This window comes from Kribbella sp. NPDC023855 (assembly GCF_040639475.1).
GTDB lineage: Bacteria > Actinomycetota > Actinomycetes > Propionibacteriales > Kribbellaceae > Kribbella.
The window spans coordinates 456,445-513,258 of the sequence record NZ_JBFAAA010000005.1 but is presented as its reverse complement, the minus strand read 5'-3'; the positions used below and the strand labels follow the sequence as shown (position 1 = coordinate 513,258).

50 protein-coding genes, 2 tRNA genes and 2 pseudogenes (1 of these 54 only partly in view) are annotated in these 56,814 nt (G+C 68.0%); 19 read left to right on the top strand and 35 right to left on the bottom strand.

Annotated features, from left to right (window positions below):
* Nucleotides 1-1,600 precede the first annotated feature (1,600 nt).
* Nucleotides 1,601-2,869, bottom strand: a complete 1,269-nt coding sequence (locus AB0F51_RS21410) for an FAD-dependent oxidoreductase (RefSeq protein WP_360282447.1) — start codon at nt 2,867-2,869, stop codon at nt 1,601-1,603.
* A 90-nt stretch (nt 2,870-2,959) separates the two neighbouring features.
* On the opposite strand from AB0F51_RS21410, the gene AB0F51_RS21405 reads away from it, so the two are divergent.
* Entirely contained in the window at nt 2,960-4,513 is a 1,554-nt protein-coding gene (locus AB0F51_RS21405) for a helix-turn-helix domain-containing protein (RefSeq protein ID WP_360282445.1), read from the top strand.
* A 282-nt stretch (nt 4,514-4,795) separates the two neighbouring features.
* On the opposite strand, the gene AB0F51_RS21400 is transcribed toward AB0F51_RS21405, so the two are convergent.
* The 3 genes from AB0F51_RS21400 to AB0F51_RS21390 are packed head-to-tail and all read right to left on the bottom strand — an operon-like array spanning nt 4,796 to nt 7,382.
* Complete coding sequence (locus AB0F51_RS21400; protein WP_360282443.1) at nt 4,796-5,812, bottom strand: FAD-dependent monooxygenase; 1,017 nt, start codon at nt 5,810-5,812, stop codon at nt 4,796-4,798.
* Nucleotides 5,809-6,336, bottom strand: a complete 528-nt coding sequence (locus AB0F51_RS21395; RefSeq protein WP_360282441.1) for an isoprenylcysteine carboxyl methyltransferase family protein — start codon at nt 6,334-6,336, stop codon at nt 5,809-5,811. Before AB0F51_RS21395 ends, AB0F51_RS21400 begins: the two co-directional genes overlap by 4 nt.
* Entirely contained in the window at nt 6,336-7,382 is a 1,047-nt protein-coding gene (locus tag AB0F51_RS21390) for a type III polyketide synthase (protein WP_360282439.1), read from the bottom strand. Before AB0F51_RS21390 ends, AB0F51_RS21395 begins: the two co-directional genes overlap by 1 nt.
* Nucleotides 7,383-7,400: 18 nt before the next feature.
* Between AB0F51_RS21390 and AB0F51_RS21385 the strand changes: the two genes are divergently transcribed.
* The gene (locus AB0F51_RS21385) at nt 7,401-8,216 is read left to right on the top strand and encodes a UbiA family prenyltransferase (RefSeq protein WP_360282437.1); all 816 of its coding nucleotides are present in this window, start codon (nt 7,401-7,403) and stop codon (nt 8,214-8,216) included.
* A gap of 186 nt (nt 8,217-8,402) precedes the next feature.
* On the opposite strand, the gene AB0F51_RS21380 is transcribed toward AB0F51_RS21385, so the two are convergent.
* On the bottom strand, nt 8,403-9,275 hold the full coding sequence (locus AB0F51_RS21380) for a LysR substrate-binding domain-containing protein (RefSeq protein WP_360282435.1): 873 nt from the start codon (nt 9,273-9,275) through the stop codon (nt 8,403-8,405).
* Between the two features lie 149 nt (nt 9,276-9,424).
* On the opposite strand from AB0F51_RS21380, the gene AB0F51_RS21375 reads away from it, so the two are divergent.
* Nucleotides 9,425-10,945, top strand: coding sequence for an MFS transporter (locus AB0F51_RS21375; protein WP_360282433.1), 1,521 nt, complete (start codon nt 9,425-9,427; stop codon nt 10,943-10,945).
* 5 nt (nt 10,946-10,950) lie between these two features.
* Here the strand turns inward: AB0F51_RS21375 and AB0F51_RS21370 are convergent, their stop codons facing one another.
* The gene (locus AB0F51_RS21370) at nt 10,951-11,649 is read right to left on the bottom strand and encodes an SRPBCC domain-containing protein (RefSeq protein ID WP_360282431.1); all 699 of its coding nucleotides are present in this window, start codon (nt 11,647-11,649) and stop codon (nt 10,951-10,953) included.
* 86 nt (nt 11,650-11,735) lie between these two features.
* Between AB0F51_RS21370 and AB0F51_RS21365 the strand changes: the two genes are divergently transcribed.
* A complete protein-coding gene (locus AB0F51_RS21365; RefSeq protein ID WP_360282429.1) occupies nt 11,736-12,353 on the top strand; it encodes a GNAT family protein in 618 nt (205 codons plus the stop codon).
* A 124-nt stretch (nt 12,354-12,477) separates the two neighbouring features.
* On the opposite strand, the gene AB0F51_RS21360 is transcribed toward AB0F51_RS21365, so the two are convergent.
* On the bottom strand, nt 12,478-13,998 hold the full coding sequence (locus AB0F51_RS21360) for a lysyl oxidase family protein (protein ID WP_360282427.1): 1,521 nt from the start codon (nt 13,996-13,998) through the stop codon (nt 12,478-12,480).
* Nucleotides 13,999-14,286: 288 nt separating this feature from the next.
* Between AB0F51_RS21360 and AB0F51_RS21355 the strand changes: the two genes are divergently transcribed.
* On the top strand, nt 14,287-14,589 hold the full coding sequence (locus AB0F51_RS21355) for a hypothetical protein (protein ID WP_360282425.1): 303 nt from the start codon (nt 14,287-14,289) through the stop codon (nt 14,587-14,589).
* Nucleotides 14,590-14,894: 305 nt separating this feature from the next.
* On the opposite strand, the gene AB0F51_RS21350 is transcribed toward AB0F51_RS21355, so the two are convergent.
* Nucleotides 14,895-15,668 carry an SDR family oxidoreductase gene (locus tag AB0F51_RS21350; RefSeq protein WP_360282423.1) on the bottom strand — a complete coding sequence of 258 codons (774 nt, stop codon included), beginning with the start codon at nt 15,666-15,668 and terminating at the stop codon, nt 14,895-14,897.
* A gap of 151 nt (nt 15,669-15,819) precedes the next feature.
* Here AB0F51_RS21350 and AB0F51_RS21345 point away from each other — a divergent pair, with 151 nt between their 5' ends.
* The gene (locus tag AB0F51_RS21345) at nt 15,820-18,039 is read left to right on the top strand and encodes a bifunctional SulP family inorganic anion transporter/carbonic anhydrase (RefSeq protein WP_360282422.1); all 2,220 of its coding nucleotides are present in this window, start codon (nt 15,820-15,822) and stop codon (nt 18,037-18,039) included.
* Here the strand turns inward: AB0F51_RS21345 and AB0F51_RS21340 are convergent.
* Together AB0F51_RS21340 and AB0F51_RS21335 are read right to left on the bottom strand one after the other, a co-directional pair.
* Entirely contained in the window at nt 17,979-18,812 is an 834-nt protein-coding gene (locus AB0F51_RS21340; RefSeq protein WP_360282420.1) for a phosphatase PAP2 family protein, read from the bottom strand. The two genes, AB0F51_RS21345 and AB0F51_RS21340, sit on opposite strands and share 61 nt — an antisense overlap.
* 209 nt (nt 18,813-19,021) lie before the next feature.
* Nucleotides 19,022-20,902 carry a S41 family peptidase gene (locus AB0F51_RS21335; RefSeq protein ID WP_360282418.1) on the bottom strand — a complete coding sequence of 627 codons (1,881 nt, stop codon included), beginning with the start codon at nt 20,900-20,902 and terminating at the stop codon, nt 19,022-19,024.
* A gap of 129 nt (nt 20,903-21,031) precedes the next feature.
* On the opposite strand from AB0F51_RS21335, the gene AB0F51_RS21330 reads away from it, so the two are divergent.
* Nucleotides 21,032-22,210, top strand: a complete 1,179-nt coding sequence (locus AB0F51_RS21330; protein WP_360282416.1) for a hypothetical protein — start codon at nt 21,032-21,034, stop codon at nt 22,208-22,210.
* Here AB0F51_RS21330 and AB0F51_RS21325 read toward each other — a convergent pair.
* On the bottom strand, nt 22,207-22,968 hold the full coding sequence (locus AB0F51_RS21325) for an SDR family oxidoreductase (RefSeq protein ID WP_360282414.1): 762 nt from the start codon (nt 22,966-22,968) through the stop codon (nt 22,207-22,209). The two genes, AB0F51_RS21330 and AB0F51_RS21325, sit on opposite strands and share 4 nt — an antisense overlap.
* A gap of 63 nt (nt 22,969-23,031) precedes the next feature.
* Here AB0F51_RS21325 and AB0F51_RS21320 point away from each other — a divergent pair, with 63 nt between their 5' ends.
* Nucleotides 23,032-23,631, top strand: a complete 600-nt coding sequence (locus AB0F51_RS21320) for a helix-turn-helix domain-containing protein (protein ID WP_360282412.1) — start codon at nt 23,032-23,034, stop codon at nt 23,629-23,631.
* A gap of 24 nt (nt 23,632-23,655) precedes the next feature.
* On the top strand, nt 23,656-24,360 hold the full coding sequence (locus AB0F51_RS21315) for a M50 family metallopeptidase (RefSeq protein WP_360282410.1): 705 nt from the start codon (nt 23,656-23,658) through the stop codon (nt 24,358-24,360).
* Between the two features lies 1 nt (nt 24,361).
* Here the strand turns inward: AB0F51_RS21315 and AB0F51_RS21310 are convergent, their stop codons facing one another.
* On the bottom strand, nt 24,362-25,393 hold the full coding sequence (locus AB0F51_RS21310; protein WP_360282408.1) for an aldo/keto reductase: 1,032 nt from the start codon (nt 25,391-25,393) through the stop codon (nt 24,362-24,364).
* 110 nt (nt 25,394-25,503) lie between these two features.
* Between AB0F51_RS21310 and AB0F51_RS21305 the strand changes: the two genes are divergently transcribed.
* Nucleotides 25,504-26,004, top strand: coding sequence for a DinB family protein (locus AB0F51_RS21305; protein ID WP_360282406.1), 501 nt, complete (start codon nt 25,504-25,506; stop codon nt 26,002-26,004).
* On the opposite strand, the gene AB0F51_RS21300 is transcribed toward AB0F51_RS21305, so the two are convergent.
* Both AB0F51_RS21300 and AB0F51_RS21295 read right to left on the bottom strand, forming a co-directional pair.
* Nucleotides 25,997-27,133: a hypothetical protein gene (locus tag AB0F51_RS21300; protein WP_360282404.1), complete on the bottom strand. Its 1,137-nt coding sequence runs from the start codon at nt 27,131-27,133 to the stop codon at nt 25,997-25,999. The two genes, AB0F51_RS21305 and AB0F51_RS21300, sit on opposite strands and share 8 nt — an antisense overlap.
* Entirely contained in the window at nt 27,133-27,999 is an 867-nt protein-coding gene (locus tag AB0F51_RS21295; protein WP_360282402.1) for an exodeoxyribonuclease III, read from the bottom strand. The genes AB0F51_RS21300 and AB0F51_RS21295 overlap by 1 nt, the downstream gene beginning before the upstream one ends.
* Before the next feature lie 80 nt (nt 28,000-28,079).
* On the opposite strand from AB0F51_RS21295, the pseudogene AB0F51_RS21290 reads away from it, so the two are divergent.
* Nucleotides 28,080-28,820: pseudogene (locus tag AB0F51_RS21290) on the top strand (winged helix DNA-binding domain-containing protein); the annotation flags it as partial.
* 34 nt (nt 28,821-28,854) lie between these two features.
* The gene (locus AB0F51_RS21285; RefSeq protein WP_360282400.1) at nt 28,855-29,232 is read left to right on the top strand and encodes a crosslink repair DNA glycosylase YcaQ family protein; all 378 of its coding nucleotides are present in this window, start codon (nt 28,855-28,857) and stop codon (nt 29,230-29,232) included.
* Here AB0F51_RS21285 and AB0F51_RS21280 read toward each other — a convergent pair.
* From AB0F51_RS21280 to AB0F51_RS21265, 4 genes are all read right to left on the bottom strand, one after another.
* On the bottom strand, nt 29,229-29,582 hold the full coding sequence (locus AB0F51_RS21280; protein WP_360282398.1) for a VOC family protein: 354 nt from the start codon (nt 29,580-29,582) through the stop codon (nt 29,229-29,231). The genes AB0F51_RS21285 and AB0F51_RS21280 overlap by 4 nt on opposite strands.
* Before the next feature lie 17 nt (nt 29,583-29,599).
* On the bottom strand, nt 29,600-30,832 hold the full coding sequence (locus tag AB0F51_RS21275; RefSeq protein ID WP_360282396.1) for an MFS transporter: 1,233 nt from the start codon (nt 30,830-30,832) through the stop codon (nt 29,600-29,602).
* On the bottom strand, nt 30,829-31,539 hold the full coding sequence (locus tag AB0F51_RS21270; protein WP_360282394.1) for a FadR/GntR family transcriptional regulator: 711 nt from the start codon (nt 31,537-31,539) through the stop codon (nt 30,829-30,831). The genes AB0F51_RS21275 and AB0F51_RS21270 overlap by 4 nt, the downstream gene beginning before the upstream one ends.
* 61 nt (nt 31,540-31,600) lie before the next feature.
* Nucleotides 31,601-31,936: an alpha/beta fold hydrolase gene (locus AB0F51_RS21265; protein ID WP_360282392.1), complete on the bottom strand. Its 336-nt coding sequence runs from the start codon at nt 31,934-31,936 to the stop codon at nt 31,601-31,603.
* Nucleotides 31,937-32,013: 77 nt separating this feature from the next.
* On the opposite strand from AB0F51_RS21265, the gene AB0F51_RS21260 reads away from it, so the two are divergent.
* Nucleotides 32,014-32,511 (top strand): pyridoxamine 5'-phosphate oxidase family protein, encoded by a 498-nt coding sequence (locus AB0F51_RS21260; RefSeq protein ID WP_360282390.1) that lies wholly within the window; start codon nt 32,014-32,016, stop codon nt 32,509-32,511.
* A gap of 56 nt (nt 32,512-32,567) precedes the next feature.
* On the opposite strand, the gene AB0F51_RS21255 is transcribed toward AB0F51_RS21260, so the two are convergent.
* The 8 genes and pseudogenes from AB0F51_RS21255 to AB0F51_RS21220 form a co-directional block, all read right to left on the bottom strand.
* Entirely contained in the window at nt 32,568-35,519 is a 2,952-nt protein-coding gene (locus AB0F51_RS21255) for a glycoside hydrolase family 3 C-terminal domain-containing protein (protein ID WP_360282388.1), read from the bottom strand.
* Nucleotides 35,520-35,709: 190 nt separating this feature from the next.
* Nucleotides 35,710-35,844, bottom strand: a complete 135-nt coding sequence (locus AB0F51_RS21250) for a hypothetical protein (RefSeq protein WP_360282386.1) — start codon at nt 35,842-35,844, stop codon at nt 35,710-35,712.
* Between the two features lie 312 nt (nt 35,845-36,156).
* Nucleotides 36,157-37,554, bottom strand: a complete 1,398-nt coding sequence (locus AB0F51_RS21245; protein ID WP_360282384.1) for an MFS transporter — start codon at nt 37,552-37,554, stop codon at nt 36,157-36,159.
* Nucleotides 37,467-37,661 (bottom strand): annotated as a pseudogene (locus AB0F51_RS21240) (MFS transporter); the annotation flags it as partial. The pseudogene AB0F51_RS21240 and the gene AB0F51_RS21245, both read right to left, overlap by 88 nt.
* A 453-nt stretch (nt 37,662-38,114) precedes the next feature.
* Nucleotides 38,115-38,498: a hypothetical protein gene (locus tag AB0F51_RS21235; protein ID WP_360282382.1), complete on the bottom strand. Its 384-nt coding sequence runs from the start codon at nt 38,496-38,498 to the stop codon at nt 38,115-38,117.
* A 750-nt stretch (nt 38,499-39,248) separates the two neighbouring features.
* Nucleotides 39,249-39,626 (bottom strand): PH domain-containing protein, encoded by a 378-nt coding sequence (locus tag AB0F51_RS21230; protein WP_360282380.1) that lies wholly within the window; start codon nt 39,624-39,626, stop codon nt 39,249-39,251.
* Between the two features lie 700 nt (nt 39,627-40,326).
* Nucleotides 40,327-40,512, bottom strand: coding sequence for a hypothetical protein (locus tag AB0F51_RS21225; protein WP_360282378.1), 186 nt, complete (start codon nt 40,510-40,512; stop codon nt 40,327-40,329).
* Nucleotides 40,513-40,720: 208 nt separating this feature from the next.
* Nucleotides 40,721-40,797 (bottom strand) — tRNA-Ile (locus AB0F51_RS21220).
* Nucleotides 40,798-41,030: 233 nt separating this feature from the next.
* Here AB0F51_RS21220 and AB0F51_RS21215 point away from each other — a divergent pair.
* Entirely contained in the window at nt 41,031-41,177 is a 147-nt protein-coding gene (locus AB0F51_RS21215) for a hypothetical protein (RefSeq protein WP_360282376.1), read from the top strand.
* A gap of 301 nt (nt 41,178-41,478) precedes the next feature.
* Here the strand turns inward: AB0F51_RS21215 and AB0F51_RS21210 are convergent.
* The 5 genes from AB0F51_RS21210 to AB0F51_RS21190 all read right to left on the bottom strand — a co-directional run bounded on the left by AB0F51_RS21210 (nt 41,479) and on the right by AB0F51_RS21190 (nt 46,483).
* Nucleotides 41,479-41,551, bottom strand: a tRNA-Asn gene (locus AB0F51_RS21210).
* Nucleotides 41,552-41,645: 94 nt separating this feature from the next.
* A complete protein-coding gene (locus AB0F51_RS21205; RefSeq protein ID WP_360282374.1) occupies nt 41,646-42,188 on the bottom strand; it encodes a hypothetical protein in 543 nt (180 codons plus the stop codon).
* Between the two features lie 29 nt (nt 42,189-42,217).
* Complete coding sequence (locus tag AB0F51_RS21200; protein ID WP_360282372.1) at nt 42,218-43,234, bottom strand: sigma-70 family RNA polymerase sigma factor; 1,017 nt, start codon at nt 43,232-43,234, stop codon at nt 42,218-42,220.
* A gap of 84 nt (nt 43,235-43,318) precedes the next feature.
* Nucleotides 43,319-45,223: a DNA primase gene (gene dnaG / locus AB0F51_RS21195; protein ID WP_360282370.1), complete on the bottom strand. Its 1,905-nt coding sequence runs from the start codon at nt 45,221-45,223 to the stop codon at nt 43,319-43,321.
* A gap of 15 nt (nt 45,224-45,238) precedes the next feature.
* Nucleotides 45,239-46,483 (bottom strand): FAD-dependent oxidoreductase, encoded by a 1,245-nt coding sequence (locus AB0F51_RS21190; RefSeq protein ID WP_360282368.1) that lies wholly within the window; start codon nt 46,481-46,483, stop codon nt 45,239-45,241.
* 111 nt (nt 46,484-46,594) lie between these two features.
* On the opposite strand from AB0F51_RS21190, the gene AB0F51_RS21185 reads away from it, so the two are divergent.
* A complete protein-coding gene (locus AB0F51_RS21185; protein ID WP_360282366.1) occupies nt 46,595-47,299 on the top strand; it encodes a FadR/GntR family transcriptional regulator in 705 nt (234 codons plus the stop codon).
* 51 nt (nt 47,300-47,350) lie between these two features.
* Here AB0F51_RS21185 and AB0F51_RS21180 read toward each other — a convergent pair whose 3' ends face one another.
* Entirely contained in the window at nt 47,351-48,583 is a 1,233-nt protein-coding gene (locus AB0F51_RS21180; RefSeq protein ID WP_360282364.1) for a deoxyguanosinetriphosphate triphosphohydrolase, read from the bottom strand.
* A gap of 155 nt (nt 48,584-48,738) precedes the next feature.
* On the opposite strand from AB0F51_RS21180, the gene AB0F51_RS21175 reads away from it, so the two are divergent.
* Nucleotides 48,739-51,189, top strand: a complete 2,451-nt coding sequence (locus AB0F51_RS21175; protein ID WP_360282362.1) for a DUF6185 family protein — start codon at nt 48,739-48,741, stop codon at nt 51,187-51,189.
* Here AB0F51_RS21175 and AB0F51_RS21170 read toward each other — a convergent pair whose 3' ends face one another.
* Complete coding sequence (locus tag AB0F51_RS21170) at nt 51,190-51,798, bottom strand: dihydrofolate reductase family protein (protein ID WP_360282360.1); 609 nt, start codon at nt 51,796-51,798, stop codon at nt 51,190-51,192. It abuts the gene before it with no gap.
* Nucleotides 51,799-51,883: 85 nt separating this feature from the next.
* Between AB0F51_RS21170 and AB0F51_RS21165 the strand changes: the two genes are divergently transcribed.
* On the top strand, nt 51,884-52,453 hold the full coding sequence (locus AB0F51_RS21165; protein ID WP_360282358.1) for a winged helix-turn-helix domain-containing protein: 570 nt from the start codon (nt 51,884-51,886) through the stop codon (nt 52,451-52,453).
* Nucleotides 52,450-53,727: an MFS transporter gene (locus tag AB0F51_RS21160; protein ID WP_360282356.1), complete on the top strand. Its 1,278-nt coding sequence runs from the start codon at nt 52,450-52,452 to the stop codon at nt 53,725-53,727. Before AB0F51_RS21165 ends, AB0F51_RS21160 begins: the two co-directional genes overlap by 4 nt.
* Here AB0F51_RS21160 and AB0F51_RS21155 read toward each other — a convergent pair.
* A complete protein-coding gene (locus AB0F51_RS21155; protein ID WP_360282354.1) occupies nt 53,689-55,215 on the bottom strand; it encodes a UDP-N-acetylglucosamine 1-carboxyvinyltransferase in 1,527 nt (508 codons plus the stop codon). The genes AB0F51_RS21160 and AB0F51_RS21155 overlap by 39 nt on opposite strands.
* Before the next feature lie 150 nt (nt 55,216-55,365).
* On the opposite strand from AB0F51_RS21155, the gene AB0F51_RS21150 reads away from it, so the two are divergent.
* Entirely contained in the window at nt 55,366-56,592 is a 1,227-nt protein-coding gene (locus AB0F51_RS21150; RefSeq protein ID WP_360282352.1) for a hypothetical protein, read from the top strand.
* A gap of 21 nt (nt 56,593-56,613) precedes the next feature.
* Here the strand turns inward: AB0F51_RS21150 and AB0F51_RS21145 are convergent, their stop codons facing one another.
* A protein-coding gene (locus AB0F51_RS21145) for a muconolactone Delta-isomerase family protein (RefSeq protein ID WP_360282350.1) crosses the window boundary here: on the bottom strand, nt 56,614-56,814 show its 3' portion. It continues 72 nt past the right edge of the window; the window shows 201 of its 273 coding nt (coding positions 73-273); its start codon lies beyond the right edge, outside the window — the gene reads right to left on this strand; its stop codon occupies nt 56,614-56,616.

The following is a 56,814-nucleotide window of genomic DNA, read 5'->3' as shown; positions in this document are numbered from 1 at the left end:
GTCCAGCTGCCGGCGCTCCGTGGGTGCTGGAGCGAGCGTGGAACGGAGTGAACTCGGCACGAGCGAGCGCGGCTCGGGTGGGAGCGCCGCACAGGAGCGAGCGCGGCTCCGGTGGGAGCGGGGCACCGATCGAGCGCGGCATGGAGCGAGCGCGGCTCCAGTGGGAGCGCTGCACGGGAGCGAGCACGGCTCCGGTGGGAGCGGGGCATGGAGCGAGCGCGGCTCCAGTGGCAGCGCTGCACGGAGGGAGCGAGCGCGGCGGTGGGGAGCCTCGCTCGCGGGGGCGGCTCGGGCGACGTTGGCCGGGCGGGGGGGTGCTGCGGTGTTCCGCCGAGGGGACGCGGAAGCCGCTGGATTGTGGCCGGCTCCCGCGCGGCATCGCGGGAGCCGGGGTCTTGCGTTGCGGACACCGTCAGGCGCTCGGTGGACCGCGCCGGGTTCCGCGAGTGAGGCGTCGCGGATTCCGGGGTGTACACCGCGAACTCTCAGCAGGGTGAGAGTCGCGGGTGGTGCTTCCGGCGCCCACAGAGCAGGCGCACTACGAACGCCGGTCCGAACCGGTGAGCTCCGTTGATTGCCGCGGAGATCCACCGGGTGGTGCTTGGCAGGTCCGCTGGTTGCCGCAGGCCTGCCGGTGGCGCTGGCTGACTTCCGCTAGATGCTGCGGAGGTCCGCCGGTCTTGCTGGCGGGTCCGCTGGTTGCGGACATCCGTCGTGTTGCTGGCAAGTCCGCTAGGTGCCGCAGGCCTGCCGGGTGGTGCTGGCGGTCCGTTTGGTACTGCGGGCCGCCGGAGGCGGCGGCTTCCCGACAGGGGGCGGGAGGTCGCCGGTGGTGCTGAGGCTCCCGGTGAGGCTGGGAGCCGGTACTGCGGTGGCTCCCGTTGGTGCTGGGGAGCCGTGGTGCTGTGGCTTCCGGTCAGGCTGGGAGCCGGTGCGGTGGCTCCCGCTGGTGCTGGGAGCCGGTGGTGGTGTGGCTCCCGGTCAGGCTGGGAGCCGGTGCGGTGGCTCCCGCTGGTGCTGGGAGCCGGTGGTGTTGCGAGCTCCCGGCAGGGCGGGAGGTCGCTGGGTGGTGCTGCCGGGTCGAGCGATCGAACCCGGTGAGGCTGCCGGAGTCCGTGGGGTCACGGATCCCGGGTGGGGCTGCCGGTCTCGGGTGAGGCCGGGTGGGCTGCCGGAGGCCGTGGGGTCACGGAGCCCGGGTCGTGCTGCCGGGCTCGGGTGAGGCCGGGTGGGGCTGCCGGTCTCACGGTGAGGCCGGGTTGTGCTGCCGGGTCGAGCCACCGAGCCCGGGTGGTGCTGCCGGTCTCTGGGGAGGCCGGGTGGTGGTGGGATCGGTGGTGATGCGATCCCGTGGTGCCGGGGTCCGTGGTGAGGCGGGTCCCGGAGTGCGCCCGGGGGCCGTGGAGTCGCGGGCCCGGGGGTGGTGCTGCCGGAGCCCCGGGAGAGTTGCGGGGCCGGCCGGTGGTCTCCAGCAGGGTGGAGGCCGCCTGGTCCCGTCGCGGTGAGGCGGCTGTGGCACGCTCGGCCGCGACGGGAGATCGGTGGATGGTCGGTGGGAGCCCAGCTGCAGCAAGGCCCTTGGTCAGGGAGTCGGTGAGAGTCAGCGAAGTGGGTTGAAGGGGGCCAGTTCGGCCGGGGTGCGGCCGGTGGTGATGGTTTCGGCCAGGAGCTGGCCGGTGATCGGGCCGAGGGTGATGCCCCACATGCCGTGACCGCCGGCGGCGAAGACGCGGGGTGACGCGGTGGCGCCGATCAGCGGCAGGCCGTCCGGAGTACAGGGCCGGGGGCCGACCCACTCGAAGGTGCGGGCGTCCAGGTCGGCGTCGCGCAGCAGCGGCCGGGCTGCCGCCACGATCGCGTCGATCCGGCGCGGGTCGAGCTTCGCGTCGGGCTTGCGGAACTCCATCATCCCGGCGACGCGCAGCCGGTCGCCCAGCGGCGTACAGGCGATGCGTTGGGCCGGGAAGTACACAGGCCCGGCCGGTACGTGGGCGATCGGCACACTGAAGCTGTAGCCGCGGCCGGCCTGCACAACAGTCCGTACGCCGAACTGCCGAGCCAAGTCGCCCAGCCACGCCCCAGTCGCCATCACGACAGCGTCGTACGGCGTGCTCTCGCCCTCGTCGGTGACGATCCGGACGCCGCGGATCTCGTCCGCGATGTGCTTCACGGTCACGCCGGTGACAATGGAACCGCCGCGAGCGCGGACCGAGTCGGCCAGCATGTTCACGTACTCGCCCGGGTTGATGAAGCGCTGGCCGTGCAGCCGGATGGCGGCACCGATCTCGTCGGACAGCGACGGCTCGATCTCGCGGGCGTCGTCACCGGTGATGGCCTCGAACTCGATGCCCTGGCCGGCCGCGTGGATGTGCTCGATCTCCTCGAGCAGGACCGCGCGCTCGGCCTCCGTCCGGTACGCCGCCAGGAACGACTTGGCTTCGTACGTCTCGGCCTCGACACCCGCCTTGGCCAGCGCGTCGAACCCGTTCAGCGCCTGCCGGTTGATCGGTACCAGCGCCTCCATCGCCGTCTTCCAGCGACCCGCGGTGCTGTTGCGGGCGAAGCGGGTCATGAACGAGATGAGTCGCGGGTTCGCGGTCGGCGGCACGTAGACCGGCGACGACGGGCTGAGCACGGCGCGGACGCCGTACTTGAGGACGGCCGGTTCCGGCAGCGGGGTCGCCAGGCCGGGGGTCAACCAGCCCGCGTTGCCCCACGAGGCACCCGCGGCGACGCCTTCGCGATCCAGCACGGTGACCTCGATCCCGGCCTCCTGGAGGAACCAGGCGGTGGCGAGGCCGACCATGCCGGCGCCGACGACGGCGACCCGGTCGGGGACGATGTGAGTGCCTTGCACGGAAGCGACCATGTATCGATGGTGCGTCGCTCCGAATCCGCTGTCATGGTGCGATCACACCACAGCTGGGCCAAATGACAGTGGCAAGAGCACAATAACCTCATGATCACCGTGCCTGACCTGGTCGTTGCCGTCGGACCTGCCCTGTTCGAGATCGTCGTGGCGGGCCAGGGCGACGGCGAGGTGCGGGACATCTTCCTGGCGGATCCGCAGGAGTCAGCGACCGGGCAGCCCGGTGACCTGGTGCTGGGCTTCGGCCTGGGAAGCCCGGAAGAAGCGGTGGAGCTACTAGGGCGCTGTGCCGTCGGCAACGCCTCTGGTCTCATCCTGCGCACCACACTGGCTCAGGACCCCGTCGTGGTGGCCGAGGCCGAGAAGTGCCGGCTCACGCTGGTCGCACTACAGCCGACAGTCACCTGGGCGCACGTGGTCTGGCTGCTGCGTGGCGTGATCGACAGAGCGGCTGCACCCGACTCCCCCGCGGCAGGCGACGCCGGAGTACACCAGGAGCTCTTCGCACTGGCCGATGCCGCCGCAGCCATTGTCGATGCGCCAGTGACCATCGAGGACAACCAATCCCGAGTCCTGGCCTACTCGAGCCTCCATGACGTGAGTGATACCGACCCGACCCGGGTGTCGACGATTGTCGGCCGGCGGGTGCCTGCTGAGGTCATCGCACACTTCCGGGCCCGGGGAATCTTCCGGCGGCTGGCCCGGTCGAGTGAACCGTTCCTGGTGCCCGACGGGCCTAATGGGATCCGCCCGCGTCTCGTAGTACCGGTGCGGGCTGGTGGTGAGTGGCTGGGGTCCATCTGGGCGGTAGTGGATGGGCCGGTGAGTGCAGAGGTGACTACTGAGCTCAGCAACGCGGCATCCGTGCTTGCACTGCACCTGCTGCGGCTACGGGCCCAGGCAGATGTCGCCAGGCGCAGTGCCATCGACAGGCTGCGTACTGTGCTCCGGCAGTTCTCCCCAGACACTCCACTCGACGTACGGCTCCCACCGCCGCCGTGGCGGGTGGTAGCCCTCGGCTCGCCCGCCGGGTACGACGTACCCCAGGAGCTGGATCTGTGGGAGTCCACTGGTCGCCGTCACGGCTGGAGCGAGCCGCAACTGGCCGACCTCGACGGCACCGTCCTAGCGGTCGTCTCCGACGGCGACGGCCCAGGCTCCTGGCGCTGGCTGCGCAAACTCGTCACTGACCTGGCCAAAGACTTCCCCGGTACTACGGCCGCCGCCGGCGGGCCTGCACGTGGCGCAGCGGACCTCCCGAGCTCCCGGGCCGAGGCGGTCGAACTGCTGGGCCTGGTACGCCGTGGACTCGCGCCCGGCCCGGCGTTGCGGGTGGAGCAGGCGTGGCACGTACTCACTGTTCACCGGGCGGTCACTTCGCTCGACACCACCAAGCTGGACGGGCCGCTGGCGATCTTGTTGCGGCACGACATCGAGCACGACACCGCGTTCGTCGACACCTTGCAGGCCTGGCTGAACTATCCAGGTCAACCGCAACAGGCGGCGAAACAGCTGCATCTGCACACGAATACCTTGCGGCACCGGATGAAACGGATCGGCGAGATCGCCAAGCTGGACCTGTCGAGCCCGCGCGAAAGGCTGGCGCTGCAATTGCAGATCGCGGCCGTGCGGACCGAGCACTGAGACATAGGCCACAGGCTCAGGTAACAAGGCTTCATATTCCGGCAACGGATGGGCAACATCCGGCTGGCAATCTTTAACTCAGAAACACCGAGAGCTTGTCCCAGCCTTTCACCAGGAGGCTGGGGCCAGATCGTTCCAGCCTTTCACCAGGAGGCTGGAGCACCCGTTCCGGCCTTTCACCAGGAGGCCGGAGCGACCCCGGGCGAGCATTTCACCAGGATGCTCGGCCGCCGTGCTGGGCCCGGCGATTGTCTGAGCGATCGCCGGGCCCACGCGTGTTTTCTAGGTCAGTTGGTTGACGATGGCCCCGAAAACCCCGGGCAGCCGGGCTGCCGCCGGGACGATGCGGGGAGCGAGCAACGATCTGTTGCGGGCCCAGAGCAACGAACCGGTGAGGAACCGGCATTCCCAGGAGACCCGGCGCCAAGCTGCCTCGTACTCCGCTGGGCGGTCGGCCTGCACGCAGCGGACCAGCTCGGCCGAGGTGCGCAGCGCGACGGCGATGCCTTCACCGGTCAGCGCGTCGACGTAGCCGGCTGCGTCGCCCACCAACATCACCCGACCGGCGACGCGACCGCGGACGCGTTGGCGGAGCGGGCCGGCGCCTAGTACAGGTGTTGCTGGGGTGGCTCCTGCGAGTCGGCGCTTGAGAGCGGGGAAGGCGTCGAGGTGAGAGTCGAAGGAGCCGCGGGCGGAGGTGAGGATCGCGACACCGACGAGGTCGTCAGCCACCGGCGTCACGTAGGCCTCGCCAAGAGCTGACCAGTAGACCTCGACCAGGTCACACCACGGCCGCACAAGAAAGTGCTGCCGGAGACCCCGCCGAGGCTCCTCACTACCAGCCACTCCTAGAGATAGTTGGCGGCGGATTGGGGAGTGGAGGCCGTCGGCGGCGGCTAGGTAGTGGGCTGTGATGCCGGCGGCGGTTACCGAGTTGAGGGTTTGGGTGATGGCTTCGACTCGGGTTGGGATGACTGGGATGTCGAGTTCGGCGAGGCGGTCCGCGAGGGCGCGCTGGAGCGTAGTACGGCGTACTCCTAGTCCTGGGCCGGCGCGGAAGCGGGCGTCGACGGCATGGTCGGCGTCGAGGTAGCGGATGCCGTAGAACGGCCGCCCCTCCAGGCGCACCCCGAGGCGCCCCAAATACTCCGTCGCGCTCCAGGCGATCCCCTCGCCACAAGCCTTGTCGATCGGCGACGAACGCGGCTCGACGACCACCACCGACAGACCGGCGAGCGCGGCTCGAATCGCAGTGGCCGCACCGGCCGGCCCTGCACCGGCGACAAGGAGGTCGATCACTTCGTCAGCGCGGAATCCAGCGCCGCTTCCTCGGTGCGGATCCGGACCGCCAGCAAGGGAATGTTCAGCAGCAGGAACACGGCCGCCGTCACCCACGCCGTGTGCACCAGCGGCAACGCGATCCCCTCCGCGACGACGGCGACATAATTCGGATGCCGGATCCACTGATAGGGGCCTGCAGCAACCAACTTCAGCCCCGGTACGACGATCACGCGGGTGTTCCACTGATGCCCGAGCACCCCGATGCACCACCAGCGCAACCCCTGCGCCAGCAGCACCACGGCGAACATCGACCAGCCGAGCGCCGGGATGAACGGCCGGTCCGCCACGATCGCCTCGACCAGGCAACCGGCGAGGAACCCGGTGTGCAGCAACACCATGAACGGGTAGTGCCCCTTGCCGGACTCCACCCCGCCCCGCTCGAAACTCCACTTCGCGTTGCACAGCGAGACGGCCAGTTCGGCCACCCGTTCGAGCCCGACGGCCAGCACGAGGACGACGTACCACCACAACGACGAGTCCATCACCACTCCAGGAGTACCAGCTCGGAACAGAAGCCTGGGCCCATTGCGAGCAACACGCCCATCCCCGAAGGATCCAGGCGGAGGGTGTCACCGAGCACGTGCAGGACCGAGGACGACGACAGATTTCCGACCGCGTCGAGTGATTTCCAGGTCAGGTCGAGCGCGCCCGGACGCAGGTCGAGTGTCTCCGCGACCGCCTCGAGCACCTTCGGCCCGCCCGGATGACTCACCCAGGTCCCGATCTCCGGAACGGTCAGCCCGTACTCCGCCAGGAACGCGGTGACGTCACCGCCCAGGTACTTCCGAACCACCTCCGGTACGTCGGCGCCGAGCACGATCCGGAAGCCGCCCGAACCGACGTCCCACCCCATCACTCGCTCGGAGTCGGGATAGAGCCGCGATCGCGTCGCCACCACCGAAGGCCCGGCGGCAGCGCAATGCGCGGAACCTGTCAGCACCACCGCGGCCGCTCCGTCGCCGAACAGCGCACCGCCGACCAGGTTCGGCAGCGAGGAGTCGTCGCGTTGCAGAGTCAGCGAGCACAACTCGACCGACAGCAGCACCGCGACGTGCGTCGGCCAGCCCTTGAGGTAGTCGTGCAAGCGCGCGATCCCGGCCGCTCCTCCGACGCACCCCAGCCCGAACAGCGGCATCCGCTTGACGTCCTCGCGCAACCCCAGCCGTACGGCGACCCGCGCGTCGATCGACGGCGCGGCCACGCCTGTCACGGTGGTGAACATCAGGACATCGACGTCATCCACGGTCAGCCCCGCCGCCTGCAGCGCGCCGGACACCGCCTCCGCGCCCAGGTCGACCGCGACCGAGATCCACTCGTCGTTGGCTTCGCCAAAGTCCTTCAGTACGGCGTACCGCTCCAGCGGCATCGCCAGGTGCCGGTGAGACACGCCCGCGTTCGCGTGCAGCCGGCGAAGCAGGGCGAGGCCTTTGCCGTCGGGCAGGCAGATGTCGGCGAAGGCGTCGGTCAGGTCCTGCTGCGGATAGCGGTGCGGCGGCAACGCCGTCTGGACCGCGGCGATCCGCGTCATCGTGGCATCGTTGGGTCGGTGACCCGGTTGAGAGTCGTCCGCGGACTCGCGATGGCGAGCCATCCAGGGCCGACCGTTGCCGTCACCACGCTGGTGACGGTGGTCGCGTGGTCGGCGGGCCGCAGCCCCGCCGGATGTCTGTTGGTCGCAGCAGCAATCCTCACCGGCCACCTCTCGATCGGCTGGAGCAATGACGCGATAGACGCCACCCGCGACACCAGTGTCCACCGAAACGACAAACCAATCGTCCTGGGACTGGTGAGTCGCAGAACGTTGTGGATCGGCGCGAGCGCGATGGCGGTCGCGTGCGTACCGCTCTCACTGGCCAGCGGAGTGCTCGCCGGGCTGGCGCACCTGGTCGGCGTGGCGGCCGCGTGGGGCTACAACCTCGGTCTCAAGTCGACCCGGATCTCCTGGCTCCCCTACGCCGTTGCCTTCGGCCTGCTCCCGTCGTTCGTCACGCTCGGCACGTCCGGCGACTGGGCGCCTTGGTGGGCATCAGCCGCCACCGCACTGCTGGGAGTCGGCGCGCACCTGGCGAACGTAGTACCGGACCTCGCGGACGACCTGGCCACCGGAGTACAAGGCTGGCCCCAGCGACTCGGCCGCCTAGCCCAGTACGCCGCTCCGCTCCCCCTCGCCGCCGCAACCACCCTGCTGGTAGTAGCCCCACCCGGCCCAATCGGCGCCGTCGGCTGGCTAACCCTCATTCTGGTCGCCGCCCTGCTGACCATCATCGTCCTCTGGAAGAACGCCCCCTTCCTGATCACCATCGCAGTCGCCGCGGTCAGTATCACCACCTTGGTCCTCCGAGGGGATGCTCTAACCCACTAAGTACTACGCGGCGACCACCAGCAATCCGTCGCTCCCGGCTGAGGCCGGCTGGCTCCGCCGCTTACTGCGGAGTGGCTCGGAGCGCTCGCCTGCGGTGGGTGGTGCGCTACCAGCAATCCGTTGTCCACGGCTGGGGGCGGCTGGCTCCGAGCGGTACTGCGAAGTGGGCCGAAGGGCCTCCTGTGTCTACTCAGCTGGTTTGAGGGGGGCGGTGGTGCCGAGGATGGCTGCTGTTAGGGCTTCGGCTGGTTCTTTGGCGGCTCGGGGGTTGGTGATGAGGACCAGGTCGATGGCGGGGAGTTCGGGGAGGCCGGCGCTGGGTGGGGGTTCTACCAGGTCGGCGGGCATCAGGGAGCGGGCGAAGATGGCGATGCCCAGGCCGGCGCGGACGGCGGCGAGGACACCGTTGACGCCTCGGACTATGCAGGTGATGCGGCACGAGCGGCCCGCTTGCTCGAGGGTTTGGACGCCGAGTGAGCGGCTGATGCTCGGCGCCTGGTAGGCGACCAGTGGGACCGGTCCGTCCGGGGCGATCCGGGTGCCCGCAATGCCCGCCCACACCAGCGGGTCCCGGCGGACGACGCGGCCGTTGGGTTCGTAGCCGCCGCCGAGGCTGTGCTTCACGTAGGCGAGGTCGAGGTGACCCGACTCGACCCGGCGGAGCAGATTGGGGCTCTGCGCAACGGTCAGTTCGAGGTCGATGCGCGGGTACAACTGCCGGAAGTCGCGCAGGATCCGCGGCAACGGCGTCAGCGCGAGATCGTCGGTGACCCCGAACCGCAACCGCCCGCGCAGCTCCGAACCAGTGAAGTACCCGGCCGCTTCCTCGTGCGCAGCAAGGATCGTCCGGGCGAAACCAGCCATCGCCTCACCGTCGGCAGTGAGCGTCACCGTCCGCGTGTCGCGCACGAACAGCGGCCGGCCGACCGCCGTCTCGAGTTTGCGGACATGTTGGCTGACCGTTGGTTGCCTGATGCCCAGACGTTCGGCCGCCTGGGTGAAGCTGAGCGACTGCGCGACCGCCAGAAACGTGCGTAACTGGTCCGGGTCATAGGCCACCGTCGCTCCTCCACTGCCGTCATCATTGCGGGACGCAATAAGACTAATAGGAGTAATTCGCTGTCGGAATCCAGTGTCCAGCCCTGAGGATGGAAGGGACCTCCCCTGCCAAAGTCCACCCAAAAAGTCCACCTTCCTAGGGATGACTCTTGACCACCCGGGCCACCGGTTCTGTCCACCCCGTCCCCGACTTCCACACCCATCGCACCTCGACCACCCGTCCTGACGACAGCCGGCGGAGGCCTGGCTTCCGGGACACCTTCAGCGCCCTGCAGGTGCGCAACTTCCGCCTCCTGGTCAGCGGCCTCTTCGTCAGCTCGACCGGCGGCTGGGTCCAGCGCATCGCCCAGGACTGGCTGGTCCTGACGCTTACCGGCAGTGCCACCGCGGTCGGCATCACCACCGCCCTGCAGTTCCTGCCCACCCTCCTGCTCGGCCTGTACGGCGGTGTCATCGCCGACCGTTTCCCCAAGCGCAAGGTCCTGCTGGTCACCCAGTCCGCGATGGGCGCGGCGGCCGCCGTGCTCGCCGTCCTCGCTTTCACCGGTTCGGTCCAGGTCTGGCAGGTCTACGCGCTGGCCTTGTTCCTCGGCATCGCGGTCGCCGTCGACAACCCCACCCGGCAGTCCTTCGTCAACGAACTCGTCGGCAAGGAGCGGCTGCGGAACGCGATCAGCATGGTCTCGTCGACGTTCCAGCTCGGCAGCCTGATCGGCCCGGCGCTCGGTGGCGTTCTGCTCGGCACGATCGGCGCCGGCTGGGCCTTCGCGCTCAACGCGATCACGTTCTTCGGGTCGATCTCCGCGCTGCTGATGATGCGTGAACACGAGATGCCCGGGCTGCAGGCCGCGCGCCGGGCCAGCGCCGGGATGCGGATGCGTGACGGTCTGCGCGACGGCGTGCGGTACGCGTTCGACGAGCCGGCCGTCCGCTGGGCGATCGCCCTGGTCGGCATCTACGGCATGTTCACGATCAGTCTGCCCGTCACGCTCACCGCGTTCGCCGACCGCGTCTTCCACACCGGAGCCACCGGGTACGGCGTACTGAACTCCGTCGTTGCCGCCGGCGCGTTGACCGGTGCGCTGCTGTCTGCGCGGCGGGTCCGGCCGACCAGGCTGCGCAACCTCGTCGGGATCGCCTCGATTCTCGCGGTGACCGAGATGGTGGCGGCGATCCAGCCGTCGCTGTGGACCTTCCTGCCGTTGCTCTGCGGACTCGGCATGGCCACGCTGATGTTCCTCACCGCTGCCCAGTCGATGGTCCAGCTGATCACCCCCGACGGGCTCCGCGGCCGGGTCGCCGGGATCTACAGCCTGGTCTTCGTCGGCGGCGGCGCGATCGGCGGTCCGACCGCCGGCTGGATCGCCGAGCACTGGGGCGCCCGTACTGCGCTGTTGCTGGCCGGCCTGGTCCCGGCCGTCGCGACGGTTGCCATCGGCATCAAGCTCGCCCGGGACGGCCGGTTCCGGGTGATCGTCGTCCGGCGGGCGCAGCGCTCACCGTGGTTGCAGCCACCGCGACTCGGGCTGGCACAGACCGAAGTACGGGTCGAGCGGCCGGCGGCGCCGCGGATCGAGCGGCCCATCACCATCGCGAGACGGCACCACCAGCGCAGCGGCGATCGCCCGCACCCGCGGCGTACCAGGAAACGGCCTTTGAAGCATCGCTGAGTGCCTCACTGGGTGAGGTAGAACTCGGTCAGCCACGACTGCCAGGCGTCCTCCAGGCGCTCGGCGTCGTGGCCGGGCCCGTAGTAATGGTGGCCGAGGGCAACGGGCATGCCGAGCAGGCTGCGGTCGTGGAAGCGCAGCAACGAGTTCTCGGTCTGGATGCCGAGATGGCTCGGGCCGTCGTAGTCGACCTCGCCGAGGATCGTGCCGAGCCCGTAGACGTCCAGCTCGACCTTGTCACCGACCGCTCCGCCGATGGCTTCGCGCAGTTTCTGCCAGGCCTCCACGGTGCCCGACCACGCGGGGCCCTCAGCAACCACATAGGTGGCGGGCTGGGAGTTGAAGCCCGACAGGTAGAGCTGCATCGTGTGGAAGTAGAAGTCCCAGCCCCGCGCAGTTGCCTCGTACTCCGCCTCCCAGTCGTCGCCGGTGAACCCGGCCTGGGCGAACCGCAGTACCGTCGACCCGTCGTCCTGCGGCTCGATCAGATACTCGAAGACGCCCGCCGCACCCCGTACTGCGAACCCGCTGCCCGGCTCCCAGCGCAAGAGCTCACCGTCCGCGAGCTGCCCGTTCTCGTCGGGTGACGGATCCATCGGCGCGAACCACGCGGTCAGGCCGGCCTCCGTCGCGATCGCGTCCCACACCTGCTCCGGGCTCGCTTCCAGCGGAACCTCGACCTCGATCCGGCGTTCCTGCGTCATCGTCCTGCTCCTGTCGATTCCGGCGACCGCGTCCGCCGAGCGATATTGTCCTCACCATCATGCGTCGCCGGTGAAATCATCGGCGCATGGGTTTCGAACTGCACGGGCCGTTGCTCGAAGGATCGCTGGTCAGGCTGGAGCCGCTGGGTCATCAGCACGCGGCCGATCTGGCCGTCGCCGCCGAGGCGAACCGCGACTCGTACAACATGACCTGGGTGCCGAGGGCCGAGGAGGTCGGCGACTACATCGACGCCCAACTCGGGCGGGCCGCGGCAGGCGTGCTGGCGCCGTACGCGCAGATCTCGCAGGAGTCGGGGCGCGCGGTCGGCTCGACCTCCTACTGGGATCCCAGGAAGTGGACGGGCGACGACAAGCTGTCCGCGATCGAGATCGGCTTCACCTGGCTGGCCTCGTTTGCCCAGGGCACCGGCATCAACGCCGAAGCGAAGTACCTGCTGTTCCGGCACGCGTTCGAGACGTGGGAGGTGGCGCGGGTCGACCTGAAGACGGACGCGCGCAACAGCCGGAGCCGGGCCGCGATCGAGAAGACCGGAGCCACGTTCGAGGGCGTACTGCGGAACTGGTCGCGGTCCTGGGCGCCCGGGGAGCAGGGCCGGTTGCGCGACTCGGCGATCTTCTCGATCATCGATACCGAATGGCCGGCGGTCAAGAAACAGCTGGAGACCCGGCTCGCCCGCGTCTGACCAAAGCAGCTGGCCGGAGGAGCGGACGAGGCCGGCGGATGAGACCGGCGGCCCTCCCCCAGGAAGGGCCGCCGGCGGGCTTGAGTCAGAGCATCAGGTCAGAGCAGCAGATCAGGGCATCCGGTCAGGGAGCGTCGATCAGACCGACCGGCGGCACCTTGACCGTGCGGTGGTGCAGCGTGCCGCCCAGGATCACCTTGCGGAGGGCGACGTTGTTGCTGGTGCTGGCCTCGACCAACCGGTTCTCCGGGTTCGCCTTGACCTCGATGAAGTACTCACCGTTCGGCAGGTTCGTCACGTCGAAGGACTGACCCGGCCGGAACTGCGCGTAGGTGTCACCCGATCCGACGTCCAGCACCTCACGCACCGACAGCGAGCTCTGGCTGCCGCACGCGGTGTGCAGGTCGGTGTTGGACGGCTTCCAGTTCGCGTTCTTGACCGTGTAGTCGATCGCGTCGGTGGCCGCCAGGCAGAACGCTTCCTTCTGGCTGCGGACGACCTCGGTCTGCTTCGCGTTCAGCAGGCTGTAGCGGGCGAAGTCGGTGAAGTGCCAGTGGGTGTGGCCTTCGCGCGGGTCCCACTCGAGCGTGCCGGTGTTCTGGTGCCCGATCTCCTTGCCGTTCGCGTCGTAGAAGTACTGGTACGCGTCCATCAGGTCCTTGCCCTTCTGCCGGAACCCGTCCAGGACGAGCGGCGACGGGCCCGCGTTCCACACGGTCGCCGAGAAGGCCAGGTAGTCGCGGTTCGCCTCCGGCGTACCCTGCTCGCCCGGCCCGATCTGGATGCCCCAGGCCGGCACCGACCGCAGGTCCGGCTTCGGCCCCTTCGGCACGGCCACCCGTCCGGTCGGCCGCTGGGCCTTCGGCTTGAGGGCGGTCGGAAGGGCGGACTTGGCCGCCTTCGGCGCGACTCCGGCCTTGGTCAGGTGCTTCACCTTGGCCGCGGCGAAAGCCTGCTTGCAGCCTTCGGTATGACCGCCACCGTGGCAGTCCTCGGCCTCCTTGACCGTCACCTTCACGGTCGCGGCCGAGTCGTAGGCACCGATCTTGAAGTAGTCCCGGTAGGCCTTGTTGACGGTCACCTTCGCGGTGTACTTGCCCACCGGCAGGTCCACCGTCTCGCTGTCGTAGTACCCCGTGGTGTTCGACGACCAGCCGGCCTGTAGGCCCCAGACCGCACCGAGGGTGAACGGGTTGCCCCCGCAGCCCTCCGGGTACGGCGAGGTGGCCGGCGCGTCCGGCCGGGTCCGCGAACCCTCACCGTTGAGACAGAACGTGCGGTCCTTGTCGTAGACCTTCTTCCCCTTGGCATCGGTGATGGTCAGGTGCAGGAACTTGGCCAAGCCGCCGAAGTCCGTCACCGCACCGGCCGGCAGCGCCTTCGGCTTGCCGTTGACCAGTTGCGTGGCGACGATCGGGTCCTTGTACGACTTGCGGGTCGCCCGCACCTCGACCGGGCTCTTGCCGGCCACCATGTGGGTGCCTAGGTCGAGCACGACGCCGCCACCGTCCGGGTAGCGGTCCAGCGTCACTTCGTTGCTTGCAGCAACAAGTTTGAGTTGCGGCTCGGCGGCCGCTCGCGTCGTGGGCGACGCTGCGCCGGCGGCCCCCGCCGCCAGCACGACCAGCGTCGCGGCACCGGTCACGGCCACCGCCGTACGACCGAACTTCTTCGGAACAGTGATGATGTGATCCCTCCCCTGTCGGGCCGACCCGCCTCACACAGGTCCTGAAGCCCTTCGTGTGAAGAGACTCCCGAGCACCCTCCAAGGTTGATTTCAGTTCCGTGACAGTTGCGTCACAGCCACTCACGCAGGGTTAGCGATGGCCAGGCCTTGCGCGGAGCCAGTGCCGGTCACAGGCTGAACAGAAGGCCCCTCCGCCCCAGGGCACCCGACCTACTCGGCCCTGCCGGCGGAAGCGTGAGACCCCTGATGACCACTCCTCCCCCCGAACCCACTCCCTGTCCGATCCTCCACCTCGAACTCGGCCCCCTGGACCTGAACCTGCTGGGGTTGCACGTTCACCTGAACGAGGTTGTTCTGGACATCACCGCCATCCCGGGCCCGGGCAATCTGCTCGGCAACCTCCTGTGCGCCATCGCCGGGCTCCTCGACGGCGTCGATCTCGGCAGCGTCCTCGGCGATCTGTTGCAGAACCTGATCGACGCACTGATCCGGCTGCTCGAGGGACTCGGCGGCGGGGGCGCGGCACGACCGGCGGTGCCGCCGGCGTGACCGGTCCGGACGGCGGCCCGACTCCCGATCACCCCGTCGAACAGACGACCGCTGACGTTGAGCGCCTGCGGCAGGTCCTGCTGCAGGCCGGTCGCGGGCAGGTCGACCCAGCCCAAGCCCGCGACCAGCTACAAGCCTTCTGGAAGGCAAACTCACCGGTCCTGAAGGCTCTGGCAGCGTCATTAGGTGAGCAACTCCGCGTGCAGCTCCTGCAGGCCCTCTACGACTGGCGGGCGAACCTGAACACCTCCGTGACTTCGCGTCACCAGCAGGGGCGCGACACCTCGTCCGGTCGACGCCGCGCCTCAGATGGCGGAGGTGACGCCGCCGTCCATGGTGATGATGGCGCCGGTGACGTAGCTGGCCAGCGGTGAGGCCAGGAAGGTGGCGACGTTGGCGATCTCGGCGGGTTCGGCGGCGCGGCCGATCGGGATGCTGGCGACCATCTCGGTGAGCAACTCTTCCTTGGGCCGGCCGGATGCCCGGACCGCGGCTTCGAGTCCCTCGTCGACGCGGCCGGTGCGGGTCAGCCCGGGATTGATCACGTTCACCCGGACGCCGCGATCGGCGTACGCCTTCGCGTAGCCGACGGAGGCGAGCATGAGGGCCGCGTTGGCCGCGCCACCGCCGATGTGCAGCGGGTTCGCCGCCCGGCCGCCCTGCCCGACCACGTTGACGATCGCGCCGCTGCCGCGCTCGGCCATCCCGCGGACGACCGCCTCGGTCGCATGCATGTAGGTGAAGTACTTCGCTTCCATCGCCGCATGCAACGCCTTGCTGTCCAACTCGTCCGCCGGCGTACGCCGGGCCGCGCCCGCGCAGTTGATCAGCACATCCGGTACGCCGATGCGCTCGAACGCCGCACCCGTCGCCTCGGGGTCGGTCAGGTCGATCGCCTCGACGTCGAACCTCAGCCCCTTGGCCGCCAGCTCCTGCTGGGCAGCGGCCAGATTGCCGGGATCGCGGGAGATTCCGACCACCTTCGCCCCCTCCCACAGCAACGCCTCGACACAGGCCAGTCCGATCCCCTTGCTCGCCCCGGTCACGACCGCGGTCCTCCCGGACAGTTGCAGATCCACCTGTTCGCCTCCTGCAGTAATTGGTCGCCGTTGGCAACGAATTGGAATTACTGGTCGTCGGGCCTTGATCCAGCCGGTACTATCAGTAACCAGATCGACACTCTTTGTTTCGACGTTCTGTTGCTGTCAGCACCCAACGCCGGAGGGACCCGTGCCGAGCATCTCACCCAATCATTCACCGCCTTCGTCCGAGGCTGCGCACGACCGCAGCTCGTGGAGGTCGGTCCTTCGCCATGACGCACCGGCTTCACTGGTCGTCTTCCTGATCGCAATCCCTTTGTCACTGGGGATTGCGGCCGCATCCGGAGCCCCGCTGATCGCCGGGCTCGTCGCCGCCGTCGTCGGCGGCATCGTCGCCGGCGCGCTCGGCGGCTCCACCTTGCAGGTCAGCGGCCCCGCCGCCGGTCTCACGGTGGTCGTGGCCGGTCTGGCCACGCAGTACGGCTGGGCCGCCACCGCAGGTATCACCTGCGCCGCCGGCCTTCTGCAGATCCTGCTCGGCGTCACCCGCATCGGCAGGCTCGCGCTGTCTCTCTCCCCCGCCGTGGTGCACGGCATGCTGGCCGGGATCGGCGTCACCATCGCCGTCCAGCAGCTGCACGTGGTGCTCGGCGGGAGTGCTCAAAGTTCCCTGATCGCCAACCTGGCAAAGCTTCCCGCACAGTTGGTCGCCCACCATCCGGGCTCGGTCCTGGTCGGAGTTCTGACCGTGGTGATCCTGCTCGTCTGGCCCCGGTTGCCCAAGGTCAGCATCGTTCCGGCACCGCTGGTCGCAGTGGTGAGCGTCACCGCCATCGCCGCGGTCTTCCTGGCCGACGTCACCCGCGTCGACCTGCCCGCCGAACCACTGAAGGAGCTCATTCCTCCCACTCTGCCGGCCGGCGGCCCACTGGAACTGGCGACCGCGGTGCTCACCGTCGCGCTCGTCGCCAGCGTGGAGTCGTTGCTGTCAGCCGTTGCCGTGGACAAGCTTCACCGCGGCAAACGCAGCAACCTCGATCGCGAACTGGTCGGCCAGGGCGCGGCGAACGCGATCTCCGGTGCGCTCGGCGGGATGCCCGTCACCGGTGTGATCGTGCGCAGTTCCACCAACGTCGCCGCCGGTGCCCGCAGCCGGGCCTCGGCGATCCTGCACGGCGTCTGGATCGCGGTCTTCGTGCTCGCCGCGGGCGCGATGCTCGAACTGATCCCGATGTCCGCACTGGCCGGCGTCCTGCTGGTCACCGGTTTACGGCTGGTTCAACTGGCCCACATCCGCACGCTCAAACGCCATGACGAACTTCTCGTGTACGTCGTCACCGCGGCGGGCGTCGCGGTCCTCGGGCTGGCCGAGGGAGTGCTGGCCGGCCTCGCCCTGGCGCTCGCCCGGGTGCTGTATCGGTTGTCCAGGGCAACAGTCACGGCGACCGAGGAGAACGGCACCTGGATCGTCCGGATCCGCGGCACGCTGGTCTTCCTCGGGGTGGCGTCACTGGTCCGGACCCTGCGCACGATCCCGGCCGGCGCCCCGGTCCGGGTGGATCTCCAGGTCAACCACCTGGACCACGCGGCGTACGAGGCGATCGAGGACTGGCGGCGTGGGCACATCGCGCGGGGCGGCTCGGTCGAGCTGAACCGCGCGGCGTTCCGCGCCGCCCTGCACGGCGGTGCGGGCCGCCGGATCGTTCCCTGGCAGCACCACCAGGTGGTGCCGGAGCTCGACCAGCGCGCCGCGATGCTGGACGGGATCCGCAAGTTCGAGGCGTCGGCCGATCCGATCCGGCCGATGATGGCGCAGCTGGCCGCGAACGGCCAGAAACCGACGCAGTTGTTCATCACCTGCGCCGATTCGCGGATCGTGCCCAACATGATCACCGCGACCGGCCCGGGCGACCAGTTCTGCGTGCGCAACGTGGGCAACCTCGTTCCGCCGTACGGGTCGAACAGCAGTTCCGTGGACGCGGCGGTCGAGTACGCCGTCGAAGTGCTGGGCGTCGCGTCGATCGTGGTCTGCGGTCATTCGCACTGTGGTGCGGCAGCCGCCGCGCTGGAGTCGTCCGCTCAGGACGGAACAGCACTGCAGACCTGGTTGAAGCACCTGGAACTGTCGGTACGCCGGGCCGATGCGCTGCCCGACATCATCGATCCGGTGACCGGCATCAAACTGTCACCGGCCGACAAGTTGTCCGTCACCAACGTGGCCGTGCAACTGGAGAACCTGCGCAGTTTCGCCTGCGTTCGCAAGGCCGAGGAGGCCGGTCGGCTCGAACTGGTCGGCCTGTACTTCGACATCGGCGCGGCCGCGGCCCGGCTGGTCCTCGAGCGCGAGCCCTACCTGGTTCGCGCGGACGAGGAACTCGCCACCACCGCTCCGCCTCCGGTCGACACCTGATCGGCACCGGCGGGTGTGCTGTCCCGGCGCACCCGCCGGCTGTCGAACACCAGGACCAGCGGGATCGCCAGCCCGATCGCGATCAGCCCATCGAGCCAGTAGTGGTTGGCCGTCACGACCACCACCGCGAATGTCAGGACCGGATGGGCGATCCACAACCATCGCCAGCGGGAGCTGGTGGTGCGAATCAGGAACACAGCGACCATGAACGCCCAGCCGACATGCAGACTCGGCATCGCCGCGAACTGGTTCGCCAGCCCACTCTCGGCATCGGCGCTGTAGACCGACTGGCCGAGCAGCTGAGCCGTATCGATCCACCCGTACTGCGGAAACATCCGCGGCGGCGCGAGCGGGAAGACCAGATGCCCGATCAATGCCAGCCCGGTCAGCGACGCCAGGGCCCAGCGCGCCCTCGAGTACTCCGCGGGGCGGCGGATCAGCAGCCATCCGAGCACGATCGCAGTGAGCGGGAAGTGCACGCTCGCGTAGTACCGGTTGGCGGCCTCGGCGAGACCCGGAATCTGCAAGGCGAGGTTCTGGACCTGAGCCTCGCTCGGCAGACCGAGCAACGCCTGAAGATGTCTCAGCGCATCGGCGTTCCCGAAGGCGGCTCCCGCATGCTGCGCCGAGATCAGCCGGCCGAGGTTGTACGCGCCGAAAAGCACAGCGAGCAGAGCGAGCTCGCGGAAGATCCGTTTCCGTCGGGCCCGCTGGTCGGGCGGCGACATGGCCGGCAGGTGCTCCAGTGGTCGGCTGAGAGTTACCTGCGCCATTCGCCCTCCCCGGAAACCGAACGCTCGTTCTTCGAGATTTCAGCCTGCGCCTGGAACCGGGCAGAAATCAAGAACGGTCATTCGTTTTCCGCTGTGATCCCGGCCGCATCGGTGGCCGGGAGCGGTGAGGAGGTGTCAGACAGTCACCCTTCGGGAGGCGACCAGGTCACCGGCGTCGAAGCCGTCGGCTCGGAGGAGCTGGCCGGCGGTCACGTCGAGGATGTCGATGCTGAGCGGCGTCCGGTCAGGTCTTCGGAACTGATCGGCCGGTCGTCGAGGTACAGGTCGACCCGGTCAAGACCGGCCGTGTCCAGGACGGCCGTCAGCTTCGTACCGGTCAGTGAGGTGGAGACGTCGAGTCGCCGGTTCGGCATCGCCGCGAGCAGGGCTCCGGCCGCGTCGAGGAGATCGACGTTGCCTTCGAGCAGGTCCCGGCGGGTCAGCTGATGAGTCGAATCGGGCCTGACGCCGAGGTCCTCGACCGGCGTACCGGACAGCTCGCCGACGCGCAGGGTCCGGCGGATCGAGACGCGCATGTTCGCGCCGTTCGGCAAGGCTTCGTACGGCGAGGTCGGGTCCGGCGGCTGCGGCTCGTTGAGCAGGGTGGCGAGCAGGCCATGGGTCCAGACGTTCGCGCCACCCGCTCCGGTGTTGTCGTCGACACCGAGGATCTTGCCGATCTGGTGGTCGGCGAATCCGGCGGCGAAGATGTCCGTGGCCGAGTAGACCCGGGCGTCGGTGATCAGCACGACCGGTCCGTAGTACGTCTGGCCGATCGCGTTCGCGCCGTCCTCGGGCGTGATCGGCTTCGCCGCGGAGTACGCCGCACCCGTCTCGGTGGCCAGGTCGAGCGACTCGAACCAGGGCCCGAGGTCGATCCCGGCCGGGTTGTCCTTGTGCCTTCGGCAGATCCGCAGGTTGAGCGGCGTACTGATGAACTGCACCGGCTCGGGGGCGATGCGCCGCGGCGTCAGCGTCTGCAGGGTGAACTCGCTGGCGTAGATGTGTCCGCCGCCGTTGTCGCGGACGTCGATGATCAGGCCGTTCTGCGGCAGGGCCGCGGCGAGCCGGACGAACTCGTCGCGGAAGGCGACCGGGTCGGTGACGCTGAACGTGAACATGCGCAGATGCCCGAAGGTGCCGTGTGCCGTGGTCACCTCGCGAGCGCGGAAGACACCGGGCATCGTCGTCGGGAGGTCGGCGCCGCCGACGGCCTGCGGCTGCGCCAGCTGGGCAGAGCTCTGGCCTTGTTCGAGGTCGACGACCTCACGCACGTAGAGCGCCTTCTTGGCTCGGCTCTTCTCGTCGGAGTCCAGGTCAAGACCCATCAGTGCGGCGGCCGGCGTGAGCGCGTCGAGGTCAGTCATCGGCGGCAGGTTCGTGGTCACCTTCCACTGCTCGCGCAACTCCTGGGCGGAACCGTCGAGGCCGAGGTAGCTCAAGGTCACCCAGTCCTCGTCCGGGGGCGACTGGATCACCAGTGGGCGCAGGGTCAGCGACTCGAGTCCGCGCGCCAGGTTCGCCGCTTCGTTGCTCCCGGCGAACTGGGCTCCGTTCAGCGCGACGGCGCGGGCGATCGGCGTACCGTTCCAATGCGTCACCTCGGCGCCGGGGCCGAACTGCGGAGCGGTGTAGCCGGTGACGGTCCGGGTGACGAGGTAGTGCTCACCGGTCGAGTCGAAGCACTTCTCGATCATGAACGGCAGGAACGCGATCTTGCCGGCGAACGGCGCGGGCAGCAGATAGTTGGTGTGCAGGTCCCGGACCGAGTGGAAGATGCTCGACATCCGCCGGTGGAAGATCCACTCGGCCTCCATCGTCTCGGCGTTCTGGCGTTCCATCCTCGCGCGCATCACCCGCAAGCGCTGCAAGGGATTGACGGCATGCATCGCCATCTTGAGCTGCAGGTGGACGTAGTTCTGCTCGAGCAGTAACAGGGCCTGGTCGACGAGCAGTTTGCGCTGGCCCAGCGTGAGTGACCCCGCTGTCTGCAGGAACTGCGGCAGCGGGACGACTGCGGCCGCGGCTGCTTTGCGGGTGGTGGTGGACTTCCGGGCTTTCTTCGTAGCGGTCTTACGGGTTTGCGCCATGACTCTTTCCCCCAACGAGGCGGCCCCTCCCCTGGGCCGCGGTTCCCCCACCGTCCTGCGCGGTCTGGTTGATGTCAACGGCTCGTTGTCCTCGTGGCCAACGGCGTGCTGGTGCACAACCATCGAGAGATGAGGATCAGACGCTGGTTGTTGACCATCGCGGTGGTGACCGCCGTCTGCACCGCGCCGGTCCAGGCTGGGGCCGCCGCTTCGTTTCCGCGCATCGACGCGACCGGGATGCAACTCGTCGCGGGTGACACCTTCGCGACGTACGGCGCCCGGATCGCGGCGCTCGAACAGAAACCAGGGCTCGCGCCGGTCGGCGTCACCGAAGTACTGGCGGCTGCCAACCGGACCGGGCGCAACCTGTGCCATCCGACGTACCTGACGGCATCGCTCAACCCGCAGGGGTTCTGCTGGCAGGACGGTGAGGACGACGACCTGAACGTCTGGATCCCGCAGGGAGTGACCGGCTCGGGCGATGCCCAGCCCGCCGGCGGGGCTCGAAGGGTGGTGGCCGCGACCTGGCACAACGCCGACGACAGCGCGATCCGGGTGTCGTTCGTGGACCTGAGCACGAACAAGTACCGGCACGTGCTGCTGGTCGAGCCGACGGGGACCGGCAACTTCGCTGCCATCGCCGGGCACGGCCACGGCCTGTACTGGTCGGGCAACACCCTCGTCGTGGCCACCGGAGGATCGGTACTGCGAACCTTCGACCTGCGGCACATCTGGCGGACCGACACCAGCACCGGCGAGGTCGGATTAGGGGCCGACGGCAAGTATCACGCCCTGTGGCACGCCTTCGCCCTCCCTCAGACCGGCGCCTACTGGTACGCCGGTGGCGGCTGTGCCAACACCACCGGCGTCAAACCCTGCTTCGCGAGTCTCGCCCTCGACCACTCCGGGAGCGGATCGTTCGTCGCTGCCGAGCACACCACCCGTGGCGGCGGCCGGATCGTCCGCTGGCCGGTCGACAAGACGACCGGCCTACCGCCCTTGAACGCCGGCGGAGTGGTGCAGGCGATCGAGGCCTTCAACTCACCCGTGTGGGGAATGCAAGGCGCTGTGTCGTACGGCGGAAAGTTCGTGGTGGCCGGCGTCTGCCCGGAGTACGCGGACAACATCGGCGACGGGGTCGACTACCCGAGTTGCCTGCACCGCGGTACCGGCGGTGTCTCGACCGCGGTCTGGACCAAGGCCCCGAAGAACACCGAGAACCTGTCGTACTGGCCGGCCACCAACGAACTCTGGCTGCTGAGCGAACAACTCCGGGAACGGGTGACCGTCCACATCCCTTGGAGCTAACGGGGCCCTAGAAACAAGCCCCCACTGGCGTCGATGATCTGACCGGTGATCCAGCGCGCCTCCTCGGAGGCGAGGAAGGCGACGACGTCGGCGACATCACCTGGTTCGCCGAGACGGTCGAGGGCTGTCCCGGCGGTGATCTGGGCGACCAGGCCCGGTGCCTCGAAGCTGGCTCCGTTGGTGGCCGAGCGAGTGGCACCGGGCGCGACCGCGTTCACCGTGATCCCCCGAACCCCGAGCTGATTCGCCAGGGTCAGGGTCATCGTCTCGATCGCCCCCTTGGTCATCGCGAAGGAGGTCTGGGCGGGGTTCGCCATCCGGGTGGCCACCGACGAGAGCGCGATGATGCGCCCGCCGTCGGGCAGCAGCGAGAGGGCGCGCTGGATGATGAAGTACGGCGCCCGCACGTTCACCGCGAAGAGGTGATCGAACTCCGCCCGCGTCGTGCTACCGATCGGACCGGCCGGCGCGGCTGCCGCATTGTTGACCACGATATCGAGCGGCCGCCCGGCCAGGACCGCCTCGACTCCGGCGAAGAGCGTCTCCACATCATCGTCCCCGCCAAGCTCCGCCCGTACTGCGAACGCCGTTCCGCCGGACCCTTCGATCTGGTCGACCGTCGCCGCCGCGCCGTCCTTGTCCGTGCCGTAGTGCACGACGACCACGGCTCCCCTCGCCGCGAGGCGGATCGCGATCGCCTGCCCGATTCCGCGCGACGCTCCGGTCACCAGGGCGGCCTTGCCGGTCAACTCGGTCATCCCGACTCCTCTGTTAGCTACTACCAATGTGTTAGTGACTACCACGATGTTAGTGTCTACCACATGACTGGCCACCTCCGAGAGCGTCGCCGGCTCGAGACGCAGCGGATGATCCAGACGCAGGCGGTCCGGCTCTTCGCCGAGCGCGGCTACGACGCCACCACCGTGGCCGACGTCGCCGAGGCCGCGGGGGTCTCCGCGATGACCGTCTACCGGCACTTCCCCACCAAGGAGGACCTCGTCCTTGTCGACCAGCACGCCTCCGACATCGCCGAGCGGATCGCGGCGTCCCCGCCTGACCTGCCGCTGGTACGCCGGATCGGTGGCGCGCTCGTCGAGGGAGCCGCCGCGTTGACCGAGGACGGTGGCGGCAAGGGTCAGTTCCTGCTCGCGCGGCTCCAGTTGATGATTTCGACGCCGGCCTTGCGCGCCAAGCATCTCGACAACAACTACGTCCTGCAGCAGGCCATCGTCGGCGCCCTCGGGTATGACGCGAGCGAGCCCGACAAGCTGTTCCAGGCCGAAGCAGCAGCCAGTGCCTGTCTGGCAGCGCTTCACACGGCCTTGGTGCGCTGGGCCGAGGAGGACGGCCGGTCCGATCTACCCGGTCTGATCGGCATGGCACTGGCCGCGGCTTTCGGGGACGCCTCCACCGGCGCCTGACCACCTGCCTGCAAGGATGTGCTGATGGGTGAGGTTTGGGACAACATCACGAGCGCGCAGCCGGCCGCCTCGACCACCGTCGTCATCGGTACCGGGCTGCTCGCGTTCCTGCTGATCGCCTGGCGGCCGGTGTGGCGTCAGACCCGGCAGGTGGTCACGATCGCCCATGAGGGTGCCCATGGCCTCATCGCGCTCCTGGTCGGTCGTCAGCTCGCCGGCATCCGGCTGCACTCCGACACGTCGGGTGTGACGGTCTCGCGTGGCAAGCCGGACGGCGCGGGCATGATCGCCGTCCTCCTGGTCGGCTACCCCGGACCGGCGCTCTTCGGGATCGGCGCGGCCTTCGTACTGGGCCAGGGGTACGCCGTTGCGCTGCTCTGGGGTCTCCTGCTCGCACTGCTCCTGCTACTGCTCCAGATCCGCAACCTGTTCGGCCTCTGGTCGGTAGTTGCCTTCGGCGCCTTGGTGTTCGCCGTCTCCTGGTGGGGCTCGGAGCAGGTGCAGTCGGGCTTCGCGCATCTGCTCACCTGGTTCCTGCTGCTGGCCGCTCCGCGCGCAGTACTGGAGCTGCAGCACTCGCGTCGGCATGGCGGTGGCCGCAGCTCCGATGCCGATCAGCTCCGGCGGCTGACCGGCGTACCGGCGATCCTCTGGGTGGGCTTCTTCGGCATCCTCACGCTGGCCTGCTTGGCCCTCGGCGTCCTGTGGTCGGGCGTACTGCCCGATTGAATTAGCTGCGGCCGCCTTCGAGGGGGCGGTCGCGTTGGGTGGTGCCGGGGCCGCCGTACGGGTAGTCGGCTGCGCCCGGGTCGCTCGCCCGGTCGAGGTGCTCGGTTTCCTCGGCCGTGAGGTGCAGACCGGCCGCGGCGAGGTTGTCGTCGAGTTGTGCGGTGGTGCGGGCGCCGAGGATCACCGACGTGATCGCTGGACGATCGACAAGCCATGCAAGCGCCACCTGGGCCATCGAGATGCCGCGCGCCTCGGCGATCGCGCGGACCGCCTCGACCACGTCGCGGACTCGCTGGTTCTGGCTGCGGCGATGCCAGGACTCGACACCGCGGTTCGGGTCCTCGCCCAGCCGGGTCGCACCGGTCGGCTCCTCGTCGAAGGAGTACTTGCCGGTCAGCCAGCCACCACCCAGCGGCGACCACGGCAGCAGGCCGAGACCGTTCTCCTGCGCCGCCGGGATAATCTCCCACTCGATCTCCCGCACCAGCAGGTTGTACTGCGGCTGCAGGGTGACCAGAGGCGACCAGCCGCGCCTGTCGATCAGGTCGCACGCCTTCTGCAGTTGCCATCCAGTGAAGTTGGAGACACCGCCGTACAGGATCTTTCCGGCTCGTACTGCGTCCTCCAGGAAGCTCAGGCTCTCCTGCAGCGGGGTGATCGGGTCCCAGGCGTGCAGCTGGTACAGGTCGACGTGATCCACCCCGAGCCGGGTCAGAGACGCATCGAGAGCCTTGCGCAGATGCCGCCGCGACGTACCGATGTCATTGGGCAGCTCTCCCATCGGGAACCGCCCCTTGGTCGCCAGTACGACGCTGTCGCGCGCGCCCGACTTGGCCAGCCAGCTGCCGATGATGTTCTCCGAGGCGCCGGTCGTGTAGACGTCAGCCGTGTCGACGAGGTTGCCGCCGGCCTCGACGTACCGGTAGAGCTGCTCGTGCGAGCCGGCCTCGTCGGTCTCGTTGCCGAACGTCATCGTGCCCAGCGCGTAGGTCGAAACGACGGTGCCGCTGCTGCCCAGAGTGCGGTATTCCACGACTGCTCCTCGCTCGAGACGACTTGTCCTGACAACACTAGACCGCAGCTCGCTGGAACTGTCCGAGGTGCGCAGTAGCCTGGCGGCGTCCGCGGATGAAGGGAAATTCGATGAACATCAGCGAACTGCTGCTCGACGGGTTCGGCCGGATTCAGGAGGTCGTGCGGGAAGCCGTCGACGGGCTCGACGACAAGACGCTCGCCACCAGACCCGACGGTGCCGGCAACTCGATCGCCTGGCTGGTCTGGCATCTGACCCGCATCCAGGACGATCACCTCGCCGACGCAGGTGGCTATGAACAGGTCTACACGGCCGACGGCTGGCACGAGCGACTCGGCCTGCCGTTCGACGCGGGTGACACCGGATACGGGCACTCTGCCGACGACGTCGCGGCCGTGCAGCTGTCCGGCGAGCAACTGCTCGGGTACTACGACGCCGTCCACAGCCGCAGCCTCGAATACTTGCAGGGCCTGACCGACGACGACCTGGACCGGATCGTCGACAAGAACTGGAATCCACCGGTGACACTCGGGGTGCGGCTGATCAGCGTTCTGTCCGACGACCTCCAGCACGCCGGACAGGCTGCCTACGTGCGGGGGCTGCTCAGCTGAGCGTGGTCTTCCAGAGGGTTGCGGGCTGGTCGGTGGGGCCGGCGACCAGGTAGAGGGTCTTGCCGACCAGTTTGGCGTCCTTCACGACGCCTTCCGGGCCGGTCGACTCGCGGACCGTCCAGTTGCCGTCCTTGCCGCTGACCACCTTGACCTTGTTGCCTTCCGCAACGACCTGGTACAGCTGCCCGTTGTCCTCGACGGGCGGCGGCAGCTTGTCCTTGTCGCCGACCGCGATGGCCGGGACGTTCTGCAGCCGCTTGCCCTGCGTGCCGTCGACCTGCCAGAGCGCCAGCTCGTTGTCGACGAACCCGGCGATCGTGCAGGCCGTCGCGCTGCTACAGGTGGCGGAGTTGCCCTGGCTGCGATCACCCAGCTCGGGCAGCTCGATCCTGCTCCAGCCCTGGTTGACGTCGGTCGATCGCCACAGAGCCGTCTCCTGCTGGACGACGTTCGGCGCGAGGCGGACCTGCGAACCGACCAGCAGGATCCCGTTGCCGGCGGCCGTGGCGAAGTTCGGGCTGAGCAGCAGCGACGGAGTGCTCTCCAGTGGCGTCTTCGCCGACGGTTGCCGCACCCATTGGTCGGTCCCGCGCGGCAACCAGATCGCCCCGTCCAGGCCTGTCTGCGCACTTCCCCACGACCCGGCCAACGCCTGACCGGTCGGGGTGATGACCGCGGAGTACAGAGCTCCCGCGGTCTGCCCACCGAACGTGTTGAACTCCTGCGGGTACTCGATCAGCGCCTTGGCCGAGCCGGTCCACACGGTCCAACGGGTGTTGGCGTGGGCTCCGCCGGGTGCACCACCCAGTGCGAGCAGCCGCTGGCCGTCGTACGCGATCGAGTACCAGGTCGCCTCGAACGCGTACGGACTCTTGGGCTGGACCTTGATCTCCTGCCGGCTGCCGTCCGCCTGCTGGAGCAGCAACCTGGGCGCGACTTTCGCACTGCGGTCGCGCAGCCCGATCAGCAACTGCTCGCCGCGCGCAGTCAGTACTACGGGCTCGGCGGGCAGCTCGACTTTCGTCCACACCACCGCTGCGGCAGCCTGCGGTGCGGCCTTGTCCTCGGTGCAGCCCGCGATGACGAGGGTGAGCGCGCCGACGAGCGCGGCCAGGCGGAGGCCTCTCATCAGCGGTTCTGCGGAAGCTTGGTGGTCTTCTTCTTCGCGCCGCGTGGTGCCGACGGCGGCGGCACCATCGGCCCGATGTCGCCGTCCGGCGCGCTGTCCAGGTCGACGATCACCGGAGCATGGTCGCTCGGGCCGGTCCCCTTGCGTGCCTTGCGGTCGATCCAGGCCGCGCGCACCCGCTCGGCGACCGGGGTGGTCGCGAGCATCAGGTCGATCCGCATCCCGAGGTCCTGGTGGAACATGCCCGCGCGGTAGTCCCAGTAGCTGAACACGCGCTCGGTCGGCCAGCGGTCCCGGACCACGTCGTGCAGCCCGGTCCCCATCAGGTCGGCCAGCGCCTGCCGCTCCGGCGCGGTCACGTGCGTCGAGCCGATGTACGCCGCGGGGTCGAAGACATCGGCGTCGGTCGGCGCGATGTTCATGTCACCACAGACAATCTGGTCGGCGGGCCCGGCCGCGACGACGTCCTTCAGCGCGGCGAGCCAGGCCAGCTTGTACTGGTAGTGATCCGAGTCGGGCACCCGCCCGTTCGGCACGTAGAGGGAGTAGACCCGCACCCCGCCGCACGTCGCGGCGATCGCCCGCGCCTCCGGATCGGGAAAGCCCGGCGCACCGGCGACTCCGGTGACGACGTCTTCGAGCCCGACCTTGGAGAGCAGCGCCACGCCGTTCCACTGCGCCTGGCCGTAGGTGACGGTCTCGTAGCCGCGGCCGGACAGCTCGTCACCGAGCAGCTTCGTGAACGCGTCGTCCGCCAGCTTCGTCTCCTGCAGACACACGACATCGGGCTGCCGTTCGTCCAGCCAGCCCAGCAACCGCGGCATCCGCTGCTTCACCGAATTCACATTCCAGGTAGCTACTCGCACCCGCCCTACGGTAGCTCCCGGACAGCTCCCGCGCCCGCCCTTCGCGCCGCCGATCTCACCTCTGGTCCTGCCTTGCGGAGGTGTGGTCGGATGTCCTGGTGAAGATCAGCGCCGCGGAGCTCAATCGGGCGACGCTTGCCCGGCAGTTGTTGCTGGCTCGGGAACCACTCACCGTGCTCGAGGGCACCCGCCGGATCGTGGCGATCCAGGGCCAGCACCCGGCCTCGCCGTACCTGGCGCTCTGGAACCGGCTGGTCGACTTCGATCCGGCAGACCTGGACACCGCGTTCGCCGAAGGTCAGGTGGTGAAGTCGACGCTGCTGCGCGGCACCTTGCATGTCGTGCATGTCGATGATCACCTGCCGTTCCACCTGGCCATGCAGCCGATGTTGCGGTCACACCTCGGTCAGGCGCGCTCTGGTGGGCTGGCGCCCGAGGCGGTGTACGCCTTGATCCCAGGGCTGGTGGAGTTCGCCGCGGAGCCTCGTGGCACTGCGGCGATCGAGCAATGGCTCAGCGAACGCTGCAGCGCGCCCGGCAAGGCCGTCTGGTGGGGCATCCGCAACTTCGCACCGCTTCTGCACTCCCCGACCGGCGGCCCCTGGTCGTTCGGCCAACGTCCCTCGTACGTCGCGGCCGCGCGCCAACCCGGCCCGTACTCCGCGGAACTCGCCGACAGCATGCTCGAATCGCTCGTCTGGCGTTACCTGGAAGGGTTCGGCCCGGCCTCGATCGCCGACATCGCGCAGTTCGCGTCACTCACCCGGACCCGGGTCCGCCGCGCGGTCGAGGCACTCCGCGAAAAGCTCGTCGAGCTGCAAGGCGCTGACGGCACCGACCTGTACGACGTACCGGATGGGCCCCGGCCGGCCGGCCGGAGACACGCCGGCTCCACCACGGTTGATGCCGATGTGGGACAGCACTTTGCTGGGTTACCTCGATCGCTCGCGCATCGTGCCGACGGAGTACAAGGCCGTCGTCACCCGCACCAACGGCGACGTCCTCCCCACTCTCCTGGTGGACGGCCGCGTCGCCGGCGTCTGGCGCACCACCCCTGACGGCATCGAGGCCACCGCCTTCCGGCCGCTGCCCGCGAAGACCTGGAAGGCCCTGGCCAAGGAGGCCGAGGCCCTCAGCACCTTTCTCGAATCCCGCGACCCCACCGTCTACTCCCGCTACAACAATTGGTGGCCAACACTCCCGCCTGGCGACACCCGCTTGTTGTCGGGTTAGTCCACGCAGAGGCAGAACGGGTGGCCGGCCGGGTCCAGGAAGACGCGGAAGGTGGTGCCTGGTTGGTGGTCGTGTTTAGTGGCGCCTAGTTCGAGTACTGCCTTCTCGGCCGTGTCGAGGTCCTCGACCATGATGTCGAGGTGCATCTGCTGCGGCACCTGCTGCTCCGGCCACTGGGGTGGCCGGTAACCCTTGACCGGCTGGAAGCAGATGCACTGGTTGTCCGTCCGGATCTCGGCCCAGTCGTCCGAGACCTGGACCTTCCAGTCCAGCAGGGCGCCGTAGAAGGTGGCCAGCTCAGCGTGATCAGCACAGTCGAGGACGACGCTCGGGAATTGTCCAATAGGCATGGACCGAGGCTATCCAGCTATCCGGACGGTGTGCTTCCTGGTTGAGGGCTCGAATCGTCGACGAGCTGGACGTTGCGGCCGACACCGAGGCCTGCGGCTGCCATGGCGATGGACAGCGCCGTCAGGACGAGGAGTGGAGTGCTCCAGCTTCCGGTGTGGTCGTAGAGGACACCGAGAAGGAGCGGGCCGGCAGCGGCGACCAGGTAGCCGATCGATTGGGCCATGCCGGCTAGAGCTGCAGCCTGCGCTGGGCTTGCGGCGCGGCGGCTCTGGAAGGTCATCGCCAGCACGAGACAGGCGCCGCCGCCTAGACCGAGCAGTGCACAGGACAGGATCGCCAGTTGCGGCGCTGTGAGGAGTACTACGAAGCCTGCCGCCACGAGCAGGGATGCAGTCGCGGCCAGCCACCGCTGGTCGTCGTACCCGCGAGAGAGCAAGGGCACCACGCTGCTGGCGAGCAGGGCGATCACTTGGTACAGGAACAGCATCCAGCCGGCGTTGGACGCGGAGGTGCCTTCGTGGGCCAGGATGCTTGGCAGCCAGGCGATGACGGCGTAGAAGCAGAGCGACTGAAGGCCCATGTAGAAGGTGACCTGCCAGGCCAGCTTGGAACGCCACGGCATCTTGCTTCTGGGTGCGGTGGGCGCGGGACGGCTTGCGCTGCTGCGTAGGCGGGGTATCCAGATGAGTAGCGCGGGCACCGCCAGGACGACGCCCCAGGCGAGGGATGCGCGCCAACCGCCTGGCAGAACATCGGCTAGCGGGACTGAGATGCCGGAGGAGGTGGCGGCGACCAGGCCCATGATTGTCACGTAGAGGGCGCTGACTGTGCCGATGCGGTGGGTGGGTACGGACCGGCGTACTACGGCTGGCAGCAAGACGTTGCCGCACGCGATTGCGGCTGACAGCACGACTGTTCCTGCGAACAGGCAGGCTAGTGAGGGAAGGGATCGCAGCATGGTTCCTGCGGCCAGGACGGCTAGTGCCAGGACGAGTAGCCGGGAGTCACCGAGGCGGTGTGACATCCGGCCGACCAGCGGGGAGGTCGCGGCGAAGGTGAGGAGGGGAAGGGTGCTGAGCAGTCCTGCCGCGCCGGAGGTCAGGCCGGTGCCGTGCTCGATGGCGGGGAGGAGTACGCCGACGCCGGTGAGGGTGGCGCGCAGGTTCGCCGACACCAGCACGATGCCGACTATTAGTCCGGCAGATACGGCTCGGCTGTCGTGGGCTTTGGTGAGCTCGGGAGAACTCACGTGTCGAGCGCCTGGCGGGTGGTGTGTACTACCGAGGCGGCGAGATAGCGGGCGCCTGTCTCATCGCCGGCTTCCACGGCGTCGACCAGTTGCCGGTGAAGCTGAGCGTGGGCGGCTGCGACCTCTGCACTCCACGGCATCGCGCCCAACGCGGCGGTGAGCGCACTGCCGAGGTACCCGTAGACATCGGTCAGCAACTCGTTGCCTCCGGCACGGACCAGCGCTCGATGGAACTCGCCGTCCACCTGGGCGATCGCTTCCATGTCGCCAGTACGTCCTGCCTCGTCAGCACGGTCCAGGAGCCGACGCAGGTCGGCCAGATCCTCCGAAGTACGTCGTACTGCGGCCAGCCCCGCGGCGTACTCCTCGAGGATCGCCCGCAACTCCAGGACGTCCTCACTGGGCGAAACGTTCGCGCGCCGGACCAGCACGGACTCCAGCTCGTTGGAAGCGCGGACGTAGGTGCCGTCACCGGCTCGCGCTTCCAGCAACCCCAGATGTACGAGCGCCCGCAACGCCTCCCGCAACGTGTTCCGACTGACCTGCAACTCCTTCACCAGCGTGTTCTCCGGCGGAATCCGACTCCCCACCGGCCACCGCCCAGCCGCAATATGAGCCCGCAAACTACTCACCACCTGAGCCGACAACGACCCCACCCGCCGCGGCACCTCCAACCCCTCCACGCCAACCCTCCAAATGTAGGACATTTGCCAGCCTTCATGCTCCGCCGCTGCGCCACGGGTTGTCAACCTGAAGGTGCTGGTTCGGTCAGCTCGCGACGTGCGTGAGCCAGGCGCGGAGGTGGTCGGCGAGGGCGATCGGGGCGTCGTACTGGATCAAGTGGCCTGCGCCTTCGACTAGGTGCAGTGAGGCGCCGGGGATGAGGGCGGCCAGTTTGTGGGCCAGGGCGGTGGGGATCCACGCATCTTCGGTGCCCCACAGGATTTTCGACCAGGGCATCCAGGTCCGCGTCCCGGAGACCGCAACGACGCATACGCGACCTCGTTGACCAGCAGGGTGCGCAACGACACCGCGCCACCGAAGTCGTGCGCAACGACATGCGGCCGCTCCAACTCCAATGGCCGAGCAACGCCGTGAACGCATCAGCCTGAGCCCCGAAGTCAACGGCATGACCAGCCACAATCGATTTGCTCAAACCGCGGCGCACTAAGGTTTGGCCTGTGGATGATTCGGAGCTGGCGAGCTGGCTGGAGCGACTGCAAGAGGAGTCTTTCCGTCAAGGCGGGAGGGCGGTACGTACGTCGTACCCGCCGGAGCGGCGGATGACCGGAGCACAATTGGCCGGGTATCTGCAGCGCCGCTCCTACGCGCTCGCGTCCTCTACACGACCCGACGGCCGTGCCCATGCCGCGCCGACACTGTTTACGATCCACGCGGAAGCCTTCTGGCTCCCTACGATCGGTGGAGCGGTCCGGCTCCGCAACGTCGAGGCCAACCCGTGGCTCGCGCTGTCCGTACTCGAGGGCGAGCACGACACCCACGCCGCAGTACTCACCGAAGGCCCGGCCGAGGTCCTGACGACAGTGCCGGAAGACGTCGTGCGTGCCACCGAGGAACGCAACACCGGCGGCACCCTCGACTGGGCAACCGCCTGGCTACGCATGACCCCACAACGCCTCTTCAGCTTCGCCGAACACGCCTGGCAAGAAACCAAGTAGCAACGGCGGCCGTTCCCGGGTCGGGCGGAGGGGTTGACCCGACCCGGGAAGGTGACCTACTTGATGGTCAGGTCGCGGACGTTCGTGCCCGCGCCGGTGAAGACCAGGTAGACGTCGCGGACTCCGCGAGCCACCTGCGGGTTGAGCTGGGCCGTCGTCGTGGCCCAGGTGTAGCGGTTGCCGGTGCTGGGAGCGGTGAGCGTTCCTGCGAGCGGTCCGGTCGGGCTGCCGAGGCGGACTTCCACCTTCGCGGTATCAGCCGAAGCTCGCGAAACGGCGGCCTCGAGCTGCGTGGCGCCACGGCCTAGCTGGACATCCTCAAAGGAGATCCAGTCGCCGGCCGCCGTCTTGCCGACCGCATCGCCGCGCACCTTGGACGCATCGACGAGCTCGATGCCCGAGTAGTCGTCGAAGTCCGTGGCCGCCGTGCGCTTGCTCAGGTCGCGGGCCGGGATCTGCTCACCACGGACCGCCACCGTCGTACGGGCCCTGATGTCGCCGGACGAGCTGCCCACCTGGATGTCTTGGAGCGCCGACTCGACTACCCATTTGTTCCTGGTGACGTCCCAGAACGCCAGGTCGCTCGCCTTCACGTCGAAGGAGACGGTACGACGTTGTCCGGGTGCGAACGCCAGCCGCTGGAACCCACGGAGCGTCTTGACCGGCTGGGCCACTCGCGAGGTGCGCTGCGAGGTGTAGAGCTGGACGACCTCCTCGCTGGCGGTCCGGCTGGTGTTGGTGACGTCGACGCTGACCTTGAGCCGTCCGTTCGCCGCGACGACGGGCGAGTTGACCCGCAGTCCGGAGTACCGGAAGGAACCGTAGGTCAGGCCGTGGCCGAACGGGTAGAGCGGAGTGCCCTGGTGGTACTGATACGTCCAGCCGGCCTTGATCACATCGAAGTCGAGCGGATCCGGCAGTTCCTTGTCCGTGCGGTACCAGGTCTGCGGGAGCCGGCCCGACGGCGAGTAGTCACCGAACAGGACATCAGCGAGAGCCCGGCCGGTCTCCTGACCCGCATGCGAAGTCCACAGAACCCCCTTCGCCTGACCCCAGTCGCCGGTCAGCGGGTAGCTGCTCTCCAGCACGACGATGGTCTTGGGGTTGGCGGCGGTGACGGCCTTCACGATCGCCTGCTGGCCGGCCGCAAGAGCGGTGCTCTGACGGTCGTCGTCCTCGCGCCCATTGACGAACGGAGTACTGCCGACGACCACGATCGCGGTGTCCGCCTTCTTCGCTGCTGCCACCGCCGCGGCCGTCCCGCTGACGAGAACCTCCTTGGTGAACTGAGCCGCCGCGTCCTGCGTGGCCGCGCCGATCTCCAGCTTCCCGTCGGCGCCCAGGGTGATGTACTGGTTGGGGCCGTTCCACGGCTCCTTGACCTCGTTGCCGCGGTACCGGAGTACGTAGTTGCCGTTGGCAAGCTGCTCGAAGCCGAACTTCTGCTGCACGAACCAGCCGTTGGGCTGGGCCTGGTCGTTGACCAGTCCGCCGCCGCCTCGCCCGACGAGCTTGCCGTTGGAGGCCGCGCGCAACGTGAGGAATCCGCCGCCCCAGTCGAAGACGTCGAGTGACTGAGCCACGCCCGCCGTCGCCGCATCGGCGACCAGGGCACCACCGGTGGCACCGGCCGGCGCGGTCACGTACTTGCCGGTGGCAACGGCCTTGAGCGCGATCCGGTCGACGCCTTCGGTCGCGGTGACCGCGCTCCCGGTGCCGAGCCGCTCGGCGATACCGGCCTTCGGGGTGATCCGGTACGGCATCGTGCCCGAGTACCAGTCTTCATAGATGGCGTCAGCCAACTGGCCGATCACCGCAACGTTCTTGGTCTTGGCCGAGTTCAGCGGCAGGGCCTGGTTCTTGTTCTCGAGCAGCACGACCTGCTTGCGGGCAGTCTCGCGGGCGAGCTCACGATGGGCCGGGCTGTCGATGCTGTCCGGGCCGATCTTCTCGTACGGGTTCCGCCCGGCCGGGTCGAACTCGCCCAGCCGGAAGCGGATCGACAGCAGATGCCCGACCGCCTCGTCGATGTCCGTCTCGGCCAGCAGGCCCTTCGTCAGCGCTTCCTTCACCGCGGCGACGGTCGGCCCGCCGTTCTTGTCGTTCTCGGTGAAGCTGTCCAGCCCCGCATTGATCGCCGCGGCCGCGGCCTCGGCCGGCGTCGCGTAGTACTGCTGAGAACCGCTGACGTTGCCGGCACCCGAGGCGTCGCCAACGATCATGAGTTCCTCGGTGGACCAGGAGCGCACCGCCTCGTTGAGCTCAGGCGACACGTGGGTCGGCCTGCCGTTCAGGAGGTTGTACGACGCCATGACGCCAGTGGCAGCCTTCGCGGTGAGCGCCGGCTGGAACGCCTTGTACTCGTACTCGTGCAACACCCGCGGCCGCACACTCGCCGACACGCGACTACGGTCGGCCTCGACGTTGTAGGCAGCGAAGTGCTTCAGCGTCGGAGCTGTCTTGAGGTAGCGCGGGTCGTCGCCTTGAAGCCCATGCCCGTACGCCGTGGCGATCTCGCTCGTGAGCAAGGGATCCTCGGCGTACCCCTCCTCGTTGCGTCCCCATCGCGGGTCACGCAACTGGTTGACCACCGGGGCCCACATGTTCAGCCCGTTCTTCGCCGGGTCGAGCTTGTAATAAGCCCGCGCCTCGTCTCCCACGGCCGAACCGACCCGCTTGATCAGGTTGGGGTCCCAGGTGCTGCCGAGGCCGACGGCCTGCGGGAAGACAGTCGCCTCACCGAGCCACGCGACACCGTGCAGCGCCTCGGTACCAGTCTTGAAAGAGGCGATGCCCAGTCGCGGGATGGCGGGCTGGTACTGGTGCAGCAGCGAGATCTTTTCGTCCAGCGTCAGCCGGCTGGTCAGGTCGTTCACCCGGGTCTTCAGTGGCAGATCAGGGTTCCGGAACTCCGGAAGGGCATCAGCCCGGGCAGGCTGCCCCACGAGAACTGCGGGCACGAGCAGGAGTGCCACCAGAGCACTCCCGACTCGACGGCGATAGGTCATGGCGGTTCCCCTCGGCGATGAATCGAAGCGCTTCGACTATCGAGGCAAGAACCCCACTCGTCAAGACCCAGCGGACTTTGAAACTGCTTGCCGACAGGAACCGATCTCCTGGCGCTGAGCAACCGCGGCCAGGCTTTCCACCCCGTGGACGGCAACAGGCGCCTCGGTCTGACCGAGGCGCCGGCCGCCCTCAGTCGCGCGCGTTGAAGCCGCCCCAGCGCACGCCGTACGGCCAAGGACAACTCACGTGGGACGCCCCGTTGGTGATGTTCACCCAGTTCCCGTACGCCGTAGTCCACCAGCCGAGCCACTCACAACCAGCCACCGCACGAACGCTGCCTGACCCCCGATCACACCAAGCAGACACCGTGCCAAGACTGCTGATCCCGTAGTGACAACTCGCCGGGTACGCCGCGGCGGGCTGAGCCCCCACCGCAACTCCCCCCAGCAGTCCAACCCCCGCCAGCACCCCGGCCGCCACCCGCCGCGTCCCTCTGCCCATCGCACACCCCTCCATCCAGTACGACGACCACCGCCGCCCCACCCTCAGCGTGCAGCCGGTTCGATCCGTCGTACCGGCGTTTTGCGGAGGCGGCGCGTCGACGCACAACCCGTTGCGCCACCCATGCCGCGCGTGCTAGCGGCTGCCCAGATCAGCTCGGGCGTCTCTGGTCTCGTCGTCGTGCGGCTTCTTTCCGGCAGCAGGCAAGGTCACCAGCAGCACAACTGCTCCGAGGAGTGCGATGGCGGTAATCCAGCCGGCGCCGACGTGCATCGCGTGGATGAACGCATCATCAGCGGCCTGAGCAAGAGTGGGCCGGCCGATGGCGGCGGCGACGTGGCGGGCCTGCTCGGCGGAGACTCGCGCCTGCTCCTGCACCGGACCAGGTGCACCCGCCAGCAAAGGTTCGACCGCACGTCGGTACGCGATCGACAGGATCGTGCCGCCTACCGCGATTCCGATCACGCTGCCGGTCTGCCGCACGGTGTTGGTGACGGCCGATCCCGCACCGGCCTGCTCCAACGGCAGGTCGCTGATCAATGCGGCCGTGACCGGTCCGATCACCATGCCGACCGAGAGCCCCTGGATCAGCAACAGAACCTCGATCCAGACGAGCGGAGTCTGCAGGCCGAGAAGCCCGTACCAACCCATGGCCAACGCAGCCACGGCGAGCGCCGGCACGGCGACCGGACGCAGTGACAAGCGACGCACCAGGCGCGAACCTATCGGCGCCCCCGCGAGCGCACCGACTGCGGTCGGGATATTGGCTACCCCCGCCTTCATCGGCGAGAACCCGAGCGCGCCTTGCAGGTAGAACGCGTTGTAGAAGGTGACGGCAGCCACCGCAAAGAACAACAAACCGAGCGCAGCATTGCCACCACCGAATGCGCGTCGCGCAAGCAGCCGCGGATCAAAGCTGGGCATCTTGACTCGCAGCTCGGCAAGCACGAAAACGGCGAGCAGGACCAGCCCGGCAACAATCGGCGCCCAGACATCAGCGCGACTCCACGCAGCCACCTGCCCCGCCCGGATCAACCCGTAGGCCAACGCCACCAGCCCACCGATCGACAGCAACATCCCAGCGGGATCCAGTGGCCGCGGCGCAGGACTGCGGAAATTCGGAACCAGCACACCAAGCCCGACCAACGCCAAGGCAGCAACCGGCACATTGATCAGAAAAACCGACCCCCACCAGAAATGATCAAGCAGAAACCCCGCCAACACCGGCCCGGCCGCCATTCCAACCCCAGCCGACGTCGAGAAAACCCCGACCGCGGCAGCCCGCGCAGGCCCGGTAAAGGTCCACATCAAAATAGCCAACATCGCAGGCGTGATCAGCGCACTACCCACCCCCATCACAGCCCGAGCCGCAATGAGCTCCCCCGCACCACCCACGCACGCCGCCCACAAGGACGCCCACCAAAAACCACCAACCCAGCAGCAAACACAGTCCGATGCCCAACCCGATCCCCCACCGCCCCCGCACTGAACATCAACGTAGCGAAAGCCAACGTATACGCCCCAGTAGCCCACTGCAGCTCCCCAGGCCCAGCCCCCAACCCACGACCCGGATCAGCAAGCGTCGCCAACGCCGCACTCAAAACAGTGTTATCCACCCAAATCAACACCGAACACAACATAAGAACGAAAAGAACCAACCGCCGCCGACCCTTCGACAACGCCCCAATCACACTCATTGAACACCTTCGACTCGATCAGCGAAAACCTGACCGACCAGACCATATAGGCAAACCCCACACCCCTGTCAAACCTCACCAAACCATTGCGGCGAAGCAACATATATGCCCTCAAGCCGCACTTGCGAACCGAACAATTTCATGCCCCGGAGGATTTGCGAATTGCCAACTCCATGACTACCGAAGATTTTGCAACCAAGCGAATTCCATGCCCTCCACCGCACAGGCGCACCGCGCCCTGCACCCCGCCTCGGGCCGCCGTCCCAGACAAGACCGGCCAGGCGCGCAAACCGTCAGAAGCTCGGCTCCCGCGGCGGCGGGCCGTGGTACTTCGACCCAGCCGACTACCGCGAGCGCCACGCGGTCGAGCGCGGGGATTGGCTGTGACCAGGGCCTTCAAGACTCATAAGGACCGCCCCGGAAGTACATACTCCTGCGCGCTCGAGGGCGGTCACCACGCCCGTGCGCGGCATCGGAGCGGTCGGCAGGTGACATCCGTTCGGCCAGCGCCCGCAGCGTCTCCAGACCGGCCAGCACCTCAGCGCGATTGTCCGACACCTTCATCCACGCCGGCAGCCGAGCAAGCATCGACATTGTCGACTGCACGCCGCCACGCTCTCGCAATCGCGCCCCGACGTAGGCGGACAGCTCGTCGACGTGCTCCTCGTTGTAGGCCCACAAGATGTGACCGGCGCAACGGGTCTGCAGCCACAGAGGCCGCTGGAAGAACGGATCCTCACTACCACCCAGCACCGCGCCGATCAGCCCAGCCCCTTGCACCTCAGGTCTCCAGTCGGCGACGGCACCGCACCCTCCACAAGCCAAACGACGCGGCTGGAACAGAGTTCGCTGAAGTATCTGGGATCAGAGAGGCCAGGCCGAGGGATCACGAGAGCACAGCCCCCGCATCGTGGACAGACCGCCAGCATCCGACCCGCGAACCGAGCCAACCAGACCCCTGAGTCATAGTGACGAGCGAGATCAGCGCGCGGCCCGGAATCCATGACAGACACCATCGCAGGTCCGCTATACGAGCAGCTACAGGATTCTCGAAAAGCCCCTCGCAGCGTTCGTGACCGGGTCAATCCCCGCGTAGACACGCACTCGGACAGCCCCCGACGGCAGCGACTCGTCGTTGCTGGATTGGCGCTTCTTGCCGTAGGCCCGCTCGCGCCACGAATGCAGAAACCCCCGAGCGGAGGAAGTGGCCTCTGACCTGAGGCTCGGGATGGAGCCGCCTATCGGAATCAAACCGACGACCTTCTCATTACGAGGAAGACCTACACCGTCTCATCCGCTCTCCAGTGGCTCATCTGGCAACGCGGCATACCGCATCGCGCACGAGATTCCTCATGAGCATCCGCAGTTTCATGCCACGGACGATGCCACGCTGACAGCCGCAAGCTCATCCGTCGATCAAGGCCGATTCCACCTGGTGTGGTCGGGCGGCCTGGCCAGGGGCAGGCCGCAGGTCTGCGATTCAGGGCCCGCGGGCTCTATTAGGCGCCCAACGAGCCGATCCGATGAGTCTTATCGGCCGGATAGCTGGAGCATGTTCCACAGGATCACGTTGTGGGCGTGCACGGCCTTCTCTTCACCCCGGAACATTACCTCGTAGGTTTTGCCGCCGGTATCAATAGCGACCGTGCTCGAGGAGGCGAACTTGCCGAAGACGTTCTTGTCAGACACGTAGGATACCGACTTGATGCGGCTATACGGGATGCTAGTCACGGCGGCTTGCTTGCCTAGGAATGAGTTGTCCTGGATGACGACCCGGGTATTGGTCAGACCGATGAATCCGGTGCTGCCACCGATCGCGTCGTACACCGCGATAACCGTCTCTCCCTGCAGGAGTCCTGCGGCTATCTTGTCAAGCTGTTCCCGCTTGTCGAAGACGACATTCGTCATGACCATCAGTCCCTCGCCGTCGATGTGTTGTCGGTCTCGGGCCCTTCAGATGCAGTCTAGACACCCCGCGTGGCGGCGACAGTCGAACAGGTTGGGCTGGCGCGACCTCGACGACTGACCGATCCGGATCTAGTCCGAGGTGCTCCCAGCGGCGGGCCCATAGCTCGCTGCGCTTGGTGCCGAGGTTGGCCTTGCTCCAGACGAACTCATCCCAGTCCTGATCGCGGCTGTAGGCATAGTTGATCAGCTCGGCCGCCTCAGCCGCAGTCGGCGGCCGGGGGTCCGGGTGAGGAGGCGAAGGCCGGTCCGCACTATCGAGCGGGTTGACGGAGATCCACTTCCAGGTGGTTCCTCTGTCAATGGCTCCGCTCAGGATCGAGTAGATCTCTCGGATCGTAGAGTTCCCAAGTCCTCTACAACGTGCAGTTTGCACGCGCGCTGGCAATGGCGACACCCGCCAGGATTCGGAGGAGAGCACGGCTCGCGCTTGTGCTCGTCCAGCGGTGACCGGCTTTCGTGGTCCGTTGATCGATGAGCTTCCTCTGTCCGCGGCAGTGGATTCGGCAGGTCCGCAGGACCCCGCCGAAGGAGTCGACGGTTTAGACGTCAAGCTTGGCGAGCGGCAGCGTCCCGAGGAGCGGCGCGATGTGGTTCTCGTCCTTTGACCGGTAGCCCCGCATCGTCTGCACATCCACATCGATCACTTCGAAGTACCGCTCAACGAGCTGCGAGACAGTCGCCGCGTCTTCGGGTTGCGCCTCTCGTCGACCTCATTGAGCAGGCGAGTCCGCGCCCGCTCAGCCTCCCGAGCCTGCTTCGGGCAGGGCGGGATGATCTCCTCCAGATCGATGCGCCGCTTCGTGACCGGGTCCAGGCCGGCGTACACGCGGACACGGAGCGATCCCGACGGAAGCTGCTCGATACTCCCCCGCTGCCGCTTCAGTGGCTTGGCTGCGGTCGGTAGAAGGCGGCGTGAGCGTGGGCACCCGCGCGACGGAGGAGCGGTAGTTGAGAAAGGGTGGGTGGGAGCGGGCGGAGCTGGGAGCGACGTAGGAGCGACGGGCGGAGGCCGCGTGGGCGTCGCACGAAGGTGCTGGTGGGGCGGGTGGGACTCGAACCCACGACCCAGGGATTATGAGTCCCTTGCTCTAACCGGCTGAGCTACCGCCCCGAGCGCGCCGGCTGGGTGTGCCGGTGTGCTCCGAGATGGTATCGGGTTGTGGGGTGGGGGCGCTCTGGGGATTGCCGTGGGTGGGGAAGAAACGTGGGGTTCATCGGGTGGGCTGGGCTGTTGTTGGAGCGCTGGCAGGTGGGTGGAACCAGGGGTGGGTCAGGGGGATGACTGAGGGGGTTTGCATCCGGGATGGGGGATGATGGGGGCCAGGTCCGATGAAGGGAAGTTCTATGGGCTGGTTCATTTTTCTGGTGCTGATCGTGGGTGCCTTGGCGGCTTACAAGTTCCGGGTGCCGTTGATCGCGAAGCTGACCGGGCAACCGCAGCACCGGATTCAGCGGGCGATTGACAAGCGGAAAGAGGACAAGCGGCGGTGAGATTGGCTGCGCGTGCAGAAGGTCTGTCCGCACGCTGAAGGTGGCCGCCTCCCGCTGACGTGGCTGCCGCGGTTGAAGGGGTTGCACCCCCGCTGAAGGTGGCTGCCCTGAAGGTTGCAGCTCCACTGAGGGTCGCTGCGCGTTGAAGGTGCTGCGCGCGCTGAGAGGCGAGCGCGGGCTGGAGGCGGGGGTGGCTAGCGCTCAGATGGCAAGTGCGGTGAGTGGTGTGATCGGCCGCACGCTGCTGGGGGCTGAAAAGGCGAGAAGGCCGGTTCCGGGTGGAATCGGCCTTCTGTTGTTGCTCCCGCGACTGGACTCGAACCAGTAACCTGCCGGTTAACAGCCGGCTGCTCTGCCAATTGAGCTACGCGGGATCGAAGTACTTCTCTGTCCCCGATCCCCGAGGACCTGAGTAGGTTAGCAGGCCCCGGACCAACTGCAAAAACGGGATTTGGGATCGCTTCCAGGTCAGATGCCGAACTCGTCGCGGACCGCTGCCAGGGCGGCTTCGGCGCGGTCGACGAGGCCGGGTTCGGTGGGCTCCAATCCCTTGTCCAGAACGAAGTTCCAGCTCACCGGGGCGTCTGGGTCGGACGGGTTGCGGCGGCCGACGACGCGGACGCCCTTCTTGCCGGACAGGGGGACGTGACGCTGGACGAGGACGCTGGCGTCGATGCGTTCGCGCAGTAGCTGGCCGAAGCGGCCCGGGTCGTCGACCTTGAGTTCGGTGGCGCGCAGCGGCGTACCGAAGGCTGTGGTCTCGTAGACGCGCAGGATCGACTCCTCGGAGTCCCAGCCGGCTCGTTCGATCTTCTCCCAGCCGACCCGGCGGACCGCACCCTCGGTTGCCGTCGGGAGGTAGAGCGCCGCACGGCTGCCCGCCACCCAGTTGCCGTCGAGCAGCTGGACCGCGGCCAGGATCTGCTCCTTGCCGCCCGGGGAGTGGCGGGAGGCGATGGCGACCGCTTCGGTGAGTTCGCGCGGCCACGACGTACGGCGAAGTTTCAGCACACGGCCATGATCTCAGCCCGCTCCAACCGTCAGGCCGCATAGTCCCGCAATTTGATCGCGCAGCGGCGCCGGAGCTCGCGGAGAGCCTCGTCCTCGAGGGTGCGCACCTGGTCTGGATCTAGGCCGAGTACGGCGGCTGCCTCGTCGACCGAGGCGGCGGCGGGGCCGATCAGGCCGAAGCGGAGTTTGAGCACGGCTCGCTGTAGGTCCTCGAGGAACTCCAATTGGTAGTGGAGGTCTCGTCGGAGAGCGGCGCGCAGGACGATCTCGTCGTCGTCGATGTATTGGTCGGTCTCCTCCAGGTCGAGGGCCTCTGGGCGGATCTTCCAGGCGCGGGCGCGCTCGACTCGGGCGACGGTGAGGCAGGCGGCTGCGGCGACCTCGGCGGTGGTTGGCTCGCGGCCTAGGCGTTGGGTGAGGTCGCGTTGTACGGCGGCTACCCGGCCGGCGTCGGTGTAGGCCTGGGCGGGCATCCGGACGAGGCGGGAGCGGTCGGAGATGGCGCGGCCGATCGCCTGGCGGATCCACCAGATCGCGTACGTCGAGAAGCGGTGGCCGAGCTGGTGGTCGAAGCGCTCGACGGCTCGCATCAAGCCGAGGTTGCCCTCTTGGATGAGGTCGAGGAGCGAAATCCCCTTGCCGGTGTGGCGCTTGGCGAGGGAGACGACCAGGCGGAGGTTGCCTTCGATCATCCGGCGGCGGGCCTGCTCCCCCAGCACGACGATGGCTTCCAGGTCGGCGATGAGCTCTGCCAGCTCGTCGTCGGCGGGTGGAAGGGCTGTGGTCGGTGGAGGGGGTGGTGGTTGTGGGGTTGGGTCAACGGGTTGAGGGCTAGACAGGCTCGACGCTCTACCGCCCGGGGTGGCGGGCGCTGGGGCCGGTGGGGATGTGAGGGTGGTTAGGCGGTCGGCGGCTAGGAGGCCGGCTTCTATCCAGGTGGCTTGGGTGGTTACCTCCTCGGTGGTGAGGAGTTCGTGGCGGCCGATGTCGCGGAGGTAGGCGATCAGGGCGTGGACGTCGGCCGGGTCGCAGTCCAGGTCTGGCATGGCAGTCTCCCTTCGTTACTAGGGATGATGCCGCGATCACGGTTGGTGACCGGCCGGTAATGCGAGGGCTGTGGACAAACAGCCTCAGATTGCGCCGCTGATCGCCTGTTCGCGCAGTTCGGCCCGGTAGCGTTCCAGCGCGATCAGTTCGCCGAACATCCGGTTGTAGTCGTCGGCCCGGTCGATCGGGTTGGTCCGCTGCAGCTTCGATTTCAGGTCGGCGATCCGGCGCAGGCAGGTGAGTTCCTGGAGCCGGGCCAGGTGCGCTCGCGCGTAGATCTCGTCGGGCTCGCGATCCAGCCGCACCGGATCGACGGCCAGTGCGCTCACCACGGCCGCGGCCGGGTCGATCCCCATCGCCTCGCGTACGGCGACCACCCACGCCTCGCCCGGCGCGGCATTCGCCGGTCCGCCCGTCTTCTCCATCGCGCCGCGCACGGCCGCGAGCCACGGATGCGTGAAGTCCTGATCGTCCAGCTCGTCGAACGCCACACCCATCAGGTGCGGATACTGCATCGCGATCTTCAGCACGTCCCACTCGATCACGAACCGCTGATCCCGCGGCGATGGCAGGTCGACCCGGGGCGGCGGAGCAGGAGCCTCGCTCGTCGTCTGCACCGGACCACGATCAGGAGCCGCAGGTGCCTGAGCAGGACGAGAAGCGGCCCGATGTACTTCGGTCCGCACCTGGTCCACCTCCATCCCCAGATGCCCGGCGAGCTCGCGCGTGAACGCGTCCACCTTCGACCGGTCCCGGATGCTCACCACCAGCCGGGCCGCGTCGCGCAGCGCGTCGATCCGGGTGTCCGCCCGGTCGAGGTCGTACTTCGACAACACGTTGGACAGCACGAACCGGTACAGCGGAACCCGCCGCCCGATCAGTTCGCGCACCGCCGCATCGCCCTTCTGCAACCGCAGATCGCACGGGTCGAGCCCGTCCGGCTCCACCGCCACATACGTCTGCGACGCAAAGGCCTGGTCGCCCTCGAAAGCCTTCAACGCAGCCCGCTGACCAGCACTGTCACCGTCGAAGGTGAAGATCACCTCACCGCGGAACTGATCGTGATCCAGCAGCAGTTGCCGCAACACCCGCGCATGGTCGTCACCGAACGACGTGCCACAAGTAGCGACAGCAGTCTGTACTCCGGCCAGATGGCAGGCCATCACGTCGGTATACCCCTCGACGACGACAGCCTGCTTGCCCTTGGCGATCTCGCGCCGAGCCAGATCCACGCCGTACAGGACCTTCGACTTCTTGTAGATCGCGGTCTCGCCGGTGTTGAGGTACTTCGCCTCGATCTTGTCGTCGTCGAAGAGCCGTCGCGCGCCAAAACCGATCACATCACCGCCGGCATCGCGGATCGGCCACATCAGCCGGCCACGGAAGCGGTCGTACAGTCCACGCTGGCCGTCGGAGCACAGTCCGGCAGCGAGCAGTTCGGTGTTGGTGAAGCCGCGACCGCGCAGATGCGCCACCAGCGCCTCGCCACCGCGCGGAGCGAAGCCGACGCCGAAGTGTGCCGCCGCGTCGCGATCGAAGCCGCGCTTGTCGAGGAACTGCCGCCCGAGCATCGCCTCCGGCGCTCCGAAGAGCTGCTCGGCGTAGAACTCCGCCGCGACCTTGTGGGCCTCGACGAGCCGCGGTCGCTGGTTGCTCTGGGAACGCTGGATCGGCGCGCCGGACTCGTCGTACCGAAGCTGGATGCCGACCTTGGCGGCGAGTGTCTCGACGGCTTCGTGGAAGCTGATCTGATCGATCTTCTGGATGAAGTCGATGACGTCGCCGCCCTCTTGGCAGCCGAAGCAGTAGAAGAAGCCGCGCGCCGGGGTGACGTTGAACGACGGCGACTTCTCGTCATGGAACGGGCACAGTCCCTTGAGCGAGCCGCCGCCGGCGTTCTTCAGCGTCACGTACGAGCCGACCACTTCGTCGATCCGAGCACGCTCGCGCACGAGCGCGATGTCCTCTTCCTTGATCCTGCCGGCCACGCGGTGAGTCTACGGCTAGATTTCCGAGAGCTCGACCGCTGTGTCCGCGAGACGTTCCGGGTCGACCGGCTTCTTCGAGCGGATCAGCTGCTTGACCGGGTCGATGACGTCCCAGCCGCTGTTCACCTGCATGCCGGCGAGCACGTGGTTGTCCTCGGCCAGCCAGAACGCCATGTACGCACCGGAGGCCGGATCGCCCCGCAGAACGATCTGGTACGACGTACCGCGCGGGACGTCGCCCACGTACTCCATGGTGAGGTCGTACTGGTCGCTGAAGAAGTACGGCAGAGCGTCCTGCGCCACGTCCTGGCCGAGCATCGCCTTGGCGGCGGCCTTGCCGCTGTCCATCGCGTTCTGCCAGTGCTCGACGCGGATCGAGTGGCCGAGCACCGGGTGGTCCCAGCGCACCACGTCGCCGGCGGCGTACACGCCCGGTACGGAGGTCTGCAGGTCCGGGCCGGTGAGGATGCCCGAACCCTGGTCGCGACCGGCCACCTCGATCCCGGCTGCCTCGGCGAGCTCGGTGTTGGGCTGTACGCCGACGCCCACGACCACCAGGTCCGCAGGCAGCACCTCGCCGCCGGTGAGCCGGACACCGGTGACCTTGTCGTCGCCCTCCAGAGCCTCGACGCCGGTGTTGAACCGCAGGTCAACGCCGTGGCTGCGGTGCAGCTCGGCGTACAGGTTGCCGATCTGCTCACCCAGGACGGAGGCGAGCGCGGTCGACTGCGGCTCGACGATGGTGACCTCGCAGCCACGCTGGCGCGCGGCCGAGGCTGACTCGAGACCGATCCACCCGGCGCCGACCACGACCACTCGGGGCTTGGCAGCGTACGCGTCAGTCAGAGCCTTCGACTCCGCCGCAGTACGGAGGTAGTGCACCCCGGCAAGATCAGCACCCGGTACGTCGAGCTTGCGCACCCGGCTGCCGGTGGCGATGAGCAGCTTGTCGTACTCGACCTCGGTGCCGTCGGCCACCGTGACCTTGCGCCCGGCGGTGTCGATCGCGGTGGCCTCGGTGCCCAGACGCAGCTCGATGTTCCGCTCGTCGTACCAAGCCTGGTCGTGCAGCTGGGCGACACCGGGCTCGTCCTTGCCGGTCAGGACGCTCTTGGACAGCGGCGGGCGCTCGTAGGGCAGCTCCGGCTCGGCGCCGATCAGCACGATCTGCCCGGTCCAGCCCTCCCTGCGCAGGAAGTCCGCGGCCCTGGCGCCGGCCAGGCTCGCTCCGATGATGACAATGCGTTCGGCCTCAGTCATGCACCGACATTAATACTTGAAGCACCGCGAGGGCAGCGTCCGCGTGGCAGGGGACGAGTCGCGCGGGACATAGGATGACCAGGCCGGAACTGGCGGGTGACTGGAGGCGGGATGCGGGTGCGGGCGGGGGCGGCTCTGGAGGAGCGGATCATCGAGCTGATCCACGAGCGCGGGCTGGCACCCGGCGAGGCGATGCCGACCGAGCCGCAGCTGATGGAGGTCCTCGGCGCGAGCCGTAACAGCGTGCGCGAGGCGATCCGGGCGCTGCAGGCGTTGGGGATCGTGGACATCCGGCACGGGTACGGGACCTTCGTAGGGCAGGCGTCGCTGACCGGGCTGACCACGTCGCTGGCCTTTCGGGTGCGATCGAGCGCCGGCCACGGGATCCGCGCGATCCACGATCTGGTCGAGGTCCGGGAGTTGCTGGAGACCGGGCTGATCGGCGAGGTGGCGAGGGCGCGCACGAGCGAAGCGATGTTGTCGGCGCTGGACGCGCTGGTGACGGCGATGGCGCACGATCCCGGCGCGGACCGGGCCTTCCACGCGCTGCTGTACGAGAACTGCGGCAACGAGTTGGTGCTGCAGCTGATCGGGCTGTTCTGGGACACGTACCACGAGGTCGAGCACCTGCTCGGCGAGCCGGCCGACCGGACCGGCGACCTGATCACCAACCACCGCCGCATCGTCGACGCGCTCCGGACTCACGACGCCGACGCGGCCCGCGACGCGATGCGCCTGCATTTCCGGGACGTCCGCGACCGGATCACCCGGGCGGAAGCCGCCGCTGCCACCGACGAGGCACCCGAAGCATCCTGACCGGCTGCGGGCCCGCGCCAGCGGCTTCGTGAAGATCCCACCTCCGGAACCTCAGGAGGTGAGCCTCGTGTGCCAGCTCAACGCCGAGGGATCCGTCAGCGACGCGACCTGATCGATGATGACCCGCAGCCGGGCGTCATCATCGGCCGCCTCCTGAAAGTCGGCGGCAAAAGCGGCGTCCAGATTTCTGGGCGCCGTAGCCCACAGAGCCTCGACCAGCTCCGTCAGGAGTTCGCGCTGAACAGCGCGACGGGCCTGGCGTTCAGGTGAGTTCAGGACATGGAACATGCCGATGCCCTTCAAAAGGGCGATCTCGACGCGGATACCATCCGGCACCACCAGCTCCGCCTCGTACCGAACCAGTCGCGACCGCCCGAAGCGCGCATGGGTCGCCTGCTCCGCGGCCGTGACCAGCCGGCCGATGAGCTGACTGGTCAGGTCCTTCAGCCCACCCAGCGCCCGGCGACTGTCGTCGAAGCGCGCACTCGGCCAGTACGGCAGCCGGGTCAGCCGCTCCCAGCTCTCGTCCAGCTCGCTGTCTGTTGCCGTCGGCAAGTAGATGCGCCGGATCGTCTCCCAGTACGGCGCCCGGTCGGCGCTCACCTGCTCGAGATCGAGGTGATGCGCCACGATCCCGTCCTCCACGTCGTGCACGGAGTACGCGACGTCGTCGGCGAAGTCCATCACCTGCGCCTCGAGACAGCGCCGGTCTCCCGCCTCGACACCCTGACGCAACCACTCAAAGACCGCGGCATCATCGTCGTACACGCCGAACTTCCGCTCCCCCGGCCGTTTCAGCCACGGGTACTTCGTCGCCGCGTCGAGCGTCGCGCGACTCAGGTTCAGCCCGACGCTTCGCCCGGCCGAGTCGAAGGTCTTGGACTCCAGCCTGGTCAGCAGCCGCAGCGTCTGCGCGTTCCCCTCGAACCCGCCGATCTTCTCCGCGAGCTGGTCCAGCGCCCGCTCACCGTTGTGCCCGTACGGCGGATGGCCCAGGTCATGGGCAAGGCAGGCCGCGTCGACGATGTCCGGATCGCAGCCGAGCGTGCTGGCCAGCTCGCGGCCGATCTGCGCGACCTCCAGACTGTGCGTCAACCGATTGCGGACGAAGTCGTCGCTCCCGGCAGTCGCCACCTGCGTCTTGGCAGCCAGCCGTCGAAGCGCGGCACTGTGCAGCACGCGCGCACGATCCCGCGCGAACGCAGTCCGCCCGGGCCGCTTGACCGGCTCAGGAACCCACCGCTCCGCATCATGCTCGTCATACCACTCATGCTGCTTCCTCATCACCCCTCACACTAGCGATCGCCACCGACAGTTTCGCCTCCCAAGCCGTTACTCGGCGTAACAACGCCAAGCTGACACCGATACAGCAGGTAAGGGGAACGGGAACACCGGGGGGAACAGATGGCCGGGTTGGCCGACGCGCAGGTCGTGCGCTCGTGAAGAAGCGCATTGTCGCCACGTGTGCCGTGGTGGCAGGGCTACTCCTCGGCTTCGTGGTCGGGCATACCACCGACGACGACGAGATCTCCGGACCGAGGCAGCCGGCCGCCGAATGCCCGCAAGATGGATCCGTCACCGAACTGACCACGCAGCTCGCGGTGAGCGAGGGGCCAGGCCAACAGGCACAGGTCCGCGCCTCTGCCGAAGCCGAGCTCTCTGAGGCCGGCGAATCATGGAGTCCGGATCAGCTGCCGCTGTGTATCTTCGCCAACGGCCGTACTCAGGACTACCCCAGCAAGCGCGGCTACGAATTCCTGGGGCCGCCGCAGCTCCCGGTCGAGCGCTACGAACGGGACCTCGCGAAGTCGAAGGTCCACGTGACCTACGGCCAGACCGAGGTCGGCCTTCAACGACCGCTCGAGGAGACCACCCTGGACGACGGGGCATTCTCCGTTCGATTCATCTCGCCCGCGGTGATCGCCTACCGGCAGGACAAGGCGCTGCATCTCGACATCGCTCCATGCAGATCGACAGCAGGACGCCTTGCCTGCAAGGCGAAAAGCGCCAAGACGCCTGGCACCGACGGGACAGAGCGGCCAGTGGCCGTTGAGATCGTGGTCGCGGATCAGGTTCGGGACAAGAAGTCGATCATTCGCAGCGACCCACAGCCGAGCTCGATGCGATCGGACCCGGCCGCCCACACGACGACGTACACGTGGCGATTGGCCGACGCCACCACCACCGTTTCTGTCGACATCCCGTTGGCGTGGAGGTTGGGGTCCACAGCGCAGGGGTTCACCTCTGGCGACCAGGGCGACGTATCCATCGGCAACGTCACTTTCCGCATCGACTGGCTGCCGGTGACCGAGGCTGTGTCGGCGCTGCTCGCGCTGGTGGCGGCCGCCGGGATCCTGAGGTGGGCGGGAAAGACCTCGATCGGGATCCGGCTGGCTCTGGCCATGACTGCCCTGCTGGCCGGCCTGACGATCCAAGTCTTCCCCGTCACGAGGTGGGAGACCTTCTTCGATGCGGGAACCTGGGCCGCGGCAGCCATCTTCGGCGCCACCAAGTGGCGAGGACCATTGATCAGTGCAGCCGTGTCCGGTCTCGGGATCGCCGCGGCCGGCGCGTTCGGAGACCTGGAATCTGTCGCCACCCTCGGCCTCCTGGTCGCGGTGATCGCCGGTCTGCTGGCCATTGCGACGAGGCTGCTGGCGCTCCCTGAGATGTTGTCGATCGGGGCGCTGGCCCACACTTCCCCGTGGTTCCGGAACCGGACAAGATCCCTGCGGGGCTTGCTCGTGAGAGCGGCTCTGTTCGTCTTGATCGCCAGCGCTGCGGCAGTCATCGGTGATGCGATCGGCCGCAACGTCGACGACGACGCGGGCTACCTGCTGAACGCGGTCGTCATGACGTCGGGCAACAACATCGGTTGGGTCATCCTGTCGGCGTCCTCGATCCTGATCCTCTGTGCGTGCTTTGCCCACTTCAGCGCCGCATCACCAGCACAACTGCTGACCACCTCAGCGCAAGCGGTCACACTGGGCCTCCTGGTCGCGACCGTGGCTCCGCCCTCGACCTCACGGCTGGCCGGCTTCACCCTTCCACTCTGGATCCTGACCTGGATGACGGTGACGCTGCTCGTGCACGCCGGCCCGCCCAAGGATCTCGTCCAGGACGAGTTGCCCTCGCATGGTCGCTTCGCCCGCGCGATCGAGGCGGAGAAGTCGCGCGGTCACGTTCTCGCACTGGAAGCCCAGCTGACCGCCGGTACTGCGAACCTCACCGAGCTGGAGACGAGCAACGCGGCCCATAGAGCAGCCTTCCCCGACGACCTGGCCGCGGACCTGTTCCGGAGAGGGCCAGGGAGCGGCTGGCTTCCGAACGCCAGGACAGCAGCCTGGCTCGGTACTGCGCTGTCGCTGGTGCCGGTCGGCTACTACGTGTTCGGAGTACTGGGGACGCTGCCGGGGAGGTTGCCCTACAACGGGCTCTTCTACCTCGCCATGGACGTACTCGCCGAGTTCGCGCGTTGGATCGCGTTGGCCTTCGCGTTCGGTGCGCTCTACCGGCGGCTGCCCGGCCGGATCGGCGCCACCAAAGGCGCAGCACTCGGGATCGCCTGGATGGCGGCCGCGGGTCTCGCGAACCTGATCACGCAGTGGACGCAAGCATCGTCGCCAGGGCTGTGGCTCTACTTGTCCTTCCAGACGATCGTCTTCTTGATCGCTCTCGGCGCCGTCTATGACCTGACCACTATCGAGCGCGCTGGTGGGAGCTGGAGACGGCTGACCGATCTGTACCGGATCCACACGATCCGCCAGCGGGTCGCGTACCTCGCCCCGTTGGTACTGGCCCTGATCGGTCTGGCCGATCAGATCCGCACCGGCGCACCCGGTGAGCTGGCCGAGCAACTGTTGACCGGCCTCGGCTCGCTCGCCGGTTGATCAGCTCACGCAGTAGCGGAGCCAGGTGAGGTTGGGGTGGAAGGATTCGGCGTTGGCGAGGGAGAGGTTGAGGGGGGTGGTGAAGAAGTCGTGCCAGTAGGGGGCGTGGCCGACGATGATGGGGTGAATCAGGAGGGCCAGCTCGTCGATCAGTTCTTGGTCGAGGAGGGTTCCGATCAGGGTGCCGCCGCTGTCCACGCGGACGACCTTCGCGCCTTGCCGGCCTAGGAGTTCCAGCGACTCGGCCAGGTCGACGCGGTCGTAGCCGGTGACGAGTTCCTTGGTTGTGCTGTCGGGGGCGCGGGCCGGGGTCTGGTCGGAGTACAGGGCGAGGACGTCGGACCAGTAGCCGAGCTCGCGGAGTGCGTCGAGGTTGTGGACGCGGTGCCGGCCGTCGACGACGGCGAGCAGCGGTCCACCGGGACGTGGTCCGGGTTTGGGGGCCGTCCGGACGGCGCTCTCCTGAGCCAGGATCGTGTCGGCGCCGACCAGGGTGACGTCCTCCTGCCAGAGCGTTGCCATCGCGTAGAAGCGTGCTTGGTCCGCCTCGAACCCGGTCGTCGCGCCGTCGATCGAGACTGCCAGCTGAGCCACCACATGAGGCCTCATGGCTTCGAAGCTAGTGGGCCGCACCGACAGAAAAACTTACAGAGGAGTGTTTGCAGAGGGTCCTCTGCATGTTAGGTTGGCCGGCATGGACAAACCACGGCGCAGGATCGACGCGCGGAGCCTTCGCGGGCTGGCGCACCCGCTGCGGATGGCGATCCTCGAAGCGCTCGAACTCGATGGGCCACTCACGTCGACCGGATTGTCGGCGCGGCTGGGCGAGAGCACGGGCACGATCAGCTGGCATCTGCGGCTGCTCGCCGAGCACGGGTACATCGAGGAGGAGCAGGAGCGCGGCACGAAGCGCGAGCGGTGGTGGCGGGTGCCCTCGGTCCGGACGGTGCTCGACCCCGCCGAATTCCGCGACGACCCGGAGACGAGCGGGGCACTGAAGGTCTATCTGGCGGATCTGGTCGAGCGGTACTACGACCGGGTACGCCGGTACGTCGCCGAGAACTGGTCCGGCGAATGGCAACACGCCGCCTCACTGTCCGACTGGCGCGACCTGAAGCTGACCCCCGAGCAACTGGTAGCCCTGAACGAAGAGCTAGGCGAAGTCATCGAGCGCTACACCACAGCAGCCATCGGCGACACCGCGGACGAGAGAGCTCTGCCCGTCATCGTGCAACTGCAGTCGTTCCCCCGGCAGCCGAAGTGAGTGCGGCGCGGAGCCTGTTGATCCGGCATCGGGACTTTCGGGCGCTGTGGGTCGGCGAGGTAGTCAGCCGGTTTGGCACGGCCGTCTCGAGTGTGGCGCTTCCGTTGATCGCGGTTACGGTGCTGCAGGCAACGACTTTTCAGGTCGGGCTGCTGAGTGCCGCCGCCTGGCTCCCCTGGCTGCTGATCGGTTTGCCGGTCGGCGCCTGGGTCGACCGCTGGCGTCGCCGGCCGATCATGCAACTCGCCTCCGCCGGCTCGCTGATCCTCTTCGCGAGCATCCCACTCGCCGCGCACACCGGTCTGCTGACGATCGAATTGCTGCTGGCCATCGCAGTACTGACCGGTGCAGCCGCAGTCTTCTTCCAGACCGCCTACACCGCCTACCTCCCGAACCTGCTCCAACCAGAGGACCAAGCCGAAGGCAACGCCAAGCTCCACGGCAGTGCCTCGGCCGCGCAGATCGCCGGGGTCGGCTGTGGCGGCCTGCTCGTCCAGCTCACCGGCGCCGTCGACGCGACCCTCGTCGACGCCGCGACCTTCCTGGTCGCCCTGCTCTGCATCACAGCGATCCGCCACCGCGAGCCTCGCCAGCAACGACCCGGAACCGCACTGGCCGCCGAGGTCATCTCCGGCCTCAAGCTGGTCACCAGCGACGTCTGGCTCCGCACGCTGACGATCTTCGGCGGCGTCTCCAACATCGCCCTGATGGGCTACCAGTCGATCGTCGTCGTCTTCCTGGTCCGCGAGCTCGGCGTCTCCCCCGCCCTGGTCGGCGCCTTGATCGCCATCGCCAGCAGCGGCGGCGTGGTCGGCGCCTTCCTGGGCCGCCGGGTAGCCGATGCAGTCGGTACTGCGCGCGCAACCCTGCTCTTCGAGCTCGCACTCCCGACGCTCGCGCTGCTGATCCCGTTGACCACCGACGGCCCAGGACTCGCCCTCTACACGGTCGGCGCGTTCTGCATCGGCGTCGGCGTGGTCGGCGGCAACACGATCAAAGCCACCTTCCAGCAGTCCTACTGCCCACCCGACCTCCGCGGCCGCCTGGCAGCCAGTTCGGCGTTCCTCAACTACGGCACGATCCCACTCGGGGCCCTGCTCGGCGGCACGCTGGGCGAAGTACTGGGACTCCGTACTGCGCTGTGGATCACCACGGCCGGCGTACCGCTGGCAGGTCTCGTGCTGCTGTTCTCCCCGATCAGGCGGCACCGGGATCTCCCGAGCCACCCGAAGGGATCAGATGTCGCGGAACGTCTCGATCTGGGCGCCCAGTGAGTTGAGCCGGGCCGCCAACTCCTCGTAACCCCGGTTGATGACGTAGACCGAACGCAGTACGGAGGTGCCCTTGGCCGCCATCATCGCGATCAGCGTGACGACCGCCGGGCGCAGGGCCGGCGGGCACATGATCTCGGCGCCGGAGAAGTGCGTCGGGCCCTCGACCATCACCCGGTGCGGGTCGAGCAGCTTGACCCGGCCGCCGAGCTTGTTCAGGTCGGTCAGGTAGATCGCGCGGTTCTCGTAGACCCAGTCGTGGATCAGCGTCTGCCCGGTCGCCGTCGCCGCGATCACCGCGAAGAACGGCAGGTTGTCGATGTTCAGGCCCGGGAACGGCATCGGGTGGATCTTGTCGATCGGCGCGTGCAGCGTGGACGGCCGGGTGGTCAGGTCGACCAGCCGGGTCCGGCCGTTCTCGGCCAGGTACTCGTCGCTGCGGCTGTAGTCGAGGCCCATCTCCTCCAGCAGCGCCAGCTCGATCTCGAGGAACTCGATCGGCGCCCGCCGGATGGTGATCTCCGAGCTCGTCACGATCGCCGCGGTGAGCAGGCTCATCGCCTCGATCGGGTCCTCGGACGGCGCGTAGTCGACGTCCACGTCGATCTCGGCCCGGCCGTGCACGGTCAGCGTGGTCGAGCCGACCCCGTCGATCCGGACGCCGAGCAGCTCCAGGTAGAAGCAGAGGTCCTGCACCATGTAGTTGGACGAGGCGTTGCGGATCACCGTGATGCCGTCGTACCGGGCGGCGGCCATGATCGCGTTTTCGGTCACCGTGTCGCCGCGCTCGGTCAGCACGATCGGCTTGGCCGGCGTGACGGCCCGGTTCACCATCGCGTGGTACTCGCCGCCGGTCGCCTTGATGTCCAGGCCGAACGGGCGCAGCGCCGACATGTGCGGCTCGACCGTCCGGGTGCCGAGGTCGCAGCCACCGGCGTACGGGAGCTGGAAGGTGTCCTCGCGGTGCAGCAGCGGGCCGAGGAACATGATGATGCTGCGGGTCCGGCGGGCCGCCTCGGCGTCCATCGAGGCCAGGTCGAGATGGGCCGGCGGCACGATCTCCAGGTCGCCGGCGTCGTTCAGCCAGGTGGTCTTCACGCCGATCGAGTTCAGTACTTCGAGCAGCCGGTTGACCTCTTCGATCCGGGCCACCTTGCGCAGCGTGGTCCGGCCCTTGTTCAGCAAACTGGCGCACAGCAGCGCGACGCCGGCGTTCTTGCTGGACTTCACATCGATGGATCCGGACAGCTGGCGTCCACCCACCACTCGAAGGTGGACCGGGCCGCCGCCGAGAGAGACAATTTCGGAGTCGAGTGCTTCGCCGATCCGGGCGAGCATCTCGAGAGTGAGGTTCTGATGGCCCTTTTCGATCCGGTTCACCGCACTTTGACTGGTGCCCAGCACGTCGGCGAGCTGGGTCTGCGTCCAGCCGCGGTGCTTGCGGGCGTCCCGGATGAGATTGCCGATCCGGCTCAGGTAGTCGTCAGTCATGCGCCGGACCTTATCTCACATGTGAGATACCGCTTCACCGACCCGCCGATCCCAGCGTAGCCAATGTCACGACGCACCGGCCGCCAACCCTCGGTGAAACCCCCGCGTCCTAGAGTTAGCCCACCCCCGACCGCCCGGAGAGGACCATCAATGCCCGACGACGTCACGATCTCAGGGGTGACCGAGTTCGAGGCGGAGTCCTGGCCGCTGGAGGCGGCCGCCGAAGGCCTGCACCAGGTCATCGACGGTTTCCAGAACGGGGACACCCGTCCGCTGGTGATCGGCGACGGCGACCAGCCCGTCCTGGTGGTGCTGGCGATCGCCGACCTGGCCGACTTCCGCGCCCGGATCGCCGACCTGCTGGGCAACCCGGTGGACGCAGGCTGGTTGCGCTACTACCTGCGCTCCAACTTCGACATGAGCTCGGAGACCCTGGTCGAGCAGCTCGGCGTCGACACCGACCACGGGCTGTCCTCGCTGGCCAGCCAGGTGAACGTCGAACAGGCCGCCAAGCTGTTGCCGGACCACGTACGCCGTACCGAGGCCGGCGGCAACCCGCTGATGCTCATCGGCGACGGCATGCTGGCGACGGCGGCCCTGATCGCGTTCCCCGCCTTCTCCGTGCTGCTCGCGATGGAGAACGCGGGCAAAATCGAGGACGACTCCTGCGCGCACGACGAGGAGGAGAAGCCGACCACGCCGCTGGAGGTGCTGGCCGAGCGGCTCGGGCCCGTCTCCACCCAGCTGGTCGCGCAGATCAACGCCGGCCGCGAGCCGGGGCTGCCGAAGTACGACCTGCATTTCGAGGACGACCTGGTCGAGCACCTGCGCGATCTGGAGAAGCGGGCCCAGGCGGCACCGGGTGGTGGCGCGCACGACGAGCTGCGCGACCTGCTGCACTCGTTCGACCAGATGCGCAGTGGCGAGCTGGCCGAGGAAGAAGAAGAGCTCGAGGAAGCCGAGGCGCCGTACATCGAGGTGACCGACCTGCAGGCGGCCTTCCACGAGGTCCGGGACGCCTTCCGCTCCGGCGCCGACGATCCCTACCTGGTCGGCATCGACGGGAGCCCGCTGGCCGGGCTGATCTCCTACGACCTGTACGAGATGCTGCAGAAGGTGTCGGTCGAGATGGACGGCACCGACGAGGCCCCGGTGCTGCCGCTGCCCGCGCCGCGCTGGGAGAACGGGCCGGAGCTGCTGCCGTTCGAGGCCGCGGTCGAGGTCTGCCCCGCCGTCATCGAGGATCTGTCCAACGGCGAGGCCTCGATGCTGTTCGTCGCCGACGACGAGACGGGCGAGCCCGAGATGGTGCTCGCACCGCTCGTCTGGCTGTGGGCCTACGTCGACCACCTCGAACTCGAACCGACCGACGCCTGACCGGTACTGCGGTCCGCGGGCTCAGGCCGGCGGGAACAGCTTCTGCCACTCCTGCAGCGTGACGATCTCGTAGACGTCGGCCGCGGTGTACGGGTCCTTGGCGATGATGTCGCGCACCTCGGCCTCGTCGGCGACGTCGTAGATCAGCACCGCACCGGTCTGATCGGTGAACGGTCCGGCGGTGTGCAACTTGCCGGCGGCGTACAACTCGGCGAGGTAGTC

Bases quoted from the DNA above. Each gene is read 5' to 3' on its own strand.
- AB0F51_RS21410 (WP_360282447.1), bottom strand. From the start codon at position 2,869: ATGGTCGCTTCCGTGCAAGGCACTCACATCGTCCCCGACCGGGTCGCC.
- AB0F51_RS21405 (WP_360282445.1), top strand. From the start codon at position 2,960: ATGATCACCGTGCCTGACCTGGTCGTTGCCGTCGGACCTGCCCTGTTC.
- AB0F51_RS21395 (WP_360282441.1), bottom strand. From the start codon at position 6,336: ATGGACTCGTCGTTGTGGTGGTACGTCGTCCTCGTGCTGGCCGTCGGG.
- AB0F51_RS21390 (WP_360282439.1), bottom strand. From the start codon at position 7,382: ATGACGCGGATCGCCGCGGTCCAGACGGCGTTGCCGCCGCACCGCTAT.
- AB0F51_RS21370 (WP_360282431.1), bottom strand. From the start codon at position 11,649: ATGACGCAGGAACGCCGGATCGAGGTCGAGGTTCCGCTGGAAGCGAGC.
- AB0F51_RS21365 (WP_360282429.1), top strand. From the start codon at position 11,736: ATGGGTTTCGAACTGCACGGGCCGTTGCTCGAAGGATCGCTGGTCAGG.
- AB0F51_RS21355 (WP_360282425.1), top strand. From the start codon at position 14,287: ATGACCACTCCTCCCCCCGAACCCACTCCCTGTCCGATCCTCCACCTC.
- AB0F51_RS21340 (WP_360282420.1), bottom strand. From the start codon at position 18,812: ATGGCGCAGGTAACTCTCAGCCGACCACTGGAGCACCTGCCGGCCATG.
- AB0F51_RS21335 (WP_360282418.1), bottom strand. From the start codon at position 20,902: ATGGCGCAAACCCGTAAGACCGCTACGAAGAAAGCCCGGAAGTCCACC.
- AB0F51_RS21330 (WP_360282416.1), top strand. From the start codon at position 21,032: ATGAGGATCAGACGCTGGTTGTTGACCATCGCGGTGGTGACCGCCGTC.
- AB0F51_RS21325 (WP_360282414.1), bottom strand. From the start codon at position 22,968: ATGACCGAGTTGACCGGCAAGGCCGCCCTGGTGACCGGAGCGTCGCGC.
- AB0F51_RS21320 (WP_360282412.1), top strand. From the start codon at position 23,032: ATGACTGGCCACCTCCGAGAGCGTCGCCGGCTCGAGACGCAGCGGATG.
- AB0F51_RS21315 (WP_360282410.1), top strand. From the start codon at position 23,656: ATGGGTGAGGTTTGGGACAACATCACGAGCGCGCAGCCGGCCGCCTCG.
- AB0F51_RS21305 (WP_360282406.1), top strand. From the start codon at position 25,504: ATGAACATCAGCGAACTGCTGCTCGACGGGTTCGGCCGGATTCAGGAG.
- AB0F51_RS21300 (WP_360282404.1), bottom strand. From the start codon at position 27,133: ATGAGAGGCCTCCGCCTGGCCGCGCTCGTCGGCGCGCTCACCCTCGTC.
- AB0F51_RS21285 (WP_360282400.1), top strand. From the start codon at position 28,855: ATGGGCCCCGGCCGGCCGGCCGGAGACACGCCGGCTCCACCACGGTTG.
- AB0F51_RS21280 (WP_360282398.1), bottom strand. From the start codon at position 29,582: ATGCCTATTGGACAATTCCCGAGCGTCGTCCTCGACTGTGCTGATCAC.
- AB0F51_RS21270 (WP_360282394.1), bottom strand. From the start codon at position 31,539: ATGTCCTACATTTGGAGGGTTGGCGTGGAGGGGTTGGAGGTGCCGCGG.
- AB0F51_RS21265 (WP_360282392.1), bottom strand. From the start codon at position 31,936: ATGCGTTCACGGCGTTGCTCGGCCATTGGAGTTGGAGCGGCCGCATGT.
- AB0F51_RS21255 (WP_360282388.1), bottom strand. From the start codon at position 35,519: ATGACCTATCGCCGTCGAGTCGGGAGTGCTCTGGTGGCACTCCTGCTC.
- AB0F51_RS21230 (WP_360282380.1), bottom strand. From the start codon at position 39,626: ATGACGAATGTCGTCTTCGACAAGCGGGAACAGCTTGACAAGATAGCC.
- AB0F51_RS21215 (WP_360282376.1), top strand. From the start codon at position 41,031: ATGGGCTGGTTCATTTTTCTGGTGCTGATCGTGGGTGCCTTGGCGGCT.
- AB0F51_RS21200 (WP_360282372.1), bottom strand. From the start codon at position 43,234: ATGCCAGACCTGGACTGCGACCCGGCCGACGTCCACGCCCTGATCGCC.
- AB0F51_RS21190 (WP_360282368.1), bottom strand. From the start codon at position 46,483: ATGACTGAGGCCGAACGCATTGTCATCATCGGAGCGAGCCTGGCCGGC.
- AB0F51_RS21185 (WP_360282366.1), top strand. From the start codon at position 46,595: ATGCGGGTGCGGGCGGGGGCGGCTCTGGAGGAGCGGATCATCGAGCTG.
- AB0F51_RS21180 (WP_360282364.1), bottom strand. From the start codon at position 48,583: ATGAGGAAGCAGCATGAGTGGTATGACGAGCATGATGCGGAGCGGTGG.
- AB0F51_RS21170 (WP_360282360.1), bottom strand. From the start codon at position 51,798: ATGAGGCCTCATGTGGTGGCTCAGCTGGCAGTCTCGATCGACGGCGCG.
- AB0F51_RS21165 (WP_360282358.1), top strand. From the start codon at position 51,884: ATGGACAAACCACGGCGCAGGATCGACGCGCGGAGCCTTCGCGGGCTG.
- AB0F51_RS21155 (WP_360282354.1), bottom strand. From the start codon at position 55,215: ATGACTGACGACTACCTGAGCCGGATCGGCAATCTCATCCGGGACGCC.
- AB0F51_RS21150 (WP_360282352.1), top strand. From the start codon at position 55,366: ATGCCCGACGACGTCACGATCTCAGGGGTGACCGAGTTCGAGGCGGAG.